The 57,671-nt window shown below is 41.5% G+C and carries 50 protein-coding genes, 3 tRNA genes and 1 pseudogene (1 of these 54 running past the window's edge); 29 read left to right on the forward strand and 25 right to left on the reverse strand.

Translation table 11 applies throughout. From position 1 onward, the window contains the following. Positions 1 to 22 precede the first annotated feature (22 nt). The 5 genes from H6A61_RS05715 (at position 23) to H6A61_RS05735 (ending at position 5,253) form a co-directional block, all read left to right on the forward strand. Complete coding sequence (locus H6A61_RS05715; RefSeq protein ID WP_204391923.1) at positions 23 to 685, forward strand: DUF4369 domain-containing protein; 663 nt, start codon at positions 23 to 25, stop codon at positions 683 to 685. Between the two features lie 19 nt (positions 686 to 704). Beyond that, positions 705 to 1,970 carry a S41 family peptidase gene (locus H6A61_RS05720; protein ID WP_204391925.1) on the forward strand — a complete coding sequence of 422 codons (1,266 nt, stop codon included), beginning with the start codon at positions 705 to 707 and terminating at the stop codon, positions 1,968 to 1,970. Between the two features lie 231 nt (positions 1,971 to 2,201). Continuing rightward, on the forward strand, positions 2,202 to 3,131 hold the full coding sequence (locus H6A61_RS05725; protein ID WP_204391927.1) for a TIGR01212 family radical SAM protein: 930 nt from the start codon (positions 2,202 to 2,204) through the stop codon (positions 3,129 to 3,131). A 20-nt stretch (positions 3,132 to 3,151) separates the two neighbouring features. Next, a complete protein-coding gene (locus H6A61_RS05730) occupies positions 3,152 to 4,342 on the forward strand; it encodes an FprA family A-type flavoprotein (protein WP_204391929.1) in 1,191 nt (396 codons plus the stop codon). 98 nt (positions 4,343 to 4,440) lie between these two features. Then, the gene (locus H6A61_RS05735) at positions 4,441 to 5,253 is read left to right on the forward strand and encodes an MBL fold metallo-hydrolase (RefSeq protein ID WP_204391931.1); all 813 of its coding nucleotides are present in this window, start codon (positions 4,441 to 4,443) and stop codon (positions 5,251 to 5,253) included. Positions 5,254 to 5,320: 67 nt separating this feature from the next. Here H6A61_RS05735 and H6A61_RS05740 read toward each other — a convergent pair whose 3' ends face one another. The 4 genes from H6A61_RS05740 to H6A61_RS05755 are packed head-to-tail and all read right to left on the reverse strand — an operon-like array spanning position 5,321 to position 9,225. Further along, positions 5,321 to 6,094: a prephenate dehydrogenase gene (locus H6A61_RS05740; RefSeq protein ID WP_204391933.1), complete on the reverse strand. Its 774-nt coding sequence runs from the start codon at positions 6,092 to 6,094 to the stop codon at positions 5,321 to 5,323. A gap of 25 nt (positions 6,095 to 6,119) precedes the next feature. After that, complete coding sequence (locus H6A61_RS05745) at positions 6,120 to 7,187, reverse strand: bifunctional 3-deoxy-7-phosphoheptulonate synthase/chorismate mutase type II (protein ID WP_204391935.1); 1,068 nt, start codon at positions 7,185 to 7,187, stop codon at positions 6,120 to 6,122. A 36-nt stretch (positions 7,188 to 7,223) separates the two neighbouring features. Continuing rightward, a complete protein-coding gene (locus H6A61_RS05750) occupies positions 7,224 to 8,408 on the reverse strand; it encodes a pyridoxal phosphate-dependent aminotransferase (RefSeq protein WP_204391942.1) in 1,185 nt (394 codons plus the stop codon). Next, positions 8,383 to 9,225 carry a prephenate dehydratase gene (locus H6A61_RS05755; RefSeq protein ID WP_154042939.1) on the reverse strand — a complete coding sequence of 281 codons (843 nt, stop codon included), beginning with the start codon at positions 9,223 to 9,225 and terminating at the stop codon, positions 8,383 to 8,385. Before H6A61_RS05755 ends, H6A61_RS05750 begins: the two co-directional genes overlap by 26 nt. A gap of 327 nt (positions 9,226 to 9,552) precedes the next feature. Here H6A61_RS05755 and H6A61_RS05760 point away from each other — a divergent pair, with 327 nt between their 5' ends. After that, the gene (locus tag H6A61_RS05760; protein WP_204391949.1) at positions 9,553 to 10,737 is read left to right on the forward strand and encodes a MalY/PatB family protein; all 1,185 of its coding nucleotides are present in this window, start codon (positions 9,553 to 9,555) and stop codon (positions 10,735 to 10,737) included. Between the two features lie 60 nt (positions 10,738 to 10,797). Here H6A61_RS05760 and H6A61_RS05765 read toward each other — a convergent pair whose 3' ends face one another. From H6A61_RS05765 to feoB, 5 genes are all read right to left on the reverse strand, one after another. Then, positions 10,798 to 11,751, reverse strand: a complete 954-nt coding sequence (locus H6A61_RS05765) for a tetratricopeptide repeat protein (protein WP_204391958.1) — start codon at positions 11,749 to 11,751, stop codon at positions 10,798 to 10,800. A gap of 97 nt (positions 11,752 to 11,848) precedes the next feature. Then, a tRNA-Lys gene (locus tag H6A61_RS05770) sits at positions 11,849 to 11,921 on the reverse strand. Between the two features lie 15 nt (positions 11,922 to 11,936). Beyond that, a tRNA-Cys gene (locus H6A61_RS05775) sits at positions 11,937 to 12,008 on the reverse strand. A 26-nt stretch (positions 12,009 to 12,034) separates the two neighbouring features. Continuing rightward, positions 12,035 to 12,106, reverse strand: a tRNA-Cys gene (locus H6A61_RS05780). A gap of 243 nt (positions 12,107 to 12,349) precedes the next feature. After that, complete coding sequence (feoB, locus tag H6A61_RS05790) at positions 12,350 to 14,830, reverse strand: ferrous iron transport protein B (RefSeq protein ID WP_204391960.1); 2,481 nt, start codon at positions 14,828 to 14,830, stop codon at positions 12,350 to 12,352. Between the two features lie 181 nt (positions 14,831 to 15,011). On the opposite strand from feoB, the gene tilS reads away from it, so the two are divergent. From tilS to H6A61_RS05820, 6 genes are all read left to right on the forward strand, one after another. Then, positions 15,012 to 16,295, forward strand: coding sequence for a tRNA lysidine(34) synthetase TilS (gene tilS / locus H6A61_RS05795; protein ID WP_204391968.1), 1,284 nt, complete (start codon positions 15,012 to 15,014; stop codon positions 16,293 to 16,295). 205 nt (positions 16,296 to 16,500) lie between these two features. Then, on the forward strand, positions 16,501 to 16,677 hold the full coding sequence (locus tag H6A61_RS05800) for a histone H1 (protein ID WP_154042932.1): 177 nt from the start codon (positions 16,501 to 16,503) through the stop codon (positions 16,675 to 16,677). A 185-nt stretch (positions 16,678 to 16,862) separates the two neighbouring features. Then, positions 16,863 to 21,308 (forward strand): DUF5113 domain-containing protein, encoded by a 4,446-nt coding sequence (locus tag H6A61_RS05805; protein WP_204391970.1) that lies wholly within the window; start codon positions 16,863 to 16,865, stop codon positions 21,306 to 21,308. Positions 21,309 to 21,315: 7 nt separating this feature from the next. After that, a complete protein-coding gene (locus H6A61_RS05810; RefSeq protein WP_204392077.1) occupies positions 21,316 to 22,044 on the forward strand; it encodes a DUF5932 domain-containing protein in 729 nt (242 codons plus the stop codon). After that, entirely contained in the window at positions 22,034 to 22,738 is a 705-nt protein-coding gene (locus H6A61_RS05815) for an AbgT family transporter (protein WP_204391972.1), read from the forward strand. The genes H6A61_RS05810 and H6A61_RS05815 overlap by 11 nt, the downstream gene beginning before the upstream one ends. Before the next feature lie 90 nt (positions 22,739 to 22,828). Next, positions 22,829 to 23,929 (forward strand): TlpA disulfide reductase family protein, encoded by a 1,101-nt coding sequence (locus tag H6A61_RS05820; protein ID WP_204391974.1) that lies wholly within the window; start codon positions 22,829 to 22,831, stop codon positions 23,927 to 23,929. A 56-nt stretch (positions 23,930 to 23,985) separates the two neighbouring features. Here the strand turns inward: H6A61_RS05820 and H6A61_RS05825 are convergent, their stop codons facing one another. Both H6A61_RS05825 and H6A61_RS05830 read right to left on the reverse strand, forming a co-directional pair. Beyond that, positions 23,986 to 24,387 carry a DUF1573 domain-containing protein gene (locus H6A61_RS05825; protein WP_154042927.1) on the reverse strand — a complete coding sequence of 134 codons (402 nt, stop codon included), beginning with the start codon at positions 24,385 to 24,387 and terminating at the stop codon, positions 23,986 to 23,988. Positions 24,388 to 24,492: 105 nt separating this feature from the next. After that, entirely contained in the window at positions 24,493 to 26,709 is a 2,217-nt protein-coding gene (locus H6A61_RS05830; RefSeq protein ID WP_204392079.1) for a RelA/SpoT family protein, read from the reverse strand. Between the two features lie 129 nt (positions 26,710 to 26,838). Between H6A61_RS05830 and H6A61_RS05835 the strand changes: the two genes are divergently transcribed. Continuing rightward, the gene (locus H6A61_RS05835; RefSeq protein WP_204391976.1) at positions 26,839 to 28,359 is read left to right on the forward strand and encodes a DUF4301 family protein; all 1,521 of its coding nucleotides are present in this window, start codon (positions 26,839 to 26,841) and stop codon (positions 28,357 to 28,359) included. 71 nt (positions 28,360 to 28,430) lie between these two features. On the opposite strand, the gene H6A61_RS05840 is transcribed toward H6A61_RS05835, so the two are convergent. Further along, a complete protein-coding gene (locus H6A61_RS05840) occupies positions 28,431 to 28,931 on the reverse strand; it encodes a GNAT family N-acetyltransferase (protein WP_154042925.1) in 501 nt (166 codons plus the stop codon). A 169-nt stretch (positions 28,932 to 29,100) separates the two neighbouring features. Between H6A61_RS05840 and H6A61_RS05845 the strand changes: the two genes are divergently transcribed. The 3 genes from H6A61_RS05845 to purT all read left to right on the forward strand — a co-directional run bounded on the left by H6A61_RS05845 (position 29,101) and on the right by purT (position 31,775). Beyond that, positions 29,101 to 29,448, forward strand: a complete 348-nt coding sequence (locus H6A61_RS05845) for a PadR family transcriptional regulator (RefSeq protein WP_204392081.1) — start codon at positions 29,101 to 29,103, stop codon at positions 29,446 to 29,448. Next, positions 29,445 to 30,518 carry a PspC domain-containing protein gene (locus H6A61_RS05850; protein WP_204391978.1) on the forward strand — a complete coding sequence of 358 codons (1,074 nt, stop codon included), beginning with the start codon at positions 29,445 to 29,447 and terminating at the stop codon, positions 30,516 to 30,518. The genes H6A61_RS05845 and H6A61_RS05850 overlap by 4 nt, the downstream gene beginning before the upstream one ends. A gap of 87 nt (positions 30,519 to 30,605) precedes the next feature. Further along, the gene (purT, locus tag H6A61_RS05855) at positions 30,606 to 31,775 is read left to right on the forward strand and encodes a formate-dependent phosphoribosylglycinamide formyltransferase (RefSeq protein ID WP_204391980.1); all 1,170 of its coding nucleotides are present in this window, start codon (positions 30,606 to 30,608) and stop codon (positions 31,773 to 31,775) included. Between the two features lie 825 nt (positions 31,776 to 32,600). Here purT and ccsA read toward each other — a convergent pair. From ccsA to H6A61_RS05875, 4 genes are all read right to left on the reverse strand, one after another. After that, complete coding sequence (ccsA, locus tag H6A61_RS05860; RefSeq protein WP_204391989.1) at positions 32,601 to 34,805, reverse strand: cytochrome c biogenesis protein CcsA; 2,205 nt, start codon at positions 34,803 to 34,805, stop codon at positions 32,601 to 32,603. A gap of 72 nt (positions 34,806 to 34,877) precedes the next feature. Next, complete coding sequence (locus H6A61_RS05865; protein WP_204391991.1) at positions 34,878 to 36,554, reverse strand: di-heme oxidoredictase family protein; 1,677 nt, start codon at positions 36,552 to 36,554, stop codon at positions 34,878 to 34,880. A 116-nt stretch (positions 36,555 to 36,670) separates the two neighbouring features. Then, entirely contained in the window at positions 36,671 to 37,861 is a 1,191-nt protein-coding gene (locus H6A61_RS05870; RefSeq protein ID WP_204391992.1) for an imelysin family protein, read from the reverse strand. A 39-nt stretch (positions 37,862 to 37,900) separates the two neighbouring features. Next, positions 37,901 to 39,193 (reverse strand): hypothetical protein, encoded by a 1,293-nt coding sequence (locus tag H6A61_RS05875; protein ID WP_204391994.1) that lies wholly within the window; start codon positions 39,191 to 39,193, stop codon positions 37,901 to 37,903. A gap of 200 nt (positions 39,194 to 39,393) precedes the next feature. On the opposite strand from H6A61_RS05875, the gene H6A61_RS05880 reads away from it, so the two are divergent. Then, positions 39,394 to 39,978, forward strand: coding sequence for an HdeD family acid-resistance protein (locus H6A61_RS05880; RefSeq protein WP_204391996.1), 585 nt, complete (start codon positions 39,394 to 39,396; stop codon positions 39,976 to 39,978). 45 nt (positions 39,979 to 40,023) lie between these two features. Here the strand turns inward: H6A61_RS05880 and H6A61_RS05885 are convergent, their stop codons facing one another. The 7 genes from H6A61_RS05885 to H6A61_RS05915 all read right to left on the reverse strand — a co-directional run bounded on the left by H6A61_RS05885 (position 40,024) and on the right by H6A61_RS05915 (position 47,148). Beyond that, entirely contained in the window at positions 40,024 to 40,875 is an 852-nt protein-coding gene (locus H6A61_RS05885; RefSeq protein ID WP_154042917.1) for a helix-turn-helix domain-containing protein, read from the reverse strand. A gap of 190 nt (positions 40,876 to 41,065) precedes the next feature. Beyond that, positions 41,066 to 41,749, reverse strand: coding sequence for an MIP family channel protein (locus H6A61_RS05890; RefSeq protein WP_204391998.1), 684 nt, complete (start codon positions 41,747 to 41,749; stop codon positions 41,066 to 41,068). Between the two features lie 107 nt (positions 41,750 to 41,856). Next, the gene (zupT, locus tag H6A61_RS05895) at positions 41,857 to 42,645 is read right to left on the reverse strand and encodes a zinc transporter ZupT (protein ID WP_154042915.1); all 789 of its coding nucleotides are present in this window, start codon (positions 42,643 to 42,645) and stop codon (positions 41,857 to 41,859) included. An 86-nt stretch (positions 42,646 to 42,731) separates the two neighbouring features. Continuing rightward, a complete protein-coding gene (locus H6A61_RS05900; protein WP_204392000.1) occupies positions 42,732 to 44,336 on the reverse strand; it encodes an MFS transporter in 1,605 nt (534 codons plus the stop codon). Continuing rightward, positions 44,333 to 45,400, reverse strand: a complete 1,068-nt coding sequence (locus tag H6A61_RS05905) for an HlyD family secretion protein (RefSeq protein ID WP_154042913.1) — start codon at positions 45,398 to 45,400, stop codon at positions 44,333 to 44,335. Before H6A61_RS05905 ends, H6A61_RS05900 begins: the two co-directional genes overlap by 4 nt. Before the next feature lie 4 nt (positions 45,401 to 45,404). Next, on the reverse strand, positions 45,405 to 46,682 hold the full coding sequence (locus H6A61_RS05910) for a TolC family protein (protein WP_430746785.1): 1,278 nt from the start codon (positions 46,680 to 46,682) through the stop codon (positions 45,405 to 45,407). 19 nt (positions 46,683 to 46,701) lie between these two features. Then, positions 46,702 to 47,148: a MarR family winged helix-turn-helix transcriptional regulator gene (locus tag H6A61_RS05915; RefSeq protein WP_154042911.1), complete on the reverse strand. Its 447-nt coding sequence runs from the start codon at positions 47,146 to 47,148 to the stop codon at positions 46,702 to 46,704. Positions 47,149 to 47,335: 187 nt separating this feature from the next. Between H6A61_RS05915 and H6A61_RS05920 the strand changes: the two are divergent. From H6A61_RS05920 to cbiB, 12 genes and pseudogenes are all read left to right on the forward strand, one after another. After that, positions 47,336 to 47,767: pseudogene (locus tag H6A61_RS05920) on the forward strand (KilA-N domain-containing protein); the annotation flags it as partial. A gap of 663 nt (positions 47,768 to 48,430) precedes the next feature. Next, complete coding sequence (locus H6A61_RS05925; RefSeq protein ID WP_204392010.1) at positions 48,431 to 48,745, forward strand: type II toxin-antitoxin system RelE/ParE family toxin; 315 nt, start codon at positions 48,431 to 48,433, stop codon at positions 48,743 to 48,745. Positions 48,746 to 48,755: 10 nt separating this feature from the next. Continuing rightward, positions 48,756 to 49,100, forward strand: coding sequence for a HigA family addiction module antitoxin (locus H6A61_RS05930; RefSeq protein WP_204392012.1), 345 nt, complete (start codon positions 48,756 to 48,758; stop codon positions 49,098 to 49,100). Positions 49,101 to 49,324: 224 nt separating this feature from the next. Next, a complete protein-coding gene (locus H6A61_RS05935) occupies positions 49,325 to 49,483 on the forward strand; it encodes a hypothetical protein (RefSeq protein ID WP_204392014.1) in 159 nt (52 codons plus the stop codon). Between the two features lie 549 nt (positions 49,484 to 50,032). Next, on the forward strand, positions 50,033 to 50,350 hold the full coding sequence (locus H6A61_RS05940; protein WP_204392016.1) for a type II toxin-antitoxin system RelE/ParE family toxin: 318 nt from the start codon (positions 50,033 to 50,035) through the stop codon (positions 50,348 to 50,350). Between the two features lie 7 nt (positions 50,351 to 50,357). After that, positions 50,358 to 50,666 carry a HigA family addiction module antitoxin gene (locus tag H6A61_RS05945; protein WP_204392019.1) on the forward strand — a complete coding sequence of 103 codons (309 nt, stop codon included), beginning with the start codon at positions 50,358 to 50,360 and terminating at the stop codon, positions 50,664 to 50,666. Between the two features lie 775 nt (positions 50,667 to 51,441). Beyond that, on the forward strand, positions 51,442 to 51,609 hold the full coding sequence (locus tag H6A61_RS15935) for a hypothetical protein (RefSeq protein WP_239469123.1): 168 nt from the start codon (positions 51,442 to 51,444) through the stop codon (positions 51,607 to 51,609). 17 nt (positions 51,610 to 51,626) lie between these two features. Then, positions 51,627 to 52,088, forward strand: a complete 462-nt coding sequence (locus H6A61_RS05950) for a hypothetical protein (RefSeq protein WP_239469124.1) — start codon at positions 51,627 to 51,629, stop codon at positions 52,086 to 52,088. Positions 52,089 to 52,411: 323 nt separating this feature from the next. Continuing rightward, a complete protein-coding gene (locus tag H6A61_RS05955; RefSeq protein WP_204392021.1) occupies positions 52,412 to 52,939 on the forward strand; it encodes a hypothetical protein in 528 nt (175 codons plus the stop codon). Between the two features lie 26 nt (positions 52,940 to 52,965). Beyond that, positions 52,966 to 54,465: a cobyric acid synthase gene (locus H6A61_RS05960; RefSeq protein WP_239469125.1), complete on the forward strand. Its 1,500-nt coding sequence runs from the start codon at positions 52,966 to 52,968 to the stop codon at positions 54,463 to 54,465. Beyond that, positions 54,458 to 55,477: a threonine-phosphate decarboxylase gene (locus tag H6A61_RS05965; protein WP_204392023.1), complete on the forward strand. Its 1,020-nt coding sequence runs from the start codon at positions 54,458 to 54,460 to the stop codon at positions 55,475 to 55,477. Before H6A61_RS05960 ends, H6A61_RS05965 begins: the two co-directional genes overlap by 8 nt. After that, positions 55,459 to 56,412 (forward strand): adenosylcobinamide-phosphate synthase CbiB, encoded by a 954-nt coding sequence (gene cbiB, locus H6A61_RS05970; RefSeq protein ID WP_204392025.1) that lies wholly within the window; start codon positions 55,459 to 55,461, stop codon positions 56,410 to 56,412. The genes H6A61_RS05965 and cbiB overlap by 19 nt, the downstream gene beginning before the upstream one ends. A gap of 11 nt (positions 56,413 to 56,423) precedes the next feature. Here cbiB and cobC read toward each other — a convergent pair whose 3' ends face one another. Together cobC and H6A61_RS05980 are read right to left on the reverse strand one after the other, a co-directional pair. Continuing rightward, positions 56,424 to 56,969: an alpha-ribazole phosphatase gene (gene cobC, locus H6A61_RS05975; protein ID WP_204392027.1), complete on the reverse strand. Its 546-nt coding sequence runs from the start codon at positions 56,967 to 56,969 to the stop codon at positions 56,424 to 56,426. Between the two features lie 13 nt (positions 56,970 to 56,982). Next, on the reverse strand, positions 56,983 to 57,671 hold the 3' portion of the coding sequence (locus H6A61_RS05980) for an adenosylcobinamide-GDP ribazoletransferase (RefSeq protein ID WP_204392029.1). Its footprint extends 61 nt past the window's final position; only the last 689 of its 750 coding nucleotides appear in the window; its start codon lies beyond the right edge, outside the window — the gene reads right to left on this strand; it ends in the stop codon at positions 56,983 to 56,985.

Below are 57,671 nucleotides of genomic sequence, written 5' to 3' on the forward strand. Positions count from 1 at the left end.
ATATAAATTTAATCAAAGTAACATGAAAACAAAACATTTATTAGGAATACTGATGTTATTCTCTTTTATTGTATCGTGTACAGAACAGCAATGTATAATTCATGGTACAACAACTGATGTAGAAGATGGTGATTATATGTATATAACTGAATATCTTGACAATACATATCTTGATTCAGCTGTAGTTATGAATGGCAAATTTACATTCAAGTTACCGAAGGCTTCAGAAGAAGATTTTTTGCCTAAAGTTATAGTTCCTGCTGTGGGCAATGTACCAAGTGTAGCTATGGTTTTTACACAAGATTCTGAAGTTTTATATATAAGAGATAGCCAAAACGGCATATTCGATATGTATGGTTCTCCATATAATGATTTGTTCCGTATAGAAAATTTTAAAACAGATTCAATAAGTCATGTGTTGGGACATCTTGACAATCTCCGTTTGAAGAATTCTACTTTGACACAAGAACAGAAGGATTCAATAACATTAAAAATGAATGAACTCATAAAAGAAGATTCTATTCTCAATATTCAAAGAATAGAACGTAATATTGATAATATTGTGGGGGCTTATTGCTTATACATAAGCAGACATTCAATAAACAAAGAAACATTTCAGAAACTTTTTGAAAGACTTCCCAAGAAGTTTTCATCATCAAAGCATTTTGATGACGTTAGGAAATAACTTGTCTTAATAGTTGATTATGAGAATACTTTTAATTATTCCTATACTTATAACTTTTATCTGCAAATCTTCTTTCGGACAACAATTAAGTCCTGCTCAGCAAATGGCCGATTTTGACACTTTATGCGCAAAATTGGAATGTGTGCATCCGGATCTTTATCTCTATCAATCAAGGGAAGAGTATGAAAGAAATAAAGCTAAGATGAAGGCATCCCTGACTGATTCTATCAGTATATCCGACTTTTATCTGAAAATAGCTCCTTTTATGGCTAATATCAAAGATGGCCATAGCATGCTGCTGCCGCCTATTACAGACGACCTTATTTCTCATGCAAAGAAGGATGGCAGAACAATTCCATTGAGAATTAAAGCAGCTGGAGATATATTTATTGTAGATTATCCGGTGATTGATAATTCCGGAATTAGCGAAGGTGATACGATTCTCAGTATAAATGGTATCAAGTCAAAAGATATACTTGAACTGATGTATGGCTTGTGGGGCTCGGAGAAGGATAATGGTATTAAGGAAGGCAGTGTAAACGCCTATTTTTCTCCGTTGTTATGGTACATGTACAGGTGGAGCGAGTTGTATGTGTTTACTATAAAACATGGTGATAAAATAGAAAAGATAAGTTTGGAAGGAGTACCTCAAAGTGTTGCTTTGAAGGCCATCAAGGAAAGACAATCTAAAAATAAGCATGAAAGTTTCAGTTGTAATTTTTCTTCTGATAATACAAAGGCAATCCTTACCATTCGCAATGTGTTCCAAGAAACGGAACTAAAGACTTTTTGTGATTCTGTTTTTAAAGAAATAAATCACAGGAAAATACAGGAAATAGTAATAGATATGCGAAATAATACAGGCGGTTCTAGTCAGTGTGTGGAAAGGCTGATTTCATATTTCCCACATCCGGACTATTCACTATATTCTAAGAGCCAATTGAAGGTCAGTGCATATTCCAAAGCCTATAATAAAGAAAGGCATCCGGAAATATATAATCAAATCTGCAATTTGTCGGACGGAGAACTTTTTGTAATAGAATATACACCTGTTAAAGATAATTTGGAAGAAGCAAATCTATATCATGGAAAGATAACTGTTCTTGTAAACAACAAAACATATTCTGGTGCTTCAACTTTTGCTCATACAGTGAAAAATTTAGGCATTGCGAGTGTGGAAGGAGAAACGGGCTGTCCTGATGTATATTTTGGTAATTTTCTACATTTTACATTGCCCAATTCCAAGATAGATTATTATATCACATTTTCGAAGTTTTATGAATAACAAATAGTTTGCGATTAGTAAAATAATAAAATCGGAATATAATTATGTGCTAAAGTTTTTTTTTACTGTGTAATAGGAATTAATTAAGTAGATTAATCGGAGTTAATAGATGTATAGTAACTGTTATTATTTCGTATGGCATTGCTCATTAAATAACATGTAAAAATCTGTTTTTTCATTTATTGTCGTTTCGGCGGAAAAATATTATCTTTGCATTGTATTTTTAGTCAGATGGATAATAAGATAAGATATAATGATTTCGGGTGTTTTCTGGCAAAACACTTCCCGTATAAGGTTCAGAAAATCTCAGTCAATGCAGGCTTTACATGTCCTAACCGTGACGGTAGCAAGGGATTTGGAGGGTGTACTTACTGCAATAACCAGACTTTCAACCCAGACTATTGCCGGACTGAGAAGTCTGTGAGACAGCAACTTGAAGAGGGAAAGGAGTTTTTCTCAAGAAAGTATCCCGAAATGAAATATCTTGCTTATTTCCAGGCTTATACCAATACATACGCTGAGTTGGAAAAACTAAAGGCGATGTATGAGGAAGCACTTTCTGTAGATGGAGTAGTGGGACTGGTTATTGGTACACGTCCGGACTGTATGCCGGATTCTCTATTGGATTATCTGGAAGAGATAAACGGCAGGACTTTCCTTTTGGTTGAGTATGGCATAGAAAGCACTAATGATGTCACGCTGAAACGCATAAATCGCGGACATGATTTTGCATGTACTGCTGATGCTGTTAGGCGTACCGTTTCAAGAGGTATAATGACAGGAGGACATGTTATATTGGGACTCCCCGGTGAGGACAAAGACATGATTATATGTCAGGCTGAAGATATATCATTGTTGCCGCTCACTACGCTGAAGATGCATCAGCTGCAGCTGATAAAGGGAACAAGAATGGCGCACGAGTATGATGAATGCCCTGAAGACTTTCATCTATATACTGCCGACGAGTATATCGATCTTGTTTTGGATTATATTGAGCATTTGCGTCCCGACCTTGTATTGGAAAGGTTTATATCACAGTCGCCGCGCGATTTGCTTATTGCTCCTGACTGGGGACTGAAGAATCATGAATTCACAGCGAAGCTGAAGAAGAGGATGATTGAAAGAGATTCGTATCAAGGGAAAAAATTAGTCAACATATAAATAACAAATTCATAATAAAAATGGAAATTAAAGGTAAAGTACATTACGTAGGTGTGAACGACCGCACCAAAGCATTGTTCGAAAATCTTTGGCCGTTGCCATACGGCGTGTCATACAACTCTTATCTGATAGCAGATGATGAGATGGTGGCATTGGTGGATACAGTTGATGTTGCATTCTTCGAAGTATATCTGAAGAAAATCCGCAGCATTATCGGCGACCGTAAAATCAATTATCTTATTATAAACCACATGGAACCTGACCACTCAGGCTCTATCGCTCTTATCAAACAGTATTATCCTGAAATCGTTCTTGTAGGAAACAAGAAGACTTTCGAAATGGTGGAAGGATATTATGGTGTGACTGGCGACCGCTATGTAGTAAATGACGGCGATTTCCTGAAACTTGGTTATCACAACCTCCGTTTCTATCTGGTTCCTATGGTTCACTGGCCTGAAACAATGGTTACATACGATGAAACAGACGGAATCCTGTTTGCGGGTGATGCTTTCGGATGTTTCGGAGCTTTGAACGGTGGATGCATCGACAAGAATATCAATACAGATATTTATTGGAATGAAATGCGCCGTTACTATGCTAATATCGTTGGTAAGTTCGGAAATCCTGTACAGAAGGCTTTGCAGAAACTTGGCGGACTGAAAATCAACACTATCTGTTCTACTCACGGACCTGTTTGGGAAGAAAAGATTCCTCAGGTTATCGATATGTACGACAAGATGAGCCGTTACGAAGCTGAAGAAGGTGTTGTGATAGCATACGGAACTATGTACGGCAATACAGAGGAACTGGCTGAGGCAATTGCTGAAGAACTGAGCCGTCAGGGTATCAAGAATATCATCATGCACAATGTTTCTCACACTCATCATTCATATATCTTGGCTGATGTGTTCAAGTACAAAGGTCTTATTGTGGGATGTACTACATACAACATGAACCTTTATCCTGAAATGGAATCACTGTTGAGCAAGATTGCTGCCCGCGAAGTGAAGAACCGTGTGATGGGTTACTTCGGCTCATATACTTGGGCTAGTGCAGCAGTGAAGAAGATTGGCGAATACACTGAAAAGCTGAAGTTCGAGGTTGTAGGCAACCCTGTAGAAATGAAGCAGGCTATGAAGCAAGACAACTATGCTCAGGCAAAAGAACTTGCTAAGGCTATGGCTGACCGTCTGAAAGCTGACAGAAAGTAATCTTTATTTAAAACATATATATGAGTCCGCTTAAAAGCCTTTCATCAGGTTTTTAAGCGGGTTTTTATTTTTAACGAATGTAATCTGATAACAGATTTATGCAAGGAAATTCAAAAATTACAATGCTTGGTACAGGTAATGCTGCCGTAACTAAGTGTTATAACACCTGCTTCGCAATTCACAATGGAAATGACCTGTTGCTGGTTGACGGAGGTGGAGGAAACGGTATCCTCGTACAGCTTGAGAAGGCAGGTATCGAGATTAACGATATACATGATATTTTTATAACTCATGCTCATACAGACCATATCTTGGGCATAATATGGATAGTCAGAACCATTGCACAGAGAATGCAGCAGGGAAAATATAACGGTGAGCTTAATGTATATTCTCATGACAAGGCGATACTTGTTCTTGACTGGATATGCAGAAACACTCTGCCAAAGAAGATTGTTGCCAGAATAGGGAATGGCATAAACTTCAATGTACTGTCGGAAAATGATAAGTTCAGTGCTGCCGGAATGGAAATTCAGTGTTTTGATATATATTCCACAAAAGAGAAGCAGTTCGGCTTTAAGGCTGTAACTTCTGACAATAAAACTATTGTCTGTCTGGGCGACGAGCCTTACAATGAGAATAATAAAGAGTATGTGAAGAATGCCGACTGGCTCATGTGTGAGGCCTTTTGTCTTTATGAGGACAGAGATGTATTCAAACCATATGAGAAACATCACAGTACAGCTCTTGATGCAGGAGTACAGGCTGAGGAACTTGGTGTGAAAAACCTGTTGTTGTACCACACAGAGGATAAGACTCTTCCGAGCCGTAAAGAAAAATATACTGCTGAGGCTAAAAAGAATTTCAATGGTAATGTGTATGTTCCGGACGATCTGGAAGTGCTGGATTTATAATACGACTATTGTATAACAATACAGGCTGTTACGTGATCTTGAATACATGTAACAGCCTGTGAATTTATTATTTTATATTGTTTCGAATCTTGCTAAGATAGGCATGCATGCCGTCGGCATCCTTACGGCTTATTATGTCAAGAAGCTCGTTCAGTTCGGTACGTATTCCTTCCACCTGTTTCGGAGTACGTGGGTTGAACAGTATTTCCTGAAGCAGATAATCGTCTTCGTTAAGTACTCCCTTTGCTATTGCCATGTGGCGTTTGAATGTTGTACCGGGCGCGTCCTGATGTTTCATCACTGCGGCAAACACGAATGTAGAAACGAACGGTATTGACAATGAATATGCTACAGTATCGTCATGCTCATCGAATGTATATTCGAAAATGTTGAGTCCAAGTCTTTGGTAAAGATCCTTGAAGAACACTTTGCCCAGACAGTCGCCTTCCTTTATTATTATGGCATTCTCTGTACTCAGCTGGTCAAGGTTGGCAAATGTAGGACCGAACATAGGGTGGGTTGATACATATCTGAAACCGCTGTTGTCGTAGAATTTCTGAAGACCGGTCTTTACTGATGCAATGTCGCTTATGATACAGTCCTTCGGAATTACCGGCAGTACCTGGCGGAATGCGTCGAGCGTGTATTTCACTGTAGCTGCATTTATTACAAGTTCAGGACGGAACTCCTTAATCTCATCCAGTGAAGTAAAACGCAGACAGTTGTACATGAAGCGCAGGTTCTGAGGTTTTATGTCGTAAACTGCCACTTCGTGGTCGAAACTTAATACATCGGTAAAGAAGGAGCCCATTTTTCCGGCTCCCAATATTAATATACGCATCGTCTTGATAATTTTCTTGTTCTTTTTACTTGTTTATTATTTCCATCTGCTGACGTACGCTTTCTTCGTGTATGGCTTCGAATACATGTTTCACAAATTCAGAATCCATACCGCACAGTGTTCCTTGTGCTCCGCGCTTGTCAAGAATTTCATTGTAACGTCCTGTCTGGAGAATAGTCATATTGTGCTCTTTCTTGAATGTTCCGATTTCGCGGCACACACGCATACGTTTTGCCATAATCTCCATCAGCTCGTTGTCGCATTCGTCAATCTGACGTCTCAGCTCGCTGAGGCTTTCTGTTGACTGGTGTTCCTTACGGATAACCAACAGGTTGAGAATATAGTTAAGAATATCCGGTGTCACCTGCTGAGAAGCGTCGCTCCATGCACAGTCAGGGTTACAGTGTGATTCCACTATCAGTCCGTCGAAACCGAGGTCCATGGCCTGCTGGCAGAGTGATGCGATGAGCTCACGTTTGCCGCCGATATGGCTTGGGTCGCACAGGATAGGTAGGTTAGGAATACGTCTTCTCAGTTCGATAGGAATATGCCATTGCGGAAGATTACGGTAGATTTTTTTGTCGTATGATGAGAAACCGCGGTGGATTGCTCCAAGGCGTTTAATTCCTGCATTGTTTATTCTTTCCATTGCTCCGATCCATAACTCCAGATCTGGGTTTACAGGGTTCTTTACATATACAGGTATGTCAACTCCCTTCAAGGCATCTGCTATTTCCTGCACTGCAAACGGATTGGCTGTAGTGCGTGCACCTATCCACAATATATCTATACCGGCTTTAAGACATTCGTAAACGTGTTTTGCTGTTGCAACTTCTGTGGAAACGTACATTCCGGTTTCTTTCTTAACTTCTTTCAGCCATGCCAGACCGTCAACTCCTACACCTTCGAAGCCTCCCGGTTTTGTACGTGGTTTCCATATACCTGCGCGGAAGATTTTTGTTCCGTTGTCGGCCAACTGTTTTGCTGTTGTCATTACTTGTTCTTCTGTTTCTGCGCTGCAAGGTCCTGCTATGATCAATGGACGTTCTTCTGATACGCCTTCCAGTCTGATAGGTTCTAATTCGAGTGCCATAGTTGTAATCTTTTAGTAGTTATTTGTATTTTCTTTTTATTTCATATTCTTTATTCTCTCAAGTGCTTCTGCCAGTTTTTCTTCTTTGGCACAAAGCGAAATACGTATATATCTCTTTCCGTTGCTTCCGAAGATAAATCCCGGAGTGATGAAAACTCTTGCCTGGTGTAGGACTTTTTCTGTCAGTTCCTCTACATCATTGTATGATTCAGGTATCTTGCCCCAGAGGAACATTCCCACCTGATTCTTGTCGAATGTGCATCCCAATACGTTCATTATTTCTTCGGCAAGCTTTCGGCGACGGCTGTAAACATTGAAGTTGGCTTCTTCGTGCCATTCTGCGCTGTTGTTGTATGCCTGTGCAGCTGCCAGCTGTAATGGACGGAATGTGCCGGAATCGATGTTACTCTTTATTTTCAGTATCCACTGTACGAAAGTGGCGTTTGTTGCCAGCATTCCCACACGCCAGCCCGGCATGTTGTGGCTCTTACTCATGGAGTTGAATTCTATACAGCATTCTTTTGCTCCGGGAACATTGAGTATGCTTATCGGCTTTTTGTTCAGGATGAAGCTGTATGGATTGTCGTTCACTACTACGATGTTGTGACGGCGTGCGAAATCAACAATTTTTTCGTACAGTTCCATTGTGGCATTGGCTCCTGTCGGCATATTGGGGTAGTTGGTCCACATGATTTTCACTCCTGTGAGATCCATCTTTTCCAATTCGTCGAAATCAGGCTGCCAGTTGTTGTCCTCACGAAGGTTATAGTTGATTATTTCACTTCCAAGAATCTTGTTCAGCGATGTATAGGTAGGGTAGCCAGGGTTTGGAACAAGAACCTTATCGCCAGGATTTACCAAAGCCAGTGTCACGTGCAGGATACCTTCTTTTGAGCCGATAAGAGGCTGTATCTCTGTGGCTGGGTCAAGATCTACATTGTACCATCTTTTATACCAGTCGGCCATGGCTTTCCTCAGTTCAGGTATTCCCACTGTAGGCTGGTAGCCGTGAGCGTCAGGTCTCTTGGCATTTTCGCAAAGAACATTGATTGTTTCTTCTGAAGGTGGCATGTCAGGACTACCTATTCCGAGGCTTATCACGTTTTTACCTTCGGCATTCATCTTTGCCACTTCCTTCAGCTTTCTGCTGAAATAGTATTCGCTGACATTTGCCAGTCTGTCGGCCGGCTGTATGTTATATTGTTGATTCTCCTTCTGCATATTCTCCTAAAATTTTAAGTGCTTTTGTAAGCGGTGTAACTGCATCTATAGACTGTTTGTATCTTAAATAATCATTGAACATTACGTCAACGTAGAACATGTATTCCCATTCGCGTCCGATAATCGGCAGTGACTGTATCTTTGTCAGGTTTATCTTATAGAATGAGAAGATTGACAAAACTTGCGAAAGGCTTCCTTCGCTGTGAGGAAGAGAGAATACTATGTTTGCCTTGTTTACCTTAGAGCGGTCTTTCAACTCATCTGCCAGCCATGGATTGCTGATGACCAGAAATCTGGTGAAGTTATGTTTATTTGTTTCTATTCCTTCTTCCAGGATTTTCATGTCGTAAAGTCCGGCAGCATATTTGGAGCAGATGGCTGCATGTCCTCTCAGGTTGTTTTTTCTGATATTCTCGGCACTACCTGCTGTATCTTCCGTTTCTACTACCTTCAGTTCCGGATGATTGTGCAGGAAGTCGCGGCACTGTGCCAGGGCTACAGGGTGGGAGTTTACTTCTGTGAGGTCTTCCCAATTATCTTCCGGCAGACACATGATGCTGTGGCTTATTCTGAGTTTGTGTTCTCCTATGATAGTGGCGCCGCTTTCACGAAGTAATTCGTAGTTGTGCAGCAGGCTTCCGGCTATTGTATTCTCTATTGCAATCACACCTATCACGTCGCTGTCCTTTTTCATCTGTGCAAAAACTTCTTCGAATGTATTACAACAAATAAGTTCTATCTCTTCATCCTTAAAATATTTATGGGCAGCTATATCGTGATACGAGCCCTTTACTCCTTGAATTGCTATCTTTCTCATTTTCTTATTATACCATTAAAAAAAATCCCGCCTCATACAGAAGCGGGATTTCGTTATTTTATTTTGTATTGATTATCTTACGTATCTTACACATACGACTTCCCGCTTCACTTTATTGCTAAAGTAAAAGTAATAAAAGAAAAAGAAGAAGTATGTTGCAAATGTTTTCATATTATACTTTTTGTTATCGTTTCTGATGCAAATGTAATACTTTTCTTGAAAAAACAAGAATATGATGAAAATTTTCTTCAAAATTTTTAATTTTCGAGCATTATTACCTTATTTTGTAATGCAGGTTTAATATTTATAATACATAGAATAATCATTATGAAGTATAATTTTGATGAATTGATTGACAGAAGAAATACAAATTCTGTCAAGGTTGACGAAATGAAAGATATATGGGGTAGAGACGATCTTATCCCGATGTGGGTGGCAGATATGGATTTCGCTACACCGGATTTTGTGGTCGATGCGGTGAAGAAACGTTGTGAACATCCTGTATTCGGATATACGGTAAAACACGATGGCTATTACAATTCAATAATAAACTGGGTTAAGGCCCGTTACGGAATGGAGGTAGAGAAAAAACATATCAATTACGTTCCGGGGATAGTTGCCGGTTTGGGAATGGCGTTGAATTGTTTTACCGCTCCGGGCGATAAGGTTGTCATCATGCCGCCAGTTTATCATCCATTTGCATGGCTGACAACGAGAAACAACAGACAGTTGGTGGAGTGTCCTATGATATTCGAGAATGGTGAGTACAGAATGAATCTTGAACTTCTGAGAAGCATAAAGAAAGGTGTACGCGTGCTTATTCTTTGTAATCCTCATAACCCGGGTGGGGTAGTATGGAAAAGAGAAGAGCTTGAGGAACTTGCCGAAATATGTGCAGAAGATAACATCTTGGTATTCTCTGACGAGATACATGCCGACTTGACACTTCCTCCTCATAAGCATCTGCCTTTTGCGATGGTGTCTGAGAAGGCGAAAAAGAATTCGGTAACCTTTATGGCTCCAAGTAAGACATTCAATATGCCCGGTGTTGCAGCATCGCATACAATAATATATAATGATGCCTTGCGTGGAAAATTTGAGACTTATCTTGAAGCCGGTGAGTTGAATGCGGGACATGTGTTTGCCTTTCCGGCTGTTGAGGCTGCCTATTCTAATGGAACTGAGTGGCTGGATCAGTGTTTGGATTATATTCAGGGGAATATAGATTATGTCGATTCTTTCCTGAAAGAGAATACTCCGAAAATAAAGGCTATCCGTCCTATGGCTTCATATCTGATATGGCTTGACTGTCGTGAACTCGGGTTGAACCATGATGAACTTAATTCATTCTTTGCCGACAAAGCCGGTCTTGCATTGAATGACGGTGAGATGTTTGGTCGTGAAGGTGCAGGATTTATGAGGATGAATATCGGTACGCAGCGTTCTGTCCTTGAACGTGCCATGAAACAGCTTGCTGAAGTATATAATACTGTAATCTGTTTTTCAGAGTAATAAAAAACCGGAAATGTAATGCTGGTATCGCTTTCATTTCCGGTTTTTTGCTGTTTTCTATTAATAAATTCCTACTTTATTTTCCTGAGAAAAATTGTTGTAATTTCCGTTTATCAGGTTTTCGCTTTCCGGATTCAGTTCTATTGCTTTTTTCAGATCTTCAACAGAACCGTCCTTGTCGCCTTTAAGCAATTTTGCCCTGCCTCTTTCCTGATATAGCTTCGCGTTTTCAGGAGATAATTCAATTGCCTCGTCGTAAACGGCTATAGCCTGATCGAATTCCTTATTGCCAAGTAATGCTGTTCCCTTCATTATATAAGCTTTTTCGTTGAAAGGATTCATTGAGAGAACCTTGTCTAAATATGAAATCCCTTCTTCGATATTGCCTGTAGCGGCACAGATTTCACCTTTCAGAACCAAAGCATCTTCGTCGTCGTTTTCTTTTGAAAGAATGGAATCGAGATCCTCTATAGCTTCTTTGGCTTGTCTCATTTCCCATAAAACTTCTGCTCTCAGCTGATATGCATCCTTAAAATCCTCATCAATGGCTATTGCCTTTGTCAGCATTACTATTGCCTGAATGTAGTTTTTCTCTCCCTTTTCAGCCTTTGCTGCCAGATAGAACGCAGCTTTGTTCTTATCGTCAATGGATATTGCTTTTTCGCACGCTTCTTTCATAGCCGGATAATCTTCTTGTATGAAACATACTCCTGCAAGTGAAAGAAGTACTTTGGTGTTTTCTGGAGCAATTTCTGCCAGTCGGTTATATACTGTTCTCGCATCGTCGGTTTTTCCTGTCTGAAGATATGATGCGGCCAGAAGTTCCATTGTCTCTACGTCTTCTTTTATTGCAGTAGCTTCTTCAAAGCATTTGATGGCATATGGCAACTGTCGGATGTTGCGTGCCCTGATACCATCATATTTTAGAATTTCAAAGTTTTTCTTTTCCTGTTTCTCCTGTTCGCTGCTTTCATCTTTCTTGTTTCCTCCGAACAGGGATGATAATAGACCCATAATTAATACATTTATTTGTTAGTGCCGCAAAATTACAAAATTCAATGATATATAAAAACAAAAAAAGAGAATGTCTTGATTGACATCCTCTCTTTTGTACACCCTCAGGGATTCGAACCCTGGACCCACTGATTAAGAGTCAGTTGCTCTACCAACTGAGCTAAGAGTGCATTGCCTGTTGTTTGAGGTTCCTGGCGGATTCGAACCGCCGTACACGGTTTTGCAGACCGCTGACTAAGCCACTCATCCAAGGAACCGTAGCAATTAATTTTTCAGTAAGAAGAGGTTCCTGGCGGATTCGAACCGCCGTACACGGTTTTGCAGACCGCTGACTAAGCCACTCATCCAAGGAACCGGAAGTCATTTGATGTCATTTTTCTCAAATGCGATGCAAAGGTACTGCTTTTTTTTAAATATGCAATACTTTGGTGAAAAAAAGTTCTTTTTATTTCTTTTGGCATGTGTTTTTTAGCGCACAACCTGTGCATGAGTCGCATGCCGACTTACCTTTACCGGACAATAACCTGTAAATGCGTAGTCCTACAAAGACTACGCACAGGATTATTATTATACTTATTATTACAGTTTGAATATCCATTTACATAAACAATTTTCCGATTTGATACACAAGGAATGATACTATCCATGCGAGGGCTGTGGTATATGTGGCTGCAAATATTGCCCATTTCCAACTGCCCGATTCTTGTTTTATTGCAACAATTGTGGCAACACACGGAAAGTAAATCAATGTAAACAGCATATATCCGAAGGCTACAAGGGGCGTGATATTGAGACGTTCGGCAAGGCTTACACTATCTACTTCTTCATCATCTGCATATAAAACTCCAAGTGTACTTACAACAAGTTCCTTTGCGCCTACTCCGGACAGGATACCGATTCCCATTTTCCAGTCAAATCCCAAAGGCTCTATTGCAGGTTCTATGGCTTTTCCTATCTGGCCGATGTATGAATTTTCCTGCTGTTCTGCCTGTGATGAATATTGGTCATGGTTAGGGTAATATCCCAGGAACCATATTATGATGGAAGCAACCATTATTATGCCACCCATTTTCCTCAGATATTGAACACCTTTCTCCCACGTATGTCTTAATACTGATTTTGCGGTAGGCATTCTGTAAGGAGGAAGTTCCATAACAAATGGAGTGTCATCGTCTTTCACTATGAACTTGCTGAAAACCCTTGCCATAATGATTGCAAGAATGATACCTATACTGTAAATGCCAAGTAAAACAAGACTGGCATGGCTTGGGAAAAATGCCCCAATCAGAATTAGGTAAATAGGCAGACGGGCACTGCACGACATCAAAGGCGTTATAAGCATTGTCACAAGTCTGGACTTGCGGCTTTCGATTATACGTGAACCCATGATTGCAGGTACATTACAGCCGAATCCCATTATAAGAGGTATAAATGATTTACCGTGAAGCCCCATCTTGTGCATTATCTTGTCCATTATGAATGCTGCACGTGCCATATATCCTGAGTCTTCCATAATTGAAATGAAGGTATATAGTATAAGTATGTTGGGCAGGAACACAATAACTCCTCCCACACCTCCTATAATACCGTCTATTATCAGATCTTTTAAAGGACCTTCGGGCATGAATGATTCTGTAGTCTGCGCTATTACGCCTACCAGCCATTCTATGGCTTGCATAGGATAGTCGCCGATTACGAAAGTGCCCTCGAACATTATGTATAGGAATATGAAAAATATAGGAAATCCCCAGATTCTGTGGGTTACTATGCTGTCCACTATACGTGTGAACATTTCCGTGTTCTGATTATTGTCTGTATATGTCTCTTTCAGGGCTCCTGAAATGAAACCATATTTGGCGTCGGTTATAGCCTGTTCGCTGTCTTCGTTAAGCACGGCTTTAAGCCTTTCGGCTTCTTTATTCCTGATTTCTATTATTGTGTCGGCATTAGGCATGTCGGAAATAATACGACGTTCTATATCCTTGTCGTTTTCCAGCATTTTTATAGCCAGGAAACGTGTGGAATATTTATGTCTGATATTTTCAATCTTTCCTATTTCCTTCTTTATAGCCTCAATGCTTCTTTCCAGTTCCGGACCGTGGTTAATGTGGATATGACGTATGAAGTTTTTGGGAGTAAAGTCGTTTTCCTCTTCCTTATGACTTCCGTATTTATGGTCGGGCACGTATGCATCATGCCATTTACGGTATTCCTGAAGAGCCTCATTCTGTATTTCTTCCTTTTGTCCCATAAAGTCGGCACCTTCGTACAGTCCTATTATTACGTGAAACAGCTCGTCTATACCTTCTCCTGTACGGCTTATGGTCGGAACGGCAGGAACTCCCAATAATTGGCTTAGTTTCTTAATGTCAAGTTTGTTTCCGCTGTTCTGCAGGGCATCGTACATGTTAAGAGCGATAACCATTCTCACATTCATGTCGATAAGCTGTGTGGTGAGGTACAGGTTCCGTTCTATATTTCCGGCGTCAACCACATTGATTATTACGTCAGGCGTTTCTTCTATGATATGTTTCCTGACGTACAGTTCTTCAGGACTATAAGCTGATAATGAGTAAGTACCAGGCAAATCGATAAGCCTGAAATGATATCCCTGAAAATCGAAAAAGCCTTCTTTGGCGTCAACTGTCACACCACTATAGTTGCCTACATGCTCGTGCGAACCTGATGCTATGTTAAATAGGGAAGTCTTTCCGCAGTTGGGATTGCCTACTAAGGCAACGTTTATAGTACGTCTTTTCCCTTGTGCAAGGATTTTCATTTGTTCTTCCGTAACCGGGATGTTTTCCGAAATGGGATCGTACAAAGATGTGTCTCTGCCTGTTTTTCTTGCTTCTTCCTCACTGATTATTTCTATCATTTCCGCTTCCTGTCTGCGTAATGATATTTCATATCCCATAATCTTGTATTTGATAGGGTCTTTGAGTGGAGCGTTAAGTATCACTTCAACGGTTTTTCCTTTGATGAATCCCATTTCGATGATTCTTCTTCTGAAACCCCCGTGGCCTAATACCTTTACTATTACTCCTTTTTCTCCTGTTTTGAGTTCAGATAACTTCATTTTTATTGCTAATTTTTGGCAAAGATAGATGATAGTAATTTTTTATGCAAGTTATTTAGATTGTTTTTAAATAATAAAATTGATGCTTTCGTTTCCGGCCGGATGTGTCATGTTGTTTTGTATTGTCATAAAATTGTCTCTATCATTATTATTGTATATATAAAAACGTTATTTTTGCAATATGTTAGAAAGTAAGATAGAAAAATATATAAGTGAAAAAGTGCTGTTTGGCAAAACAGACAAACTTGTGGTTGCCTTGAGTGGGGGAGCCGATTCTGTAGCATTATTGCGTATATTGCTGTCGTTGGGATATGACTGTGTGGCGGCACATTGTAATTTCCATTTGCGTGCAGCCGAATCGGACAGAGACGAAGATTTTGTAAGAAAACTTTGTGCTGGACTTTCTGTTCCTCTCGAGGTTGTTCATTTTCAGACATCGGATTATGCCCGTGAAAACTCCTTATCTATAGAAATGGCAGCGCGTGAACTCCGTTACGGATGGTTTGATGAAATACGCAAGAAGTACGGAGCTTCGTGTATAGCTGTTGCTCATCATAGGGATGACAGTGTTGAAACTTTCTTGTTGAATCTTTCACGTGGTACAGGGATAAACGGTTTGAAAGGAATAATGCCTAAGAACGGATTTATAGTACGGCCGTTACTTGAAGCCGGAAGAGATGATATTCTTGAATATCTGAGACAAATCGGACAGGATTATGTTACAGACAGCACAAATCTGGAAGATATATACACACGTAATAAAATAAGACTTGACATTATACCTCTTTTCAAACAGATAAATCCTTCGTTTTGCGAGTCGGTATGCGAGACTGCACAACGGTTGGCGGATGTAGCAGCCATATACAGACAGGCCATTAATTCTTCAATCGAGCGTGTAATGGTTTCGCCTGATGGCATGTCAATAGAAAAACTTTTGTGTGAAGTATCTCCACAGGCAGTATTGTATGAATGGTTGTCTCCGTTGGGATTTAATTCGTCGCAGATAAAGGATGTAATGAGAAGCCTTAAATCGACTTCCGGCAAAATGTTCTTTTCCAATGATTGGGTTTTGCTTAGAGATAGGGAACAGCTTTTATTGAGAGAGAGGAATGCCGGTGAAGAAGATTACAGACTTAATGTACGAATGTTTTCAGTGGGGGCAGGTTTTGAAGTTCCCAAATGCAATAACATAGCATATATTGATGCCGATAAACTTTGTGGTGAGTTGAAATTACGTAAATGGAAATCAGGCGATAAGTTTGTTCCTTTCGGCATGAAAGGCTTTAAGAAAGTACGTGATTATTTACGTGACAGGAAGCTGTCATTGTTTGAGAAAGAGAATGTTATGGTCGTTACTTCAGGTGAGGAAATAGTATGGTTGGTCAATGAAAGGACAGACAACCGTTTCCGTATTGACAGTAAGACAGTAAATGTCGTTGAGATAGAGGTATTGTCATCCAAATGATGATGGTAACATATAATTTTTCCGTTTTGTAAAAAGAAATCAGACAAATAGATAATAAGATATAAGATTGCGTATTCTTTGGTTAAATGATGTAAAATATCACATCTGCTATGATGTAAATCCAAGTTTTTATATTTACTTTGAAGATACTAAGCGGTTTATAATAAACGGTTTTGGTATTTAAAAATTTAATAAATTATAATTTATGAACGAATTAATTGAAAAGATTCAGGAATTGAGCGCTGCTCTTGTTGCTGATGCTACTCAGCAAGCTGAAAAAGGTAACAAAGCTGCCGGTACACGTGCACGTAAGGCTTCTTTGGATTTGGAAAAAGTGTTGAAAGAATTTAGAAAAGCTTCTTTGGAAGAATCTAAGAAATAATGTTTGGGACAACGCTTTATTTAGGGGGTTGTATTACTTCGGTTAAGTGGGAGTGATACAACCTTTTTGTTTGAATGTATTGTCAATAAACTGTTGTTCCCTTTGGAAGTATGGTACTGCGGAGGTGAGTACTTCCGTGAAATTCCGATAATTCGGTTGTTATGGTTTAATATTAGGAGGTCAGGATGAGAAAAATCTTCGATTTGTTTATTGTATTGTCATTATTTGTAGCTTGTATTTCATGTAATAAATATGAAATACCTGACGAAGTCGTATCGGAGATTGACTCATTGAATAGCCTTTCTTACAGATTACGCTATAAAGATTTGTCCAGGGCTACAGAGGTTGCCAATCAGGCATATCTTTTGGCATCACCTGATTATTCTGAATTCCCTCAGGTGCTTAACAATATGGGTTTCTGTGCGTACATGGCGATGGACTTCGAGAAATCCATGTCTTTGTTCTCAGAAGTTATAGAGCTTTCCGACAATGAGGTTGAGTGTCTTGTGGCCGATGTCGGAATGATGAAGATTTGTCAGCGTACATCATCCAATAAAGAGTTTTATGATTACAGAAATCGTGCCCAAAGACGTATCAAGAGAATAAAACAGGATAGGGTGGTTGAGACAGACTCTATCCTTTCGGCTAGATTTAACTATGCACTGTCCGAATTTCATATAGCATCTGGAGTATATTTTTATTATTTGCAGCAGGAAAAAGAATCAATGGCTGAGATTGATGCCATTGATATCAATAAGATAGAGTCAGATACCGCTCAGTTTCTCAATTATATGTATATGAGAGGGTCGGGAGGAATGTATTCTGCTCCAACTGCGGACGATGTTGTGATAGGAGAGTTTGGATATCTGATGGACTGCTTTAGGATATCTAGTGAAAGAGGTTATGTGTATTTCGAGGCGAATGCTTTACAGGCTATGGCCGAGATTCTGAATTTCAGATCGAACAGGGATTTGATTTCGTCTAAAAGAAAAGGATGGCTGGAGGCGGTAAACGAGTATGATTGCCCATTGGACAGTCTGCCTTTGAATTTGGCACAAAGGGCGCTCGGTTTGTTTCGCGATTACGGCGACTGGTATCAGATTTCAGGTTCGTACAGGACAATGGCCACATATTATAATTATATAGGTATGCCAGAGAAGGCCTTGCCGTTGCTTGATATGGCTTTGCAGTATGTGAATATGCATCATGAAAAGTTCTATGCATGTAGTGATACTACAGACCGCCTGATGACATACAATCCTGAATATCCCTATTCATTAGAGTTGAAGTGGATAAATAAAGATGGTATAAATACTGTTCCTGAATGGATAGCCCGTCTTAGGGAGCAGTTGAGCCGTACCTATTCAGCTATGGGGATGAAAATCCAGTCGGATTATAACAGAAATATCTATCTTGATATTCTTGATTACACTCGTCAGGACAAGGAGCTGGAAAGCAGGTATGCATCTCTTGACAGAGAATCATATTTGTTGAACATACTTTTGATGATGGTGATGCTTGGCTTTTTCGTTCTTGCTGTAGCATTGGTTGTCCTTAATAGGTTCTGGAGAATCAGGAATAACCTTTATATGGACAAGCTGGGCAAAGTGCTTGAAGTCTGCCGGAACATAACCGCTTCCGTTCCAGAGGATGCCTCCGGAGTAAACGAAGTGGTTGATATGGTAGAGCATGCAGTCAGAATAGATGTGTTAAGTATAACTGTGTCAGATGATTTATGGATTGAATTGAGTTCCGGAGAGAATAATGATGACAGACCTGAATGGGTCGGTCAGGCTGGAATACCGGTACTCGATCTTGTTGCTCCTGGAAAAGAAGAACCGGTAGGGCGTTTGTGGCTCAAGAAAAAAGGAAAGTTGAAGCATGATGAGATTTCTATAATGAAACTCGTTACCCCATATATGGCATGGACGCTTGAGAACGGATTGAATTTGATGATGCTTACCGATGAAAGGTTGAGGCTGGAACAGGAAGAGTATATACACAGAAAACATATTGCCGAGAACAAACGCCAGAATGAGGTGAAGAAGGCATGTGTGGCAATAGTTACAGGCATTATCCCGTATATTGACAGAGTGATAAACGAAGTCGATAAGCTAAGAAAGGCGTCTTACGCAAAGGTTGCCGACATTCGAAATTCCAAGTTGGATTATATCAACGAACTCTTGTCCAAAATCAATGATTATAATGAGATACTGGCTGTTTGGATAAAGATGAAACGTGGTGACATAAGCCTGAATATAGAAAACTTTGAACTTGACGAACTTTTCTCAGTCATAGCCAAGGGCAGACATACGTTTGAGATGAAGAAACAGCATCTTGATGTAGAGGAGTGTCATAGTGTGGTGAAAGCTGATAAGGCTTTGACAATGTTTATGATAAATACATTGACAGATAATGCCCGTAAGTACACGTCTTCGGGAGGAAGGATAGTTCTGTCCGCCCGCGAGAGTGATGATTATGTGGAGGTATCCGTTTCGGACAATGGTCCCGGCCTTTCATCCTCAGATGTAGAGCGTATCTTGAACGAGAAGGTATATGATTCCTTGAAGATAGGTGTGGATACGGCTTTGGATACAGATGAGCTTGTCCGTCAGAAAGGACATGGTTTTGGATTGATGAACTGTAAGGGTATAATTGACAAGTATCGCAAGACAAGTCCGTTGTTCAGTGTATGTATGTTTGGTATCGACAGTGAGCCGGGAAAGGGAAGTCGTTTTTATTTCCGCCTGCCTAAAGGGGTAAGAAAGGTTATTGCTGTATTAATTCTATTGATAACTTTTGGATATTCCCCATGCCATGCTTGGGGTGGCTCGGATTCAATCCCGTTTACAGAAAACGGCTACGTAGTTTCCGGTTACGACAGCCTTCTTTCTATCGCAAATACGTATGCCAATATGGTGTATGAAAGTAATGTGAAAGCCCAATATAATAGAGCCTTGAATTTTGCAGACAGTGCTTTTCATTATCTGAATATGCACTATATTAAATATTCAGGAAAGAAGTCTCCTCTTCTTGATACCGGAAATAAAGATGATATTCCGGAACTGGTGTGGCTGAGAGAAAAATTCGATACGGACTACTATATCATACTTGATGTGCGCAATGAAGTGGCTGTGGCATGTCTTGCCATTAAGGAATTTTCAAAATATTATTACAATAATAAGGCTTACACTACTTTGTACAAGCAGATTAGTGAGGATAAATCACTGGAGCAATATTGTCAGAAAATGCAAAGATCGGCCAATAACAAGATTGTGGCTATAATGCTTTTTGTTGTGCTGATAATAGCGGGAGTTGTTGCATATTATGTGATTTATTTACGGCGCATGCTTCATTACAGATGTAACATGGAACAGGTGCTTACGATTAACAGCTCTGTCTTTTCGTCACTTGCGTCCGACAATCATTCGCAGTCGCCTTCAGAAATATGTTCCAATGCTGTCAGTGTTATATTCCGCGATATAAATGAGCTTGTTACAATAGATAATCTTGTAATAGGTGTATATGATGATTCGGAAAAGAAATTGAACTGCTCGTGGTATAAAGATTGCGATGATGAGATTATACTTGAAAAGCTGAATAAATCGTATTCTGGCAGATGTATAATTGATTATGACGGGAATAACTGGATTTTTATGCCTCTTCGGGTTGATGTTTCCGGAGGTATCAAGTGTATAGGTGTCATGGGGCTTATGAGTAGTGACAGGTCTGTCAGGGCCGAAGACCGTTTGCTGCTTGAGCTTGTGAGCGAATATCTGGGAGTCGCTTTATATCATACCATAGTGCAGGTAGAGAAACATTTCCAGGATATCGAACTTGCTAAAGATGAAACTTTAAGGGCGCAACACGAAGAAAACATGTTGCATGTACAGAATCTTGTACTTGATAATTGTCTTTCTACAATCAAGCACGAAACCATTTACTATCCGGGAAGACTAAAGAAAATAGTCGAAAAGATCAGATATGCGGAAGATGGCTGTGCGTCAGACGACACAGTATTGAAAGATCTGGAAGACATGGACGAACTGGTGAATTATTATAAAGATATATTCGTCCTGTTGTCCTCATGCGCTTCAAGAATGCTTGATGGCGTAACTTTCAGGCGCGCTGCAATAGATGTTCCGGCAGTTATGGAAGATATTCGCAAGTATTATCTCAAATCGGTAAAACGTCTGAAAACTTATCCTGTGTTTAACATAGAATTGCGTCATAAATGCTTTGTGACCGGAGATGAAATACTGTTTCGTTTCCTTTTGGAAAATCTGATAGACGAAGCTTTAAGGTATAACGCAGAAGGAAATCTTACGCTTACCGTTAGTGTTGATGAAGGATTTGCAAGGTTCGATTTTGTTGACTACAGGCGTAACTTCACGCAGGAAGAACTGAACATGCTGTTTTATCCTGATAATGCAAAAGTTGGTCTGTCCGATAATGGAGACGTATTGTACGGAACGGAATATCTGATATGCAAGCAGATTATAAGAGATCATGACGAGTTCGGTGGAAGAAGAGGATGCCGGATTAATGCAAAGGTAGCTGACGGAGGAAAAGGTTTCTGCGTTTGGTTCACTTTGCCTTTGAAAAGTGTAAATAGAAATATTAAAAACTAAGATACATATAAAGATGGAAAAATTTAAAGTAATAATAGTAGAGGATGTAAAGTTGGAACTTAAAGGTACGGAAGAGATTTTCCGTCATGAGATACCTAATGCGGAAGTGATAGGAACAGCAATGACAGAAGCCGAATTCTGGACCTTGCTTGAAACCAAAACGCCCGACCTTGTGTTGCTTGATTTGGGACTGGGAGGTTCTACCACTATCGGCGTAGAAATATGTTCACGCCTGCATAAGCAGAAACCTGAAATAAAAGTATTGATATTTACAGGTGAGGTATTGAATGAAAAGCTTTGGGTAGATGCGCTTAATGCAGGAGCCGATGGCATAATATTAAAGACAGGAGAATTGTTGACAGCTGTAGATGTGCAGGCGGTTATGGAAGGCAAGAAACTTGTGTTCAACTATCCTATTCTTGAGAAAATAGTTTCACGGTTCAAACAAAGTGTTGCTGTTGAGCAGAAACGTCAGGAAGCAATAATCGATTATGATATTGATGAATACGATGAAAGACTGCTCCGTCACCTTGCCCTTGGCTATACAAAAGAAATGATAACAAACCTGAAAGCTATGCCATTTGGAGTCAAGTCTATTGAAAAGCGACAGAACGATCTGATAAACAGACTATTCCGTTCGGACGAACGTGTAGGTGTGAATGCATGCAGGCTGGTAACCCGTGCATTCGAACTGAGAATTCTTGATATTGACAATCTTGAACCAGATGAAGAATAAAAACATAATACATCCGGCTACAGTATTTTTTCTGCTTTGGTGGTTTGTTGCCGTACTTTCATGGATAGGCAGTGTCTATGCCTGGGATGGCATAAGGAATATCATAAGTACTGAAGCGTTGAGATGGTTCCTCAGATACACAGAAGAAAAACTGATGTCATCGCCTGCGCTATATCTAGTATTACTCTTTTTCATGTCTGTGGGGTTGTTCCTGCATTCGGGATTGGGCGGCTTGATATGGCGTATGGTACGTCGTGAACGTAAAATGTCCGGTAAAGAGAAAAAATCCCTGGTTGCTGCTGTTATGATAGCGGTTGCCTATTTCATGGTTTATGCCTTATTGGCATGGGGACCATGGAATATTGTACGTGGCGTCACCGGAAGGTATGTTGATTCGCCGTTACACGATGGCGCTCTGTGTATATTGGCTATAGGTATAGGAGTAACATCTATGGTATATGGCTATTCTGCCGATCATTACCGTAGCGATACAGATGTAGTGAAAGGTATGTCGTATATGTTTTCTCGTTTCCCGTCATATTTGGTCTCACTGTTTTTTGTCATACAGTTTATGGTGGCTTTCGAATACAGCGGCTTTCCTGTATGTTTTGGTATGACAGAATGTTTGGTTGATATTACATATTGGATATGTTGTCTTATACCCTTGTTTTGGGAGTTTTATTATAAAAGTTGAATTAAATATAATTAAAACGTCACGATAATTCTCTTTATTAAATTATAATGATATAAATTTGCAGGCAATAATTTTATATTAAAAATAAAAATGAAAAAAGGATTACTATTTGCTGCAGTTGGTGTAATGGCATTGGCTGCTTGCCAGGAGAAAGGTGGTTATACTATCAATGGTACCATAGACGGTGCAAAGGATGGTGACTATGTTTACATGCGTTATTATGATGGAAGAGAAGCCTTCACTTTGGATTCTGCCATAGTCAAGAACGGTAAGTTTGAATTCAAGGGAATGCCTGATTCAGTATTTGCACCTAAGTTTATAATATATGGTGATGAAACTCAGGACATCAATGCAACAGTATTTATTGAAGATGGAGCAATCAAGGTAGATATGGCTAAAGGCAATTCAAAAGTTTCCGGAACTCCGTCCAATGATGCTTTTGCAGCCTTTATAGAAAAGTATTCAGGTTTTGAAAACCAGATGAATACTATTGCTACTACTTTCCGTACAGATACTACTCTTACAGATGTACAGAGAGATTCTTTGATTAAGGTATATGATAAGGTATCCGAAGAATGCATGGATTATGTTTATGCACAGACAGAAGCAAATATCAATAATGCTGTAGGTGCTTATATGTTGCAGTCTAACGGTTTCTCTTTCGAAGTGGAAAAGACAAAAGCTTTGTTGGATAAACTGCCTCAGAAATTCATGTCATCTTCTTCTATGTCTCGTTTGAAAGAATATGTTGACAATGCAATGAATACAGTAGTAGGAAAGAAATACATTGATTTCTCTATGAATACTCCTGAAGGAGAGACTGTAAAACTTTCTGACTTTGTGAGCAAGAACAAATATACACTTATAGACTTCTGGGCTAGCTGGTGCGGACCTTGCCGTCAGGAAATGCCTAACGTTGTTGCTGCTTATAAAGAGTTCAAGTCTAAAGGTTTCGGTATCGTAGGTGTATCTCTTGATAAGGATGCCGACAAATGGAAACAGGCTATCAAGGATCTGAATATCACATGGCCACAGATGTCAGACCTTAAGGCTTGGCAGTGTGAAGGTGCTGCATTATATGGTGTACGTGCTATCCCGGCAACAGTTCTTGTTGATCAGGAAGGAAACATCATAGCAAGAGATTTACGTGGCGAAGACATTGCTGCAAAACTCGGTGAACTTTTGAAATAATTCATTCTTATATAAAAAAACGAAGAGGCTGTTGTCAGTCTCTTCGTTTTTTTATGCTATTTTGTGTCAGCTGCTGCAGGCATCATATCACCTTTTATAATCAGACGTGTGATTTCAGATTTTCCGTTTGTGCGTAGTGTAATGGTTTTCTGAAATCTGCCGGGAAATTTTCCCGCGCCGTTGTAAGTCACTGTAATTTCACCGCTTTCACCCGGTTTGATAGGTTCCTTTGGATACTGTGGTACCGTGCATCCGCATGTCGCTATAGCCTGATGAATGACCAGAGGACCGTCGCCTACATTAGTGAATTTGAAAGTACATGTCACTTTAGGACTGTTTTCCGAGAAACTGCCAAAATCGTGTGTCGTTGTCTCAAACTTTATTTCTGCTGTACCGGCAGCCATTACCATGATTATGCCCATGAAGAACATAACTGTGGTAAGAATAAACTTCTTCATACTTGTTCTACTTTTATAATTCTTCTTGCGAATTTAGTTTATAATCTAATTTATAAATGCTTTTAATCACCAAAATTAACAGAATATTGCTGTAACAGATTGATTTTAACCTCGGTTCACCTGTTTTACACCTTTTACTGTCCTTAGTTTTTTTATCAGTGCTTCCAGTTTTGATGTATCGTCCACCATTACCGTAAGCATTCCCGAGAACAATCCGTCGTGCGAATCTACACTGATTGATCTTAAAAGTATATCGTTCTCCTTGTTGATGATAGACGTGATGTTTGTAACAATACCTATGTCGTCATGTCCTACTATACGCAGCGTAATAGGATATTGTTTGCCCTGACTCTTGCCTGCCCATCTGGCGCGTACTATACGGTACGGAAATCTGGCCTTCATCTCTGGAGCATTAGGACAGTCGCAGCGGTGTATCTTTATACCTCCTGAGATAGTGACAAATCCGAACACATCGTCTCCATAGATAGGATTACAGCATTTTGCCAGATTAAAATCAATACCTTTCAGGTTCTGGTCTATCACCAGCACGTCGTCTTTGAAGTAGTCTTTGGCTTCTGCGTTCTGTTGCAGATTATATGCCTCGGCACTTCTGTATATCACTTCTTCGCGTTGTTCCGTCTCGCGCTTTTGCATCTCCACGTATTTGTCGATAATCGTATTTATATCGCTGCTCTCGTCGGATATGCTCTTGTAGAAATCGGTTACGCTCTTGAAGCCCATTTTTTTGATAAGTCGCATCAGTATGGACTCGTCATATTCAATTTTCTTGTTTTTGAATTTGCGTTCAAGCGTTTCCTTGGCAAACTGTGTTTGTCGTGCCGCTATTTCTTTTAGTGCCTGTCGTATTTTTGTCCTGGCTTTTGATGTAGTTACAAAGTTCAGCCAGTCTTGCTTCGGCACCTGAGTGTTGGAGGTCATGATTTCCACCTGATCTCCACTATTCAGAATCTGTTTCAGCTGGACATTCTTTCCGTTCACCCTTGCACCTATACACTTGCTTCCCAGGTTCGTGTGAATGGTAAAGGCAAAGTCCAGGACTGTTGCTCCTTGAGGAAGTTTGTAGAGGTCACCTTTCGGTGTAAAAACAAACACTTCATCCTTATAAAGGTCGAGCTTGAACTGATCCATGGCCTCGATATCGCTGTCGGCATTTTCCAGTGTCTCGCGTATGGAGTTAAGCCATTCGTCAAGCCCTGTCTCACCTTTAATGCCTTTGTATCTCCAGTGTGCAGCCAGACCTTTCTCGGCTATTTCATCCATCCTTTCAGTACGTATCTGTACTTCCACCCATTTGCCTTCAGGGCCCATCACTGTGATGTGAAGCGATTCGTATCCGTTGCTTTTAGGCACCGACAGCCAGTCGCGCAGACGTTTCGGGTTAGGCAGATACATGTCGGTAACAATCGAATATGCCTGCCAGCATTCCTGTTTTTCTTTTTCCAGTTCAGAGTCCAGGATTATTCTTATTGCAAACAGGTCGTAAACACCTTCGAAAGGGCAACCCTGTTTTTTCATCTTCTGATATATCGAGTGTATTGACTTTGTTCTTCCTTTCATGTGGAATTTCAGTCCTGCATCCTCCAGCTTCTTCTTGATAGGCTCGATAAAGGCGTCAATATATCTGTCGCGCGCTTGTTTTGTGGCGTTCAGCTTTTCTTTTATATGATAATAAATGTCATGCTGCGTATATTTCAGTGACAAGTCCTCCAGCTCGGATTTTAACTTGTACAATCCTAGCTTGTGTGCTAAAGGAGCATACAGATATGCCGCTTCATTCGAAACCATGATTCTGGCTTCATCGTTTTCTGAGTCCTTAATCTGTCGCATCAGGTTTACCCTGTCTGCAATGATTATAAGAATAACCCTCATGTCTTCTGCGAATGAGAGCAGAAGATTTCTGAAGTTTTCCGATTCTATAGTCGGACTTTTGGCATAAAGTTCATTTATTTTTACAAGACCTTTGATTATGCCTGCTACGTCTTCTCCGTATTCGTTTTTTACTTCATCAAGAGTGCAAAGATTGTATTTCACAGATTCGTGAAGCATTATACCCAGTATGGAGGCACGGCGCATACCTATCTCTTCAGCTACGATGACGGCTGTCTGCATGTCTTTTATTATCGGATTCATTCCAAATGCATTTCTTGGAATACCTCCGTTCTTCATCACCTTGATAAGATGCGATTTTATCTTTCTGCAATCATCCTTTTGTAGAGTATCTTTTGATAGCCTTAGTAGTTTTTTATATAATGTAAAGAGTAATTCCTTTTCATTACTGTTAAAAAAAGCTGTTTCTTCCATGACTTTATCCTTTTTCTTGTGTGTAAAGGTAGTTTTTTTCTTCATTATATTAGTTATATTTCGCCCTTTTTTATAATTTTGAGCAGATTTCTATACTATTGAACGAATTCATTACTTAATTTATACAATATGTTAACACAAGAAGACAAAGATTTATTGGCTAAGAAAGGCATCTCCGAACAACAGATTGCCGAACAGTTAGCTTGTTTCGAAAAAGGTTTCCCTTTTCTAAAATTATTTGCAGCTGCATCAGTAGAAAACCGTGGTATAATGCTTGCGGGTGAAGAAGCACAGAAAACATATCTTGCAGCTTGGGACGCATATAAGGAAGGCGATAAGAAAATAGTCAAGTTTGTACCTGCGTCTGGTGCTGCCAGCCGTATGTTCAAGAATATGTTCGAATTCCTTGGCGCAGACTATGATGTTCCTACAACCGATTTCGAAAAGAAATTCTTTAACAATATCAAGAATTTTGCTTTTTATGCCGACCTTGATGCTGCTTGCGTAAAGAACAACGGTAAAGGTATTGAAGCTTTGATTTCAGAAGGCAATTATAAAGCTGTTGTTGCAAATCTTCTGGAATCTGCCGGCTTGAACTACGGAGCATTGCCAAAAGGTCTGCTTAAATTCCATAAATATGAAGACGGCGTTCGTACTCCGCTCGAAGAGCATCTTGTAGAAGGAGCTTTGTATGCTGCCGGAAAGAGTGGGGAAGTGAATGTACATTTCACTGTATCTACAGAACATCGTGAACTGTTTGCAAAACTTGTAGATGAAAAGGTCGCTCAGTACGCTGCTAAATATGGTGTAAAATACAACATCAGTTTCTCTGAACAGAAACCAAGCACAGATACAGTTGCTGTAGATATGGAGAACAAGCCATTCCGCGACAACGGCAAACTTTTGTTCCGTCCGGGCGGTCACGGCGCATTGATAGAAAACCTGAATGACCTTGATGCAGATATAGTATTTATCAAGAATATAGATAATGTTGTTCCTGACAGACTGAAGGGTGATACAGTAACTTATAAGAAGTTGCTTGCCGGAGTTCTTGTAACACTTCAGAAACAGGCTTTCGAATATCTTCAGCTACTTGACAGCGGTCATTATCGTCATGATGAATTGGAAAATATCATCCGTTTCGTTCAGCAGCAGCTCCATTGCCGCAAGGATGATATAAAGGATATGGAAGATGCCGACCTGGTAATTTACCTGCGTAAGAAACTTAACCGTCCTATGCGTGTTTGCGGTATGGTTAAGAATGTGGGCGAACCTGGTGGTGGTCCGTTCTTGGCTTATAATCCTGACGGAACAGTTTCATTGCAGATTTTGGAAAGTTCACAGATTGACATGAACGATCCTGAAAAGAAAGCAATGTTCGAAAAGGGTACACACTTCAATCCGGTTGACCTGGTTTGTGCCGTTCGCGACTATAAGGGCAACAAGTTCAATCTTGTGAATTATGTTGACAAGGCTACAGGATTTATTTCATATAAATCAAAAGGCGGCAAGGAACTTAAGGCACTTGAACTTCCGGGATTGTGGAATGGCTCAATGAGTGACTGGAACACTATCTTCGTTGAAGTTCCTTTGAGCACATTCAATCCGGTTAAGACTGTAAATGACTTGCTGAGAGAACAGCACCAGTAATTTTGAGGAATTATAATAAATAAAATATGCATGCAGAGTGGCATTTCCCACTGTCTGCATGCATATTTTTTTTATTCCACATCAATCGCCATTATATAATCATTCATATAGTAACCTCCTCCAATGTCGAAATCACCTTCCGAAACTTTTTTCATTCCCATATGAAGATAAAATCCCAGAGCCGGATTGTGGCGGTTCACGTTCAGCTCCATTCTGCATGGTTTCCTGTTTATTTCTTTTACTGCTTCCTTGGCTTTGCAGAACAGTTGTTTTCCTATATGCTCTTTTTGAAATTCAGGCAAGACATAGATTTTCTGCAGATGAAACAGGTCTTCGCCTTCCTTCTGTATTGACACATATCCGGCAGGCCTGTTGTCCGAGTATGCCAGATAGTAGATATGTCCTTCTTCCGTCATCTGTTTTAAAAGATTTTCAGGCGAATACATCCAGTCCATCATGTAGTCAATCTGTTCTTTTGTCAGGATATCCTTGTAAGTTGCGGGAAATGCTATCCATGCCAACTCGTTTATCAGCTTGATATCCTCTGTAGTAGCTTTTCTAATGTCAGTCATATATTCTTGTTTTTAGTTGTACTCTCGCAAAAATACGTTTTTATCGGGCTGATTGTAACCGGACTTTAGTTAATTGTATTAAAAATAGTAAAATATCAGGTACTTTGTAATGCAAGGTAATCTAATTATACATATATTTGTGCCATACAAACAAAGTAATAATAAAATCATGAATGTAGATAATGTAAAATCCCAGATGCGAAAGGGTATGCTTGAGTACTGCATTCTCCTGTTGTTGCACAGAGAACCGTCTTATGCATCGGATATAATCCAAAAACTGAAAGATGCAAAGCTTATAGTAGTTGAGGGTACGCTTTATCCCTTACTTACCAGACTGAAGAATGATGGTCTCCTTTCGTATGAGTGGGTTGAATCAACTCAGGGACCACCACGCAAATACTACAAACTTACCTCTGATGGAGAGGGGGTATTATCTGAGTTGGAAACGGCGTGGGATGAACTCTCCAATACGGTAAATCATTTAAGGAACGAACTTTTAACAATTGAATCAAAATGAAAAAGACATTGACAGTTAATTTAGGTGGCACGGTTTATCATATAGATGAAGATGCATATGTATTATTGGACAATTATCTGAATAATCTGAAATATCATTTCCGTAGTGAGACCGATGCTGATGAAATAGTAAGGGACATGGAAAACCGTATAGCTGAACTGTTTTCCGAATATATCTCTCATGGTCAGCAAGTCATCACTATAGAGAATGTGGAGGAAGTGATAGCCCGCATGGGACGACCGGAGGAAATCAATACAGATGATGAGTCTAATGAAAATACTCAGGATTATCGTAACAATACAAACGGTGATGACACAGTGAAACGTCGTCTTTTCAGAAATCCCGATGATAAAGTCCTTGGTGGTGTAGTTTCAGGACTTGCCGCATATTTTGGATGGGATGTGGCATGGACGCGAATCTTGTTTTTAGTCTGTGCTATATTGTTGCATGGGTTCATTTTGGTATATATCATAGCATGGATTATAATACCAGTGGCACATACCGCTACAGAGAAACTTCAGATGAAAGGCGAGCCGGTGAATATGGAGAATATAGGGAAAACTGTGACAGACGGTTTTGAAAAGATGAATGATTATGTCCATTCCGAGAAGCCACGTACATTTATTGAAAAATTGGGAAATATATTTTTCTCGGTATTAGGCTTCATCGTAAAGTTGGTATTTGTCATATTGGCTATATGCTGTGCTCCTGTAGTGATAGTAGTCTTAATAGTGCTTTTTGCATTGCTTATGGCTGCTACCGGAGTGTTGGTCAGTGTTCCGGCATTTTTCTATGAGGCATTACCTTACATCAACTGGGATATGGTTGGAACATCTGCCGGTGTGGCTGTCACTATGGTTGTTTGCGGATTGTTGCTGATAGGAATACCGGTAGTTGGTCTTATCCATCTTATACTTCACATTACAGGTAAGAAAGAGCCTATGTCCACTTCCATGAAAGTTGTTATGATCTTGTTGTGGATAGTTGCAGCTTCTGTAAGTATAGTGTTGGTTTCACAGGCGCCGTTCATAATTCACCCGACTCATTTTCTGTTCCACAGAATATTGTAATTCATAAGTATAATATTTTCGGAAAAATGTTATCTTTGCAGACATAATGTTATCTTTGTAGATATATAGACAAAAACTCTTATAATTATGACTAAAAAAATACTTTTGCTTGGCTCCGGAGAATTGGGAAAGGAGTTTGTAATTGCCGCCAAGAGATTGGGACAGTATGTGATTGCATGTGATTCTTATGCCGGTGCACCCGCAATGCAGGTTGCCGACGCGTGTGAGGTGTTCAGTATGCTTGATGGCGATGCGCTTGACAAGGTTGTAGCAAAATATCGCCCTGACATTATTGTACCTGAAATTGAGGCTATTCGTACAGAACGTCTTTTCCATCTGGAGAAAGAAGGTATTCAGGTTGTTCCAAGTGCAAGAGCCGTGAACTTTACTATGAATCGTAAGGAGATACGTGACCTTGCTGCAAAAGAACTGGGACTGAAAACAGCCAAATATTTCTATGCAAAATCATACGAAGAACTTAAAGAGGCTGCCGAGAAGATAGGTTATCCTTGTGTTATCAAACCATTGATGTCTTCTTCAGGAAAAGGACAGTCTGTAGCCAAAGGTCCTGAGGATCTTCAGTATTCATGGGATTATGGATGCAGCGGAAGCCGTGGCGACATCAAGGAACTCATTGTAGAAGAGTTCATCAAGTTCGACAGCGAGATTACGCTTCTTACAGTTACTCAGAAGAACGGTCCTACATTGTTCTGCCCTCCTATAGGCCATGTACAGAAGGGAGGCGACTATCGCGAAAGCTTCCAGCCGGCACGTATCGCTCCAGGACATTTGGCTGAGGCACAGCAGATGGCTGCAAAAGTAACTGAAGCCCTTACCGGTTACGGACTTTGGGGAGTGGAATTTTTCTTGAGCCATGACAATGGTGTTTATTTCTCAGAACTTTCACCACGTCCTCATGACACAGGTATGGTGACATTGGCAAATACACAGAACCTCAACGAATTCGAACTTCATCTGTATGCTATTCTTGGATTGCCTATACCGGGAATTACTCAGGAACACATAGGTGCAAGTGCGGTAATTCTTTCACCGATAGCAAGCAAGGACGCTCCTCGCTATAAGGGTATAGAGAATGTATGTTCCCAGCCTGACACATACTTGCGTATATTCGGCAAGCCATATACAAAACTTAACCGTCGTATGGGCGTAGTAGTTTGCTATGACAAGGTAGGAGGTGACCTTGATGCACTGCGTGACAAATGTAAGTCGCTTGCAGCAAAAGTGGAAGTATATTGATACGTCTAAACTGAAAATAATCGGAATTTAAATGCGCGCTTAACGCAGAATGAATGTTAGATAAACGCCCGCTGAACACTGGATGAACTCGGTGTACGGCGGGCGTTTCTGTTTTTTATTAAAGTCTTGATATAAGTCCTAAGGTATGGTCAATATGATTGGTTAGTATAATCATATTTAATAGGTATATAATTTGTCCGGTTCTTGGTTGGATAATTTCTATGTGCATAATGATATTATATCCCTATATTATTTATCAAAATGATAATTAATTTATACTTTCCCTGTCTTGTGTATTTCCCTGTTTGGCTTAAATAAAATGAAATGTTAAATTAATTATGGTGTTTACTTGAAAATATAATAAGTAAAAACTGTATGATAGTTAAATATGGCGATACGTTATGAGTCAAATGACATAAAACGGACTGTTATTTCATCAAAAATGGGCGTGTGTTTTCATTAAAATGGTGGCACATCCTATCCAAGACATCAGTACATTTTTTTTTGAAGTGGAATTTGGGCGGAATTTAAGTTGAAATTCACTGTTTTTTCGTTCTATATTCTATCTTTATTTAAACAAAATTTTTTTGTGATTATGATATGTTGGATGCGAATATGCTGATAATTTGATATTTTTATCCTATAAATTAGATTATAAATTCTTTATTAATATGAATGTATCTATCATTATGTATTTGCTTGTACCCGTGAAAATTCGATTTTAGGAAACAGAATAGACATTCCACTGAATTTCCTGATTTAAGAGAGGTTGAAATATCATTTTGACAAAAAGTAATTTTCAGTTATCGTTCATCACCCGTTCACTCACGCATAACTGTGCATACCTCCAAGTATAAAGTTTACCCCGAAATAAGTAATCAGCACCGATATGAAAGCCATTATGCAGAAACGGTGGAAGAACATCGGGCTTTTGAAAGAACGGATAGATTCAGTATGCAGTGCTGCCGAGTAAATCAGCATGGTGATGAGTGCCCATACCTCTTTTGGGTCCCATCCCCAATATCTTCCCCACGACACGTTTGCCCATATCGCTCCGATAAATATTCCGAACACCAGCAGGAATACGGCTGGATAAAGGATTATACGGCTGCTGTTTTCCAGACTGCAAATCTCATTGTCTCTTTTCCCGCTCCTGTGAAGAATTTCGGCAGATATTCCGTTCAGCATCATGATGGCAAACAGGGAGTAAGAAATCATGATGGACATAACATGTATGCTCAGAAGCGGAGATGACAGAACCGGCATAAGCGGTGTTATGGCAGGATTGCTGTCGCCCATCATTGCCACCAGCAGAGCGAGTCCGGAAATCATATATCCTACCGATACGGAATTATTCATATGCCTGTAGAAAATAATGCTGAACAGTATTGATACGACAGACATAATCAGCATAGTCTCAAAACCGTTCGAAACAGGTATGTGGCCGCTTATAATCCATCTCAGCGCAATAATCCCAGACACGTAGCCCAGGGTAGGGAACAGCAGTATAAACAGACAGAGGTTCGTTCCGTTCTTTCTCTTTCCCTTTACCACATTATAAATCTGGAATATGTAGCCGAATATGCCTATTGTAAGGCAGAACATGGCGAGCAGTTTCAGATTGGCAAATGAATTGTATATCCTCTCTGCCTTGAATTCAGTATCCGATGGCAGTGAGTTCCCGGCTTCCTTTTTCTGAAATCCTATGATTTTGTCTGTCAGTTTTTCTGCTCCGCCAAAATCTTTCATTGCCACTTTCTCTGCAATATAGTTCATGCTGTATCTTATGAAAAGCCATTTGTCGCGTTCAATGTCCGATGGCAGATTGTCAGGAATGGAGTACCATGTATATGTACCTTTCTCATTGTCGAATACCGGGTATATCTTCAGAAGATTTCCCGTACATAAAGAGCTTATCAGACTGAATTTCTCCGCTGCCTCTTCCAGTTCGCGGATGCGCTTTATGTCTTTTTCTGTTTTCAGCTGATTGTCTATCTTAAATCCGTTTCTTCCTATAAAGTCGGTCAGTCTGGCATACCTTCCTTCTATGCCCAGTACTTTCTGAACATATTTGCTTTTTATGCGGATAAACGGCTCTTCTTTCCAGTAGTCGTAATAGAAGAAACATCCTGTCAGTACCTGTTCAGCCGACAGCCCTTTATAACTTTTTCCTCCGTATATCTTTTTTGTGAAATCAATGGCAAGGGTTTGCAGTGGAGCAATTCGTCCGTTATGGTTTACGCGTATGTTTCCGAAGACTTCAGCTGTACCTGCAGGGAGAGTAGGTGGAAGTTTGTTTTCGGCAAACGATGATGCAAATGGTATGGACAGTAATATGCATGCTGCAGATATTCTCTTCTTAAAAGCGGATTTCTTTTCAAAGAAGAACAGTATCATTGAAAGAAAGAGTAGTATATATCCCGTGTAAGTGACGGCAATGCCAATCGGGTCGTGGCTTACGTATAGTGTGCTTCCCTTTCCGTCGGCATCATATCCCGACTGGTAGAAACGGTAACCTCTGTGTTTGAATATACGGTTCATCGAGACTGTTCCTTCCGTATCCGAACCGTCGTGTATTGATATTGTGCTAATATAATCCATGGGTGTGGTTGTACCGGAGTAATATTCTGTTCGGAATTCCTTTAGCGAAATGCTGAAGGGAAGTTTGTGTTCCTTTTCGTCTGTCGTCTTGAAACTCTGCTTGGGATTTTCGTCCATTCTGAGATGTATGCTACCTTGCAGTCCTGAGGTATGGGTTATGAATGCACCTGCCAGTATAACGATGAAGGAGGCATGCATACAGAAAGTGATTATCCGTTTATACAGTTTCCGTTTTATAATATAGACTATGCCGGAAATTGCGGCTGCGAACCATAATGCCATGAACAGTGGATTGGAATAGAAATGTCGGCTGGCAAATGATGTGCCGTTTGTTTTTTCTGCTATTGTGGTTGATACCATGATTATTATCAGCAGCGATATTGTGATGACGGTAGTGCGTTTGGAGATTTTCAGCAGTTTGTTGATCATATATAGCGAATGTCTGTTTGAAAGACCGTCCTCCGATGCGTCGATGGGAGGACAGTCTTGTATATTTATATCTTATATCGAATCGATAAACTTTACTATTGCATCTCTGTCTTCTTTTGACAATTCCCTGAATTTCTGTACGGTATAGTATGCGTCACTCTTTTTGTTTCCGTGCCACATAATCGCCTCTATTACGTTTCGTGCGCGGTTGTCATGAAGCCTGTCGGCTGTAGCCGAGCCTGTACATTTCTGGTGAAGTCCTCTTCCCCAAAGCGGAGTTGTCCTGCACCATCCCGTACGGATATCGTTCTCCATGTAAAGCTTGTGCTGAATCATGTCCGAGTAGGGCCATATCTTCTGGTTAGGATATTTAGGAAGGCGGTTGTCGCCTTTGCTGAAAACGCCGTTAGGGTCGTAGAAATTGTCGTCGCCAGTAGTCCATGACGGTTTGTGGCAGTATGTGCAGCCTATCTGTTCGAAGAGTTCTTTACCCTTCAGTACATCCGGGTCGTCAACATTTCTTGCTGCCGGCACTGCAAGACCTCTGTGCCATACCATGAAGTCCACATAGTCATCATCGCTCATTTCCACGTCAAGTTCTTTCGAGGTGAGATAAGCAAGTATTGCAGCCTCGATATCAGCCGGATTTTCGCTTGCCGGATGCCATGTAGGATGATTCTTTTCGGGATCTGCCTGCTCGATATAATCCTTGTATCCGGCCTGTACCTCAGGATCCTTTGCAGAATATTGTGCATATGTTCCTGCTGCGTCAAGGTAGTGGTATCTTCTGTTTGTTCTTGTCACGTTTGTGATATTCCACAGGGCGTTTGTTCCTGCTGCGTCCTGCAGAGGTCCGCGGCTAAGTGCATATGTGAACTTGAACGGATGCTCTTCTTTTACTGTTCCGGGTATAACATCTGTTGGCTTTGAGTTGCTGTACTGTTTCACCCATTCTCCGTTCTTGAAGAATGCCGGGTTTATACCGTTAGGCAATAGTCCGTCGGCTTCCTGTTTGGTATATTCGGCTTTCAGATCTTCGTCCGAAATGGCATCAAGAAGTCCAGTACCGTAGATACCGATAGTTGATTCTATCCTCACATCATAGTCTTCCGGCAGTGTATATCCCTTATTGACTACATAAATTGCTTCTTTAGGTATTTTTACTTCGGGATATTGCAGTTCGTATTTCTCACCATCGGGGAATGTGTTGTTCCATTCGTCTGTATGGTTTTTCCATTCCACAGTTATCTTGCTTTCGTCCAGCGGAGCCTTGAACGGTTCTACGGCATGTGTCTGCGGCATACCGGCAAGCCAGCTTACGTAAGCGTCTGTCTGAGGGTTATAAACTACCAGCAGACATCCGTTTCCTATGCTGTTTGTTTCGAATGTTCCGGTAGGAAGTCTCTTCCCGTGTCCGTATCCTGGGTGGCAGTGTATACACGATGTTCGTATGTACACAGGACCTAGTCCGTTTCTCACTCCGTCATGATTACTCATGAAAGGTTTTTCAAATAGTGCTTCTCCGTTCTTGAACTGGCTGTCCATGCCGGCCTGTTCTACTGCCGGAGTTGGTTGTTCTAAGGCATTAGAGGTTGCCAGAAAAGCTGTGCCTAATTCACCGCCTGTGTAGTACCATTCAGGAAGCTCACCTGGCTGGTTGCCGTTATCCGGTGTGTCGCCGGTATTGTCCTGGCATGCAGTCAGTCCGGCAAATAACGCTGTACTTGCAAGTAAATAAAATTTCTTCATAAGTTAGTTATTTTACATTTAAAGGATGTTTAATACATGTCTATGTTTTGTTAAACAGTGAAAGGTGTATAACACTATGGTTACACACTTTACACTGTAACTGTAAATATTTATTATTAATTTTCATTCAATACGTTTGCTGCTTCACTAAGTGTATTTGATACTTTAGCCACTGCTGCTATGGCATCTTTGGTAGTCTGGCTTGTAGCATTCTTTGCGAATGGTTCAGGAATTTTCTCTATAGATGTTATTGCGGCTGCTATAGCGTCTTTTACAGCTTTATCTTTTTCGGCATTTACCGATGCGATGAAGTCGCTCACGGACTTGTCTCCGTCGTTGCTGCCTTCGTATGCATTTTTGATGCTTCGGATATTATCCGCAAAGTCAACAATAGAGTTGAGACTGTATGGCGATTCGATATAGTTCTTATCCTCTTCGCTACTTCCGTTGGCAGGACGTCCCATTTTCTGTTCAGCCACTTCGTCGGCAATGTCGATGCAGCCTTGAAGGATTTCCTGAGCGGCATCAGTGTAATTGACGTATTTGCTACCGCCTTGACCTGCATTTAGCATGCTTTCTCCGTAATTGAATGTTGGCTCAAGCTCGTTGTCGGTAAGTATAGTCTGTTTTTCTGATGACACATTATCCATGCCTGCCCATGAAGCTTCGAGGCGTACACACTGGAAGCACAGGTCTTCAGCCACAGCCGCCATGTAAATCATCTGGTTTTTGTTTAGTGAATTTACGTCTCTTGCCGATGATTTGTCGCCTGACGCGTTGAGCTGGAAGAGCATATACTCAATGGCATGGAAACCAAGCAGACCGTATCCCAGGTTTGCGCTTACGTATGCACCGCCGCCTTCACCGATGGCATTCATCATGCCCTGGTTGTTAAGCAGCTGTTCCAGTGCCACCTTGTCAAGAGGCCATGAGTCGATATGCGGGTCGATGTTATAATCGGCTGCTGCGCCGAAAAGAAATGCTTCGCTCAGTTCCCAGTATTTTCTTGATTCCTTCCAGTAGTTGCCTGCTTCTGTGATTTTCGCCTGAGCTCCGTCCTTGTCGCTGTCGAACTTGTCTTTCGCTTCATTACATGCATTCATCAGTTTGATTGCCGCATCAGCCATACTCTTGTAGGTGGTGATTACGGTGTTGTTCACGTAGGGAGTAACAGCATCTTTCAGTGTCTGCTCCTTTGCAGACAATTCGCCTGGGTTTTCACCATTGTTTTCATCGCACGATGTCATTGATGTTGCCATGATAGCACTCATTGCTATAAAGGCAGAAGTCTTTAAAATACTTTTCATTTTAGTTGTTGAATTAAAGTTATACATGTTTGTTATTGATTATCTTGTGAAGAATCCTGCGTAGGCTATGCCGAGCGATATGGCAGGTTCGTTATTGTAAATATCTTTCAGAAGTCCTATGGAATATTCCCCCTTGATTACAATCTCTTTCATTGGAAAATAGTTGATACCTGCCGCTATGCGGTTTCTTCCGCAATATTCGTATTTCAGTCCGTTGGTTTTGTGCATTGAGTCATAGTAATCGTATCTTCCGAAGATGTAGAATTTCTGGTTCTTTGCCCTTGTCTTTTCGAACTGAGAGAAAAGGTCGTATCCGGCTTCTATTCCGGCGGCAATGGCATCAGATGCTACTGCCTGTTTGGGAGAAGGGGAGTTGCTGCTCATTCCCATATTGTATTCGCTTATCAGCTGAGCGTCGGACAGGTGGCCATAGTCGAAATTTCCTCTGACTATCCAGTTGTGGTCATTATATCCGAAATCGAATGCCCCTATAGCCACTGTACCTTTCACATTCTTGAACTTCTCTTTCTTGCTTCTGCTCAGAGTGTTGCTGAACGAGTTGCCTACATATCCGCTCACTGAAAGTCGCAGTCCTTTTATCGAGTAATTATCCACTCTGAAAGCTCCTGCCATTGCATTTGCAATCTTGAATTCGTATGGACTTCCGGCTCCCCCCTGAATCCAGTTCATACGGTTGAAACGGTCGGAATCAAGTCCGGGCAGTAACATGGCCTCGTATCTCCATTTTCCTGCCTGTCCCCAAAGACTGATTCCTGTTTCGTGCCATGTACAAGGCATGATGGTGTTTTCACCTTCCGGACGATAAACTCCGAAGAATTCTGTTGGCATATGATGCTGGTTTGTCCCTCCCACAGGTACTATGATATGTCCCATCTTGATATTGAACTCCTTGCAGAAAGATTTCTGAATCCAGAACTGTTCGAGTGCCACCTCGCCTCCGCGTTCTATTTCGCTCTCGTATTCGCCGGCTTCTTCCTCTTCTATTTCTACGGCGCTTTCAGTTCCTCCGTGCTCGAACTCGATTTCACTACCCAACGACCATCCTTTGCCAAAGTCATATCCCACATAGAAAACAACATGTGGAAGGTCAAATCTGCCGTGACTTTCTCCGGTATAGTTTTTCGCATCGGTGTATCTGAGATAGTTGTCACTGAAGAAGTTTCTGCTGTAGGCAGCCTCGCCATATCCTCCGAAGGTAAGTCTGCTTTCTTTCTTTTCTTCTTTCTTGTTTTCTGCACTGTTGTCGGCAAATGCGGCATTGAGTGTAAGGGCCGAGAAAACGGCCGTAAATAAGATTTTTCCAGTTGCCATGATTTTATGTCCGTTTTATAGTTTTTAAGTCATGGCAAAGGTATCCGCTTTTTAAAGTGGCGTCAATACCTATAATTTGGTAAAATTATACTTAAAAATACCTATAAGTAGGTATATGAGGCAATCAAATTGGAGATATTTTTGTTATTTATGCAATAAATACTTAAATTCGTATTGATAATAAAAACAAAAATTTTGTTATGAGAAACTTTAATTACTATGCATTGAGCAGTATATGTGCTCTTATAATAGGCATTCTGTTGGTGGTATGGCCAGGCGAAGCTGTACGCTATCTTGTGATAACAATTGGAGTTCTGTTCCTGCTACCAGGACTTATAGGTGTGTTTGGATATTTTGCAACTGCAAAGCGTAGGGAAGAGGCAGGAATAAAATCGGTATTTCCTGTTGCTGCAGTGGGTAGTGCTTTGCTGGGATTCTGGCTTATGATTATGCCTGACTTTTTCATTACCACACTGATGTATGTACTTGGAGTGTTGTTGGTTTTGGCAGGACTTTCGCAGTTGTTTAATTTCATCTCGGTGCGCAGTATCACCAGAGTGCCGTTCCTGATGTATGTTATTCCTGTGTTGGTGTTATTGGCAGGTATAGTGGTCTTGGCAAATCCGTTCCAGGCAGCGACACTTCCTTTTACGATACTTGGTGTTTCCGCCATAGTCTATTCATTGACTGACCTGATAAGGCTGATCCGCTTCAAGAAAAAAGTAATGAAAGAAGAGGAAAACATAGTCGATATAACTCCGATAGAAGAGATTAAGGATAAATGAAAAAAAGGAAATGCAATGTTGATGAGACATAGCATTTCCTTTTTTTTATAATTCAGTGTTTCTGTATTGCTTAGGCGACATGCCTGTATATCTTTTGAAATATTTTCCGAAGAAAGAGATGTCAGGGAAGTTCAGTGAGTAGGCTATTTCCTGAATCGTCATTTCCGTTGATTTCAGTTTTGCTTTCGCATCATTTATAATGAATGAAGATATGATGTCTGTCAGGGTCTTTCCCGTAATCTTCTTTATTGTAGTACTGAGGTGCTGAGGCGACAGATGCATCTTGTCAGCATAAAAACTTACGTTTCTTTCCGTATGATAGTTCATTACCACAGTTCTGACAAGTTCTTTCACTATTTCCTGGTTTCTGTTATATTGCTGGTTTACACTCTTTCCGTTCTTTATAAGATTTCCAAGTCCCAAAATCAGCTGTGTGAAAGTCAGTGCTGCCTGCTCCTGTGTGACAATGTTGTTCGAAATGTTTTTTGCCTTGATAATTATCCTTAAGTAGCTATACATAAGGTCAAACGCCTTTTTGTCAAGTTGCAAAACAGGCTTTTCGAATATAAAAGGAGTGTATTCTATCGATTTTGAGAATAATGACGAACTCCTTACAAGTTCGGTAGCAAATCCGGCAAAAATGAATTTACAGTCATCACTTTGCTCCAATATCTGAAAATAAAGGTCCGGCAGCAAAATAAGCAATGTCCCTTTTTTCATTGTATATTGTGTGAGATGCACTGTTATTGAACATGTTCCTTGGAAACATAACAGAAACATATATCCCGGAACCTTTGATGGAGTCTTGAACAGATGTTTGATATTTCCCGTAATATCCATTCCTGCCATCAGGTCTATGTTTTGAGGTATATAATCCAGTTTTTCTAAATGTGTCATATTTTATGCTCGTTTCTATATAGAGCAAAATTACTTTATTATATAATAAATCCCAAAAAAAGACCCATTTTTCTTTATTTCTGCCCTTTTATTTTATTGTAAATGTATTTGATAAAGCAAAAAACCCTGTATTATAACAATATTTTTGTTGCAATACAGGGGTGGATTTGATATTAAATGACGGGACTTTTTAACGTTTGCCTCCGCCTATGAATTTCCATACCAGTGAGCTGAATGCCGCACCAACCAACGGTGCTACGATGAACAGCCAGAGCTGGCTAAGTGCCTGTCCGCCTTCCATGATAGCCGGACCTATACTTCTTGCCGGATTGACAGATGTTCCCGTAATAGGAATACATACAATGTGTATCAATGCCAGGGTGAGTCCGATTGCCAGGCCTGCCATGTTTCCGGCGCCTTTTTTCTCGTCAGTAGTGCCCAATACCACTAGGACGAATATAAAAGTGAATACCGCTTCGGCGATGAATGCCTGTGCTGTTTCTCCGTTGTCGAAAGTGTTGGCTCCTGTCATTGTAGGTCCTGCGTGTCCGCCGGTTCCAACCAGTATCGACAGTATCATTGCTCCTATGATGGCTCCGATAATCTGGAACACTATGTACATAAAGGCGTCTTTGGTATCAATCCTGCCACTTATCCATGCTCCGAAAGTGATGGCAGGGTTTATGTGGCATCCGGAAATGTTTCCGATACAATATGCCATAGCTACTACTGATAAGCCGAAAGCTAACGCAACTCCGATAGTTCCTGTTCCTGCACCTACTATGTCGGCTGTACCGCCGGCAAATACTGCACTACCGCATCCAAGCAATACAAGGACCATAGTGCCTAATAGTTCTGCAATGTACTTTCTCATAAACATAAGGTTTTATAGGTTTATGTCTATAAATGTACATATTTTTCTTTGAAAATAGAAATTAAAAGCCTGTTTTAACACAAAATCAGGTATTTGCTTTCTTTATATTATATCAGCAACAGACTTACCGCCATTATTGCCATACCGGAGATTACACCGGTAATTCCCCAATGGTGATGTCCGTACTTTTCTGTGCTTGGCAGCAGCTCATCGAATGATATATATACCATGATTCCTGAAACCAGGGCAAGGAGCAGCGCATTGATTGAAGGGGTCCAGAAGGGGATGAGGAAAAGTATTCCTATCAGTGCACCGATAGGTTCGGCCATTCCCGACAGGAATGAATACCAGAATGCCTTCCTGCGGCTTCCTGTGGAGTGATAGATAGGAACAGATACAGCCACTCCCTCAGGTATGTTATGTATGGCTATTGCAAACACAATAGGTATGGCTATTTCAAGGTCGGTAAGCGCCGATGTAAATGTTGCAAGTCCTTCCGGGAAATTATGTATTCCTATGGCAAGTGCCATCATCACTCCCGTCCGCTTCAGTTTTTTGTCATTGCCTTGCGACGAATGTATCTCATGCGGATTCTCATCTTCAGGAACCAGAAAGTCTATAAGTGCTATAAGCCCTATACCTATGAAAAAGGCCAGGAGCATATATACCGAAGCTTCGCGTTCGCTGTATATTCCGCTGAGCAGATGCACGGATTCCGGCATAAGCTCCATGAATGATACATAAATCATTACTCCTGCCGACAGTCCTAGTGACGCCGACAGAAACCGTGTGTCTGTCTTTTTCGACAGCAATGCTATAAGGCTGCCTATGCCGGTTGACAGTCCGGCTATCAGTGTAAGCCCGAAGGCCAACAGCATGTCGTTGTTGGTTATCATCTTTATTTGGTGTTTAATTATATCCTGCAAATATAATAACCATATATCCCGGAAAAAAGTTTGATGAAATAATAATTTTTTTCACATCACACCATATCTTCACCCGTATGTATTACAGGCACGCGTACAGTCTTATGAAAAGGAATGAAGCGGGATATGACGGCGATAACAAGAGTAACCGCAAACAACCATCCCAGGATGTGTTTCAGAGCCAATAGTGTAGATTGTTGCTGCAGAATATTGTTCATCGTATTTGTCGCCAGTTGTGTGGCCTCGTTTATTCCATATCCTTGTTGCAGATTGCCTGTCAGTGCCGATGAATAGCGTGATGCGGCAAGAGGGTCGGTCAGTGTGATATTCTCGGCCAGCTGCACCATGTATTTTTGCTGTAGCCGGTATAATGTATTGCTGTAGAAAGCCGATGCTATGACAGGTGTAAGTACCGACCGGAAAGTAATCAGGAAAAACGCGTTCGACAGCAGGTATTTGGGTGGAAGATCCTCTACCGCAAAAAGTGCAAATGCTATTATAAGAGTGAGCATTCCCAGACCACGCATGATGAGAGGGAAAAACAGCATCTCGTATGTACTGTCGGGTGAGATGGTGAAATACAGTGACCCGAAGAAAAACGCAAAGCATGCCATGCCTCCGGCTATTAGAAACCTGAAGCGCCATCTTTGCCAGCGGAACCACCAGAAACATATTATGGCACCTGTTATATATCCGGGCAACAGCCATATATAGAGTGTATAGCTGTGCGTATTGTCAACTTTCAGTATGGTGGTGAGATAGCTTGTCATCAGATTAGTCGAAGTACTGAAAAACATTATCAGTATCATATAGAAATATCCCAGTATGGCTTTCCACTGCAATAACGGTTTCAGGCTTACGTATGGCTTGGGCGAATGGAACTGTTCCCATATGAACAGGGCAAGCAGGAACGGCCCGATGGCTATATACAGGCAAATCCTCGACGATGCCATCCAGTCGAGTGTCTTGCCGTATGTTATTACATATATCAGCATCAGTATGCTGGTGGATATTATAAGCATTTCGCGAAGATGCAGTTCGCTCAGCGCTACAGGTTTCGAAGGACGGTCGTGGCGTAGAAATACTATGATGGCAACAATGGCCACCAGCAACAGTATCATCATGAAATAATACATGTATTTCCAGTCGTAATGATATGCCAGGAGTGCTGTTACTACCATTGACAATTGTCCAGCTCCGAAAACCAGAGGATAGAAGTACGCATAGAATTCGCTGCGCACATCATTGGGGCTGAATATGAATTTTATTCTGCGTATGACCCACAGCATGATGAATCCTTTCAGGAACCCGATGACGAAACTTGAGGCTATAAGCAGTTCGATGTTGTTCTGTCGTGCGCAAAACCAGCTCAAAAAGAATTGTAAAGTCAGGTCTGCCAGAAGCAGGGATTTCGATGAGAAGGCGTTCAGAATTTTTGGTACGATGGGGTAGGATATGGCCATTCCTGCCGAAGCGGCATAATATCCTATGGTTATATCCTCGGTATATACGCCCAGGGTGTTCGATACTTCTACTATGCTTCCCGTGTAAGTCCCGTTAAGCATTGCTACAGGCAGTATAATCAGGAATACTGTTATTACTCCTATATAGTCGGGCACCCAGCGGCGTATCGGAATGTCTAATTCGCGTGCAGTCTTCATCGTTTCTTCAATGCTTCGGTTTCAACCATCATACCGGCGCGTAACTGACTCATGCATTCGTCGCTTACGTCGTCAAGATCAATCCTGACAGGTATTCTCTGCTGTACCTTAACGAAATTTCCGGCGGAATTGTCGGTAGGTACAAGTGAATATTTTGAACCTGTGGCTTCGGATATTGCCGTAACATGTCCGTGAAGTATTTTCCCCGGCAGTCCGTCAACCTTTATCCTTACCGGCTGCCCTATGTATATGTTTTCTATCTGAGTCTCACGATAATTGGCAGTAATCCATTTGCCTGACTGTCTGACAATGTATGACAGAACTTGTCCTGCACTTACGTATTGTCCGGGCTCAAGTGTGCGCCGTCCCATGTAACCGGAGTATGGAGCAGTGACTACAGTATATGAAAGGTTCAGGTTTGCCAGATCAAGGGCAGCTTCCGCACGAAGGATACTTGCCTCAGCATTTACCTGTTTTTTGTTTGCCTCGTCATATTGTGATCTTGCCGCTTCTTTTTGGCTTAACAGTGCTGTGTATCTGGCCTGCGCAGCTTCGTAATTGGCTTTAGCCACGTCGTATTGCTGTCGTGGCACGGACTCTTCCTTCAAAAGCCGTTCGTATCTTCTGAAATCCTGTTCAGACTGCCATAACTTAGCTTTGGCTTCCGCTATGTTGGCTTCCTGTTCCGCTATGCGGGTGTGCGATGTCTGTATGCCCGATGTAAGTACATCCTTCGAGCCTTGGGCGTCAAGAAGTGCCGCACGTGCCTCTTTCTGGCGTATCAGATATTCGTTGTTGTCGAGCACTACCAGTGTGTCACCTTCGTTTACGTATTGGTGTTCTTTAAAACGTATCTCGCTTATGTATCCCGACACGCGTATATTTACCGGTGCGATGTATTGATCTACAAATGCGTCATTTGTTATTTCATAACTGAAATATCTCCTGAAATAGTTTACTGTCCATATAAGTCCGGAGACAGCTATTATCAGACATACCGTATTGAGTACGATGTTACGCAGTTTTTGTTTTCTCAAACGTTTGTATTTGTTATAGACAGACATGGCTTTATATATTTCCTATTGCTCGTTGTAGTTCATAATAAGTATAAATCACTCTTGTGCGTGCCGTAGTGAGTTCCAGTTCGGCATTAAGCCGTAGATTGTCGGCATCCAGCAGGTCTGTGAGGATTGCAAGCTGGTTAAGATACCTGTTGTTCATAATCCTGTAATTCTCTTCAGCCTGTTTCACTGACAGCCTCAATGCTTCCACTTGGTTTATCGCCTCGTGGTGTTTCAGCAATGCGGCATTTATGTTAGTGCGGATATGCTGTTTTTGCTGTTCCTCGGCATTCCGGCTCAGCATTACTCCACGGCGCGCTTCGTTCATGCGATGTTTGTATTTGTACAGCGACGACAATGAATAACTGACCGATAATCCTATGTTCCAGTTGTTGTTATACATATCTGCCAAGGTTCTTGAAACCGGTCTTGCCAGAGTGTTTGAAGCCGTGAGTGAAAGTTGAGGCATTTTTTCAGCCTGTACTATTCTGACGTTGTTCTGTGCCAGTTCAGTCTGCTTTTGCAGCACTTGTATGTACGGGTCGGAAAAGAAAGCCTTGTTTACGTAGTCCGTATATGATTCTGTCACGAAATCCTGTCCCAGTAAAGCTGTATCAGGTATCAGCAGCAATGTCTCGTCCAGACCTAGCAGGATGTCCAGCTGCTGTGAAACCAGACGTATGTTGTTTTCTGTTTCCGTAAGCGACAGCCTGTTTTCTGTCAGTTGCATTTCGCTTCTCAGCACATCGTTATTCGTTATCAGACCTTCTTTCTCCATGCGTCGGATGTCTTTCAGTCTTCTTTTTGATTCGTCTATGTTTCTGTTCAGCACCATGCATTGTTTGTACAGACTGAACAGGCTGAGATATTGTTCCAGAAGTGATAATTTAATGTCGGCACAGTTTGTGGCTGTTTGCAGTATTGCCACTTCATGTTCAATGTTTGCCTTGCGGACATTGTATTTTATTCGTCCTCCCTGATATAAAGGTTGTGTGAAGTCGATGGCATAATTCTGTTGCCAGTCCGGTGTCTGCGGACGGCTAGGATTGCTCAGTCCGTTTTGCCACACAATGGGTTGTCCCAGGAAACCTCCCTTTAATCCTATCCCTATGTCGGGGAGTTTTGCCATGTGTGCAGTCTGTGTACGTTCGTATGCCATTTGTTCTTTCAGTCTGTCGGCAGAGAGTTGCAGGCTGTTTTCCGTTCCCAAATCGAATAGTTGTTGCAGCGATATATGCATAGAGTCGGTTTGTGCATGTCCTGTTATTGCATACGCTGTGGTCATCAATAACGGTAAGATATGTCTAGTAAGTTTCAATGGCATGTTGGAGTTCTTTTAGCAGTATTTCTGTCTGACGTATTTTTTCTTTTCCAATTATATCTTCAAGCCTTTTGTAGTAATCGTCCAGTTTCGGTGCTATCCATTGATGGAATTTTTCACCTTCTTCCGTAAGAAAGACCAGTTTGTTACGCCTGTCGTTAGGATTTTCCTGTCGGCATACATAACCTTTTTTTTCCAGATTGGTCATCAGATTTGTCAGGCATGCCTTGTCTTTAGCCGTTCTTTCCGCCAGTATCTGCTGGCTTATGCCTTGTTCGCTCCACAGGCAGCTCATAATCTGCAGCATTTCGAATGTTATCCCCGCATTTGACTCTTTCAGCAGTTTCTGCATCGCCTGTCGTGATGCCATACGTGTACGGATAAGTTGCAGGATACATGCCCTTGAAATAACTTTTTCGTTTTGATTCATCGAATTAAGTTTTTGTATTCGCGCTACAAAAGTAATTCTTTTTATTCAATTAGTCAAATATTTGACTAATTTTGCCGACTGATATGTTTTGAAGTGGAATATTTAGAATTAAATAAGCAATGAAATCTAATACGGTCAACAGATATTATTTTTATATTTGTAGTACCAAAGTATGATATGACTATGGTTGCAGCATAATGGCATTGACTATATCTGCATCACGGACATCGCTCGCCAGAAAAATCCTGCCGAGCCTAAAGACGTGGTGAAGAACTGGATGCGACTGAAGAACACGCTGGAATACCTCGGACTGTGGGAGCAACTAAACAACCCCGCGTTTAAAGGGGTCGAATTCGACCCCCTTCTGGCAGAAGCGGGCAGCAATGCATTCACCATGAGTCCTTCAAGGTGGGTGGAACTGACCGGAGCGGTTGGCATCCTCTCGAAAAACGGTGCCGGAGGCGGAACGTATGCGCAGCGTGACATCGCTTTCAAGTTTGCCAGTTGGGTTTCCGTAGAATTCGAGCTGTATCTTGTCAAGGAGTTCCAGAGGCTGAAAGAACAGGAACAGGCTTTGCTGGGATGGTCGGCCAAGCGAGAACTCTCTAAAATAAACTACCATAAGTAGTATTGGAAACATAAAACTTAGAAGCGATATGAACTTGTTGAAACATTTTACTTACCCGGCTGCAGCCGCACTGCTCCAAGATAGCGGCAGGATATGTGCTGATACTATTCGTCATTTTCGGCATCGTCTATATTGGGCTCAATGAACAGAACAGACAACAGGAATTGGAAGCTACTACCTACAAAATAAAAAGTCTCCGCAAGGATGTACACGAGGTATATATAAGTCCAGAACCTGCCGCAGCGAGCGTATAGACAGCATATGCCAGCTGCTGGCTGAAAAGGAAAAATTGCTGAATAGAATCATGCTGGTACTATACGAACAAGAAGAGATAAAGGAAAAGATAGCAAGACAAGTGCCAGCCATTGCGTTGAAAAGTTCACAAGAAGAACCGAAAAAAAGGAAACGGACAGGCTTCTTAGGACTGTTCGGGAAAAGGAAAAAGCGAAACCGACCGCAACGACCACCATGCTCAATACGCTGAACAGCGGTATGATAGCCCGCCAGAAAGAACAAAGCGAGAGGTTGAGCCAATATGCCGACAGCCTTTCGGTAAGAAACAGAAAACTGATGGCAGTTATATAAAATACTTCCACTTATATAGTGGATTATTGCGGATAATCTATTATCTTTGTGTGAACAATACAGAGTAGCATGGAAATAATATTCAACGAAAAGTATTTGAAGGAAATGTACATTACGGGGCAGACGGACAAGAGGCACCGGTATCAGCCACAAGTGGTACGGAAATATATACGTGTTATCAACATAATGCTGGAAACTCCGAATGTACAAGGGCTTTTGAAATACAACTCGTTGAATTATGAAAAGTTGAAAGGCGATAAGGAAGGTCTTTCTTCTGTTAGAGTTAACGACCAGTACCGCATTGAGTTTGAGGAACGGACAAGAGAAGGTGAAACTATCGCTACAATATGCAATATAATAGATTTATCGAACCATTATAAATAACAGACGACTTATGATTGAGATACAAGGAATAGATTCTACTATGATTGCCAACAACCTCACTCCGGCATATCCTACTCACCCTGGTGAAGTCCTGAAAGAAGAGATTGAATACCGCAAGATTTCGCAGCGTAAGTTATCAGAGCAGATGGGAATCTCCTATAAAATGTTGAATGACATTCTTAACTGCCGTCGTCCTGTTACGGCACAGACAGCAATGCTCTTCGAGGCAGCTCTGAATGTACCTGCGGATTCACTAATGCGTCTGCAGTTGAAATATAACATGTGGCAGGTCGCTGCCAATCCCTCTTTTATGGAGCGTCTGAAGCAGGTGCGCAAGTATGCCGCCATGCTGTAACTAACGTTACATAGAAAGTTTCCTGTCCCGCTTCTCTTGATAAAAGGGGAAGGTGGAACAGGTCTTTTGAATTACCGTTCAGGTATCGTCAAAGCCTGCGGAACAGACAACAGGAATTGGACACTACTGGTTGTGGAACCGTTTATCATAAAAATGGGCGTCAGAGAAAGTGATTTGCCGAAAATTTCCTATCTTTGCAGCAGAAAACCAAATTATTACAAGTCATGGCATTAGAAATCAAAGCAATTCCTACGCTGAGAGGGAAAGAAGCCGAACGTTTCGTAAAGGAAGCGGATAAGGCTTATCAGAAGAAGGAGAAAACAGATTTCAGCAAGCAGGTGAAAATAGCCCGTGCCATATTGAAAAAAGCCAATATGCTGTAAGTATGGGATTCCTGTTAGTTGCCGGTGAAGTGGAAGAATAAGAAGGGGCAATCACTAGACTAAAAAGATAAGAAATAAACAAAAGAATCAAAATATTACACTGTCTTTCCCAGGAACACCCCGACAACGGACAATGCTCCCAGTTGTTCCATTTTTCGTTTCAGCTGCCTGAAACTTTCTCCGGTAGTGAGTACATCATCCAGCAGGACAACATTCTTGCCATTAATATACCGCCGGGTGAATTGCAGATTCTGCAGTATATCCTTATCCTTTCCCTTTCCTTTCAGCTGTTCGCGGTCTTCTTCTATCCAGATGGCTTTAAAGCCGTCTGCAATGCCCAGCCATTTGTCTTCCGGCTTCCGTCAGGCACATGCCGACTGTGAGAAAGGTTGTGTTGGAGGTTATTGAAAAGCGAGATAAGAGAATAAAAAAACAGGAGCCTTCGGCTGTAGCCGGAGGCTTCGTGCATTTAGAAATAAATATTCCGCTTTTATAGTGGATTGTTGCAGATAATTAATTATCTTTGCTTCGTGAACAAGATGTAAAGTAATGGAGATAAACTTTGATAAGGACTACTTGCGCCAATTGTACGAGGAAGGGAAAACGACGGACAAGAAACATCGTTTCCAGCCGCATATCGTGGCACGCTACCAGTTGCGCATCAAAGTGTTGGAACAAGCAAGAAGCGTGGAAGAACTTTACGTTATCCACTCGCTTCATTATGAAGTGTTGAAAGGTGACAAGTCTGGTATTTCCTCCATCCGTGTGAACGACCAGTACCGCATTGAGTTCACGGTAGAACAGGTCTCATCGGAAACGGTGGTGACTATCTGCAATATACTTGAATTATCAAACCATTATAAATAGAATAATTATGGGAAAATACATCTGTCAACGCCCTATACATCCGGGCGAACTGCTGAAAGAAGAGACCGAAGAACGCAAGCTCTCGCAGCGCAGGTTGGCCGAGCAGATGGGCATCTCCTACAAGGTATTGAATGACATTCTCAACTGCCGCAGGCCGATTACTACGCAGACAGCGATGCTTTTCGAGGCAGCTTTGGGTATCAGTGCTTCGCTACTGATGCGGATGCAGCTTGATTGCAATATGCAGCAGGCGGCTGCTGACCCCTCTTTTATGGAGCGTCTGAAGCTGGTGCGCAAGTATGCAGCCATGCTGTAGCTCACGTTACATAGAAAGTTTCTTGTCCCGCTTCTCCTGATAAAAGGAGAAGGTGGAACAGGTCTTTTGGATTGATAATAGCCCGTGCCATATTGAAAAAAGCCAATATGCTGTAAGTATGGGATTCCTGTTAGTTGCCGGTGAAGTGGAAGAATAAGAAAGGGCAATCATTAGACTAAAAAGACAAGAAATAAACAAAAGAATCAAAATATTACACTGTCTTTCTCAGGAACACCCCGACAACGTACAATGCTCCCAGTTGTTCCATTTTTCGTTTCAGCTGCCTGAAACTTTCTCCGGTAGTGAGTACATCATCCAGCAGGACAACATTCTTGCCTTTAATATACCGCCGGGTGAATTGCAGGTTTCGCAGTATATCCTTATCCTTTCCCTTTCCTTTCAGTTGTTCGCGGTCTTCTTCTATCCATATAGCCTTAAAGCCGTCTGCAATGCCCAGCCATTTGTCTTCCGGCTTCCGTCAGGCACATGCCGATTGTGAGAAAGGTTGTGTTGGAGGTTATTGAAAAGCGAGATAAGAGAATAAAAAACAGGAGCCTTCGGCAGATTTATTTTGCCGGGGGCTTCGTGTGTTTGCACATATAGCGTTAGGAAATAGAAAAAAGCAATTAACTCAAAAAATACTGAAGCTAAGAATTTGATTGGAAAAGAAATAATTGTATCTTCACGTACACGCATAAAAAAACCCGGATTCATCACCAGTAACTGAAAGCTGGGAGAGGAACGCCCGGGACTGCGATACAAAAGTACAAAAGATATGGAACATAACAAAGCATTCTTTGAAAAAGTTTTCTCTACTAAGAGGATGGAAAGATATTTCAGGCTTTATCCTGAGGACGAGAAGCGTGCTATCTTGCATTATAAGTGTAATCTGGAACTGGCCGAAGCGTTTTACACGAGTTTGTCAGTATTAGAGGTGCTCTAAGCCGTGAATTAGAGACAATGACAGGGAGAGATGACTGGTATGCTGTCTTCGCAAACACTCCAGGATTGTCGAGATTGAACCATTATATTACTCAAGCTAATAAACAGATAGCAGGCAGACATGAATCGATTACTCCCTCGAAGGTAATTGCCGAACTGACGCTTGGATTCTGGGTTTCTCTGCTGAATAGCGAGTATGAACGTTTGCTGTGGAAAGATTTGAGAAGGGCGTTTCCTTTCATGCCCAAGAAAGACCGGCAGCGAAAGAATGTATCTGCTCCACTGAATACATTCCGGACATTCCGTAACAGGGTTTTCCATAATGAATCCATCTGCTGGAATCTGAATCGGGTGGAGGATATTCACCGTGAAATGATAGTAGTAATGGGATGGATGAACAGGGATGTACCAGGATGGCTGCAGCTTATTGACAGATTTGATACGGTATGCGCTAATATCAGAAAAAACATGGGATGGTAATTTTTCAGGATGGACTTATGGAAGTTGGATCGGCGGATATTAAAAAGTGAGATAAGAGAATAAAAAAACAGGAGCCTTCGGCAGATTTACTTTGCCGGGGGCTTCGTGCTTTTTGGGGGGAAATGGTTAGGCTTGTAAATATATAACTTATGCTAAAATCGGACAATTTGCCGCTGAGAGAGGTTGTATCGGCAGTTATTGAAAAGTGAGATAAGATAAGCGTATTATTAAGAATGGTTTTATTGGCGTCCTGACAATTTAGTTGGTTATCTGTTGTTTTATTCGTACTTTTGTGTCCGTTTTATAAAAGGATAGGAGACTATATGTTGTCAGTTAAACCTCAGTTTTTGATTGGTGCTGCTGCGTCAGGAAGCGGAAAAACTACGTTTACGATGGGACTGTTGCGCGTTCTCAAAAGAAAGGGAATGTGTGTACAACCGTTTAAATGCGGTCCCGATTACATTGACGGAAAATTTCATACAATAGCCGCCGGTAGGGAAACTGTAAATCTGGATACTTGGATGGCTTCTGAATGTCACGTGGGTGAGGTTTATTATCATTACGCTAAAGACGCGTCGGTGTGTGTGGTTGAAGGTGTGATGGGCCTGTTCGACGGTTATGACCGGCCGAAAATAGCTTTGGCGAAGGATGCCGCTTTCAATTTTATCTATAAGGAAAATATTGATGTTCTTTCAAAAAAAGCAGATATAGTGACTTTCAGTCCGCTGGCAGGTGATGAATTGCCTCAGGCTGATTATGTATATTTGCCGGGCGGATATCCGGAATTTTTTGTCGGAGAACTTAGCGATATGGTTGAAATTTTCTTACAAAAGAAAGAAAAAAGATTCTGATCAATAATAATCAAATTTAGAAATCAATGACTATACATATCAAACGATTACACCCTTTGATGCTGGCCGGTACAGGCAGTGATGTTGGTAAGAGTGTTCTGGCAACGGCATTGTGCAGGATTTTCCTGCAGGACGGTTATCGTCCGGCTCCTTTCAAGGCACAGAATATGGCTCTCAATTCGTATGCCACTCCTGAAGGTCTGGAGATAGGCAGGGCGCAGGCTGTACAGGCGGAGGCTGCAGGTGTGCCGTGTCATACGGATATGAATCCTCTGCTGCTGAAACCGAGCTCGGATCATACATCGCAAGTGGTATTGAACGGAAAGCCTATAGGTAACCGCAGTGCGTACGAATATTTCCGCAAAGAGGGAAGGGACGAGTTGCGCCGTGAGGTATGTGCCGCTTTCGACAGACTGGCGGCGCGTTATAATCCTATAGTGATGGAAGGTGCGGGAAGTATCTCCGAAATTAATCTTAGGGATACGGATCTTGTCAATATGCCGATGGCAAGGTATGCCGGTGCGGATGTAATTCTGGTGGCTGATATCGACCGTGGCGGTGTGTTTGCCAGTGCTTACGGCTCTATTGCATTGCAGTTGCCGGAAGACCGTAAGCGCATAAAGGGAATAATAGTAAACAAGTTCCGTGGCGATTTGCGCCTGTTTGAATCAGGCGTGAAAATGATGGAGGAGACTTGCGGTGTGCCGGTGCTTGGCGTGATTCCTTATTATAAGGATATCTATATAGAAGAGGAGGACTCTCTGGAATTGCAGCAGAAACAGCGTGCGGCAGTAAGCGGAAAGGTTAACATTGCGGTCGTCCTGTTGCGTCATTTGTCAAACTTTACTGATTTCAACCGTCTGGAGCGGGACGAGCGTGTAAATCTGTATTATACAAATAATACCGAGGAGATAAGCAAGGCTGACATAGTGATATTGCCCGGAACAAAAAGTACTCTGGATGATTTGCTGGAACTGCGCCGGAACGGAGTGGCTGAGGCTGTAGTCAGGGCGGCACGAAACGGAGCAACCGTTTTCGGTATCTGTGGAGGTTATCAGATGATGGGACTGTCTGTAGAAGATCCGGACGGTGTGGAAGGAGGAATAAGCCGTTTGCCGGGACTTGGACTGTTGCCTGTTTCTACTGTCATGCAGTCGGAAAAGGTTACACGCCAGACTGAATTCAGATTTCTGGCCCCGGACGGAGATATCTGCAAAGGATATGAGATTCATATGGGACAAAGCAGTATATCGGCTGACAGCGATGCAGTTCCTTTGAATTATCTGCAGGATGGAACAGCCGAAGGATGGAGAGTGGGAGAGAAATGTTTTGGTACATATATGCATGGAATATTGGATAATGAAGCTGTTGTCAATTATCTGTTGGCGCCTTATACAGACATTGAAAAAGGGAATATATCCGATTATCTATCATTTAAGGAAGAACAGTATGACAGGCTGGCTGCTCATGTTCGTTCGCACATAAATATGCCATTGTTGTATAAAATACTTTCAGATAATGATTAAAGGACACGGTGATGATATTTTTCAGTACAGGAATGGAATCCGTATGAATTTCAGCTCGAATGTTTATGGAAATGTTTCTCATGACGGGCTTAATGCCTATTTGTGCAGTGTGATATCATGCATACGTTCTTATCCTGAACCGGAGCCATATTCCCTGGAAAGATTGTGGGCGGAGCAACTGGATATTGTGGATGCTTCGATTTGTGTCACAAACGGAGCTACCGAGGCTATTTATCTTATAGCACAGGCTTTCAGGGAAAACCGTTCGGTAATTCTGATGCCTACATTCAGCGAATATGCCGATGCTTGCAGGTTGCATTCGCATGAAATCATAAAGGCTTATTCTTTTGAGCGGATGGATATTTCCGGTTGCGATATCTGCTGGATATGTAATCCTAACAATCCTACGGGGAAAGCTGTGGATGTGGATGAGCTCCGTAAGATGATAGTCAATAATCCGGGATGTCTGTTTGTAATAGACCAGTCGTACGAGGCGTTTACCGCGGTCTCGTTATTGTCGGCCAAGGAAACAGTTATGTTGCCTAATGTGCTGTTGCTCCATTCCATGACGAAGCATTTTGCCATTCCGGGGCTCAGATTGGGTGGAGTTACCGGAAATCCGGAACTGATAAACCGCTTGAAGAAGTGCAAGATGCCGTGGTCTGTCAATGCTCTTGCCATATCGGCAGGCCATTATCTGCTGACTCATCATGATGAGTTTGAAATCGATTTGCCTGCGTTGCTCTGTGAGAAAGACCGTGTGGCTTCTGCTTTGGAGATTACTGGAGAGATGGATGTCATGAAATCGGATACTCACTATATGCTTGTGCGCCTGAAAAAAGGTAAGGCTTCGGAACTGAAAACTTTTCTGGCAGAGGAAAAAGGAATATTGATTCGTGACGCTTCGAATTTTGATGGACTTGACGAACGTTTCTTCAGGATTGCCGTACAGATGCCTGAAGAAAATGATGAACTGATTAATTGTATTAAAGAATGGATTTGCATACGTTGAATGTATTGTTACCGTTGCTGGCGGGAGTAGTGTTGGACAAGTTGTTGGGCGACCCTCTTTGGTTGCCTCATCCTGTGGTAGGTTTCGGAAATATGATTCGCTTTTTCGAACATAGATTGAATAGTGGACGTTTCCGTCGCATAAAGGGAGCGTTCACGGCCTTGCTGCTTATAGCGGTTGTTTTTATAGCCTCCTATTTCCTCTTGAAATATGTTTCTTCATGTAGTAACTGGGCTGGTGTGCTTCTTTCGTCAGTTGCAGTGTTCTATTGTCTGGCAGGAAAGACATTGATAGACGAGGTCAGGATGGTATTCGATGCCATGGAAGTGTCGCTTGAAAAAGGCAGGAAGCAGGTTGCACGTATTGTAGGCAGGGATACAAATGAGCTTGACGGTCAGGAAGTACGTGCCGCTGCACTGGAAACCTTGGCTGAAAATCTGAGTGATGGGGTGATTGCTCCGTTATTCTGGTTTATGCTGCTGGGTGTACCTGGTATGCTGACGTACAAGATGATAAATACCCTTGATTCGATGATAGGGTACAAGAATGAACGCTATAGACTGTTTGGATATTGTGCGGCAAAGATTGATGATATCGCCAATTTTATACCGGCACGTATCACCGCTTTTCTGATGGTAATGGCTTCCGGACGTCCGTCGCTGTTGAGATTTGTGCTTCGTTACGGGCATGAACACGCAAGTCCTAATTCCGGTTATCCGGAAGCTGCGCTTGCCGGTATCTTGAATTGCCGTTTCGGAGGTCCTCACAATTATTTCGGGGAACTGGTGTATAAACCATTTATAGGCAGTAACAACCGTCTGTTTGTACGCAAGGATGCTGATGTGGCTATCCGTATAAACAGGATTTCGGAAGTTTTTATGATTATCATTGTTGCCGCCGTGATTTATATCTCGTCAGGGGTTCTTCCTGTATAGTAGTCTTGGTATCAGAACTCCGTTTCTACGATTTCACCATAAGAGGGCTGTTTGCTGAATCCGTTCTCGAATGTTGCCATACCGGCATAAATCATAGCGCATACTATGCTTCCGCCGTGGGAGAAAACTACGATTTCGTTTTCATCCTTTTTAAGAATGTTGTCAATAAAGGCTGATATTCTGGAATATTGCATTTCCAGAGATTCGCCGTTAGGGGCTGGTAGATGGAAGTAGTCGTCGAACCACCGGGACAGATATGGATCATCTATTTCGTCATAACGCTTCATCTCCCAGTCGCCGAAATTCATCTCCATAAGCCGCGGGTCATGGACAGCCTCCTTGAAGCCGCAGAACCCGGCAAGCCGTGTGCAGCGTGAGAGTGGACTGGTGTATGCTTTCTGGAAAGAGTATTTCTTCAGCTGTGCGGCGCACTTTGATGCCTCTTCTTCAAATGACGCTTTTAACGGTACATCGGTCTGGCCGTAACATGTTCCCGGGATTACATCCGGGGTGGTATGTCTCACCCATACTATTTTCTTCTTTTTTCCTGTACTCATCGTATTTAGGTTTTTATCGGATCAATCCTGAAACTGTTGCAATGGAGAACCACATTGACAGTTCACATATCAGAAATGACGCTCCGCAACAGTCGCCTGTATATCCTCCCAATCGTTTTCGCAACAGGTGTTGTATATAGATAAATACCAGTATCGGAACCGGCAGTGTTATGAAGAAACTGTGAGGCATGAATACAAGCGGAAGCAGTCCTCCGATGGCTGATGCTGTTTCTTCCTTATAGTTTTGTCTTGAGTATATAACCTTTGCTTTGCTTTCTTCTTCTTTACGGGCGTAGGGCAGTAGCCATAATATGTGACTGCACACGAATTTACAGAAAGAATCGCAGCATAGCAGTATAAACGGAGTGTATGACGGATTTATAGAACTCAGAAGCTGATACCCCAGAAGATAGTATATGATTAATCCCAAGACACCGTATGTACCGATATGGGAGTCTTTCATAATCCTGAGAGTGCTCTCCCTGTCTCTTCCGCCTCCAAAGCCGTCGAAGAAGTCGGCAAGTCCGTCTTCATGCAATGCTCCCGTTATGAGAAGACGGACTGTAAGCGCCGCTATTACCGCTATTGAGACCGGAAGTATCTGGCTTACACCCCAGAAACATATCGCCATGATACCGCCCGTAAGCCATCCGCTGAAACTCCAATAGCTGACTACATGTTTGAAACATTCGTCCGGTACGC

This window comes from Bacteroides caecigallinarum (genome assembly GCF_016901995.1).
Lineage (GTDB): Bacteria > Bacteroidota > Bacteroidia > Bacteroidales > Bacteroidaceae > Phocaeicola > Phocaeicola cellulolyticus.

Bases quoted from the DNA above. Each gene is read 5' to 3' on its own strand.
- feoB (WP_204391960.1), bottom strand. From the start codon at position 14,830: ATGAAGTTATCTGAACTCAAAACAGGAGAAAAAGGAGTAATAGTAAAG.
- H6A61_RS05955 (WP_204392021.1), top strand. From the start codon at position 52,412: ATGTTGTCAGTTAAACCTCAGTTTTTGATTGGTGCTGCTGCGTCAGGA.
- H6A61_RS05840 (WP_154042925.1), bottom strand. From the start codon at position 28,931: ATGACTGACATTAGAAAAGCTACTACAGAGGATATCAAGCTGATAAAC.
- H6A61_RS15935 (WP_239469123.1), top strand. From the start codon at position 51,442: ATGGAACATAACAAAGCATTCTTTGAAAAAGTTTTCTCTACTAAGAGG.
- H6A61_RS05755 (WP_154042939.1), bottom strand. From the start codon at position 9,225: ATGAGAAAGATAGCAATTCAAGGAGTAAAGGGCTCGTATCACGATATA.
- H6A61_RS05850 (WP_204391978.1), top strand. From the start codon at position 29,445: ATGAAAAAGACATTGACAGTTAATTTAGGTGGCACGGTTTATCATATA.
- H6A61_RS05730 (WP_204391929.1), top strand. From the start codon at position 3,152: ATGGAAATTAAAGGTAAAGTACATTACGTAGGTGTGAACGACCGCACC.
- H6A61_RS05735 (WP_204391931.1), top strand. From the start codon at position 4,441: ATGCAAGGAAATTCAAAAATTACAATGCTTGGTACAGGTAATGCTGCC.
- cbiB (WP_204392025.1), top strand. From the start codon at position 55,459: ATGGATTTGCATACGTTGAATGTATTGTTACCGTTGCTGGCGGGAGTA.
- H6A61_RS05890 (WP_204391998.1), bottom strand. From the start codon at position 41,749: ATGAGAAAGTACATTGCAGAACTATTAGGCACTATGGTCCTTGTATTG.
- H6A61_RS05745 (WP_204391935.1), bottom strand. From the start codon at position 7,187: ATGGCACTCGAATTAGAACCTATCAGACTGGAAGGCGTATCAGAAGAA.
- cobC (WP_204392027.1), bottom strand. From the start codon at position 56,969: ATGAGTACAGGAAAAAAGAAGAAAATAGTATGGGTGAGACATACCACC.
- ccsA (WP_204391989.1), bottom strand. From the start codon at position 34,805: ATGATCAACAAACTGCTGAAAATCTCCAAACGCACTACCGTCATCACA.
- H6A61_RS05765 (WP_204391958.1), bottom strand. From the start codon at position 11,751: ATGGGTCTATTATCATCCCTGTTCGGAGGAAACAAGAAAGATGAAAGC.
- H6A61_RS05830 (WP_204392079.1), bottom strand. From the start codon at position 26,709: ATGGAAGAAACAGCTTTTTTTAACAGTAATGAAAAGGAATTACTCTTT.
- purT (WP_204391980.1), top strand. From the start codon at position 30,606: ATGACTAAAAAAATACTTTTGCTTGGCTCCGGAGAATTGGGAAAGGAG.
- H6A61_RS05965 (WP_204392023.1), top strand. From the start codon at position 54,458: ATGATTAAAGGACACGGTGATGATATTTTTCAGTACAGGAATGGAATC.
- H6A61_RS05925 (WP_204392010.1), top strand. From the start codon at position 48,431: ATGGAAATAATATTCAACGAAAAGTATTTGAAGGAAATGTACATTACG.
- H6A61_RS05760 (WP_204391949.1), top strand. From the start codon at position 9,553: ATGAAGTATAATTTTGATGAATTGATTGACAGAAGAAATACAAATTCT.
- tilS (WP_204391968.1), top strand. From the start codon at position 15,012: ATGTTAGAAAGTAAGATAGAAAAATATATAAGTGAAAAAGTGCTGTTT.
- H6A61_RS05910 (WP_430746785.1), bottom strand. From the start codon at position 46,682: ATGACCACAGCGTATGCAATAACAGGACATGCACAAACCGACTCTATG.
- H6A61_RS05800 (WP_154042932.1), top strand. From the start codon at position 16,501: ATGAACGAATTAATTGAAAAGATTCAGGAATTGAGCGCTGCTCTTGTT.
- H6A61_RS05825 (WP_154042927.1), bottom strand. From the start codon at position 24,387: ATGAAGAAGTTTATTCTTACCACAGTTATGTTCTTCATGGGCATAATC.
- H6A61_RS05750 (WP_204391942.1), bottom strand. From the start codon at position 8,408: ATGCAGAAGGAGAATCAACAATATAACATACAGCCGGCCGACAGACTG.
- H6A61_RS05940 (WP_204392016.1), top strand. From the start codon at position 50,033: ATGGAGATAAACTTTGATAAGGACTACTTGCGCCAATTGTACGAGGAA.
- H6A61_RS05725 (WP_204391927.1), top strand. From the start codon at position 2,202: ATGGATAATAAGATAAGATATAATGATTTCGGGTGTTTTCTGGCAAAA.
- H6A61_RS05865 (WP_204391991.1), bottom strand. From the start codon at position 36,554: ATGAAGAAATTTTATTTACTTGCAAGTACAGCGTTATTTGCCGGACTG.
- H6A61_RS05935 (WP_204392014.1), top strand. From the start codon at position 49,325: ATGGCATTAGAAATCAAAGCAATTCCTACGCTGAGAGGGAAAGAAGCC.
- H6A61_RS05720 (WP_204391925.1), top strand. From the start codon at position 705: ATGAGAATACTTTTAATTATTCCTATACTTATAACTTTTATCTGCAAA.
- H6A61_RS05930 (WP_204392012.1), top strand. From the start codon at position 48,756: ATGATTGAGATACAAGGAATAGATTCTACTATGATTGCCAACAACCTC.
- H6A61_RS05820 (WP_204391974.1), top strand. From the start codon at position 22,829: ATGAAAAAAGGATTACTATTTGCTGCAGTTGGTGTAATGGCATTGGCT.
- H6A61_RS05950 (WP_239469124.1), top strand. From the start codon at position 51,627: ATGACAGGGAGAGATGACTGGTATGCTGTCTTCGCAAACACTCCAGGA.
- H6A61_RS05835 (WP_204391976.1), top strand. From the start codon at position 26,839: ATGTTAACACAAGAAGACAAAGATTTATTGGCTAAGAAAGGCATCTCC.
- H6A61_RS05915 (WP_154042911.1), bottom strand. From the start codon at position 47,148: ATGAATCAAAACGAAAAAGTTATTTCAAGGGCATGTATCCTGCAACTT.
- H6A61_RS05885 (WP_154042917.1), bottom strand. From the start codon at position 40,875: ATGACACATTTAGAAAAACTGGATTATATACCTCAAAACATAGACCTG.
- H6A61_RS05905 (WP_154042913.1), bottom strand. From the start codon at position 45,400: ATGTCTGTCTATAACAAATACAAACGTTTGAGAAAACAAAAACTGCGT.
- H6A61_RS05805 (WP_204391970.1), top strand. From the start codon at position 16,863: ATGAGAAAAATCTTCGATTTGTTTATTGTATTGTCATTATTTGTAGCT.
- H6A61_RS05880 (WP_204391996.1), top strand. From the start codon at position 39,394: ATGAGAAACTTTAATTACTATGCATTGAGCAGTATATGTGCTCTTATA.
- H6A61_RS05815 (WP_204391972.1), top strand. From the start codon at position 22,034: ATGAAGAATAAAAACATAATACATCCGGCTACAGTATTTTTTCTGCTT.
- zupT (WP_154042915.1), bottom strand. From the start codon at position 42,645: ATGATAACCAACAACGACATGCTGTTGGCCTTCGGGCTTACACTGATA.
- H6A61_RS05740 (WP_204391933.1), bottom strand. From the start codon at position 6,094: ATGCGTATATTAATATTGGGAGCCGGAAAAATGGGCTCCTTCTTTACC.
- H6A61_RS05960 (WP_239469125.1), top strand. From the start codon at position 52,966: ATGACTATACATATCAAACGATTACACCCTTTGATGCTGGCCGGTACA.
- H6A61_RS05715 (WP_204391923.1), top strand. From the start codon at position 23: ATGAAAACAAAACATTTATTAGGAATACTGATGTTATTCTCTTTTATT.
- H6A61_RS05870 (WP_204391992.1), bottom strand. From the start codon at position 37,861: ATGAAAAGTATTTTAAAGACTTCTGCCTTTATAGCAATGAGTGCTATC.
- H6A61_RS05945 (WP_204392019.1), top strand. From the start codon at position 50,358: ATGGGAAAATACATCTGTCAACGCCCTATACATCCGGGCGAACTGCTG.
- H6A61_RS05900 (WP_204392000.1), bottom strand. From the start codon at position 44,336: ATGAAGACTGCACGCGAATTAGACATTCCGATACGCCGCTGGGTGCCC.
- H6A61_RS05845 (WP_204392081.1), top strand. From the start codon at position 29,101: ATGAATGTAGATAATGTAAAATCCCAGATGCGAAAGGGTATGCTTGAG.
- H6A61_RS05875 (WP_204391994.1), bottom strand. From the start codon at position 39,193: ATGGCAACTGGAAAAATCTTATTTACGGCCGTTTTCTCGGCCCTTACA.